Genomic DNA, 57,671 nt, shown 5'->3' on the forward strand with positions numbered 1-57,671 from the left:
TATAGGTCCGAACTCAGACCTAAAGTCAGAAAAATGGGTTTCAAACCAACTTTTTACCGGCTTTAGAATATCCTGTTTCATTGAACTTGCCATCAAACCCGATACTCTTGGTATATGCTTGAGATAAGCATCCTTGTTATCTCTCGCATAAAGCCTGGAAAAAAGTCCGAGCACTTTAGCATGACGCTGGGCCGAGAGAACATAGTACCAGTCCATATAGGATTTCCGGTCCTCTTCATTTTTGAAGAGCTCTCCCATTTTTGAAAAATAACGCGCCACCATACTTGCCCTAAACGTGGGATCAATATCACGACGCGCATCTTCTACTAAGGACATCAAATCATATGGCGGCGCCCCGAGAACGGCAGTTTGGAAATCCAACAACCCACAAGCAGAAACGCCCTCACGGCCCTCAAGGATCATAAGGTTATCAATATGAAAATCCCTAAGAACCAATGTTGTCGGCAAAGCGGGAAGACCGTTAAACACCTGACACCAGGCATCTATGTAACCTTGCCGTGCCTCAGGCAATAACCCTTGTCCTGTTATTGAAGGATAATACCAATCAGCCATAATAAGAGCTTCGCGAACCAGGAAAGCAAGATCATAAGGCGGCATATCTATGTCAGGAAGCTTTTCCGATGAATGCATCTTAACCAGCACGTCCACAGCCAATTCATAGAGCGTTTCTTCGTTTTCACCCGCCGCTAAAAGCCTCGCATAGGTATTTTCCCCAAAATCCTCTAATAGTAAAAAACCTCTTTCAATATCCTCATGTAAGATCTCAGGCACCGATATACCGCAAGCCAGAAGATGCCTAGCGACTTTTGCAAAGACTTCCACTGGCTCAGCTACTCCAGGCGGGGCATCCATCAACATAGTGGTTTCGTCGTTTTTACGAAGTCTAAAATAACATCTCGCAGAGGCATCAACAGGTAAGGGAGTACTCTCACTCCCCTCCCAACCGGCTAATTTTACAAAGTCGATTCTATCTTTTTCTCGCTGTACCGGATTTATTTTCACAGCCTACACCACCCGAAAACTCAAATATTCTCAACAACTTTTGCTAAGTATATAGCTCGCATGCTGAGAAAATAAACACCAGTTCTTTTCCACCTATTGACAAGATGTATATACAAGCTAATTATGTCTATACATAATGTGGAGCTTAGAACATGAAAAAGAACATCCGTACCATTCGTGCCCCTCATGGCACCGAGTTATCTTGTCAAAGTTGGTTAACCGAAGCACCGCTTCGTATGCTAATGAACAACCTTGACCCTGATGTTGCGGAGCATCCTGAAGATCTCGTTGTATACGGTGGTATCGGTCGCGCTGCGCGTAATTGGGAATCTTACGATAAAATCGTCGAAAGCTTACAAAAGCTGAAAGATGATCAGACTCTTCTCGTACAATCCGGCAAGCCGGTTGGTATATTCCCAACCCATCCTGACGCACCGCGTGTTCTCATAGCCAACTCTAACCTTGTGCCAAACTGGGCGAACTGGGAGCACTTCAACAAGCTAGATAAAGCTGGCTTAATGATGTACGGCCAAATGACAGCAGGATCTTGGATCTACATTGGTAGCCAGGGAATTGTTCAAGGCACCTACGAGACCTTCGTTGAAGCAGGTCGTCAGCATTTTAATGGCGATCTCTCTGGCCGCTGGATCCTAACCGGCGGACTTGGTGGCATGGGTGGCGCACAACCTCTTTCTGCGACAATGGCTGGTGCATCAATGCTCGCAATTGAGTGTCAGGAAGACCGTATTGATATGCGGATTAGAACGGGCTATCTCGACAAAAAGTGTACCGATCTCGACGAAGCACTCGCGATTATCAACGATGCGGTCGAAACCAAAAAAGCCATTTCAGTTGGCCTGGTAGGTAATGCAGCAGATATCTTCCCAGAACTTGTTAAACGTGGCGTGCGCCCTGACATTGTTACCGACCAAACCTCTGCACATGATCCATTGAACGGTTACCTGCCACAGGGCTGGACTTGGGCTGAATATGTTGATCGTGCTCAAAAAGATCCTAAGGGCACAACTACAGCAGCCAAAAAATCTATGGCCATTCAAGTTCAGGCCATGCTCGACTTCCACGCACAGGGCATTCCAACAGTCGATTACGGAAATAATATCCGTCAAATGGCATTGGAAGAAGGCGTAGAGAACGCATTTGATTTCCCGGGCTTTGTCCCGGCTTACATTCGCCCTCTTTTCTGTCGCGGTATCGGACCTTTCCGTTGGGCTGCTCTTTCTGGTGATCCCGAAGATATCTACAAGACAGATCAAAAAGTTAAAGAGCTGATCCCCGACGATCCTCACCTTCATAACTGGCTGGACATGGCACGTGAGCGCATTCACTTCCAGGGTCTTCCGTCACGTATTTGCTGGGTTGGCCTAGGTCAGCGCCACAAACTCGGCCTTGCTTTCAATGAAATGGTTCGCAACGGCGAGCTTAAAGCTCCAGTCGTAATCGGACGTGATCACCTTGATTCAGGTTCTGTTGCAAGTCCGAACCGTGAAACAGAAAGCATGATGGATGGATCTGACGCGGTATCAGATTGGCCGCTTCTTAATGCCCTTCTAAACACTGCTGGCGGCGCAACTTGGGTTTCCCTCCATCACGGTGGTGGTGTCGGCATGGGCTTCTCTCAGCATTCTGGTGTTGTTATCTGTGCAGATGGCACTGAAGCCGCTGATAAGCGTCTAGGTCGCGTGCTTTGGAATGATCCTGCAACGGGTGTCATGCGTCACGCAGATGCTGGTTACGAAATTGCAAAACAATGTGCTCGAGATAACAACCTCGACCTCCCTATGGAGTCAGATAAATGAAAAACCCAGAAACAAAAAACTTGGTACTGACGCCACGTCAATTAACCTTACCTCTTTTGCGATCCATCACATTTGATGATGTAACAATCAGCCTTGATCCGGCTTGTCGTGAACAGATTGAGGCATCAACAGAAACTGTTCGCAACGTCCTTCGTGATGGTAGAACTGTCTATGGTATCAACACAGGATTTGGCCGCCTCGCCTCAACCCGTATTGATGATGAACAGCTTGAACAATTGCAAAGCAACCTCGTTCTTTCTCATTGTACCGGCATGGGCCCCTTACTGGATGATGAGGCCGTTCGTCTAATACTTGCGCTTAAGATTACCTCGCTGGCTCAGGGCTTCTCTGGCATCCGTCATGAGGTTCTTGATTATCTCATTACGTTCTTCAACGAAGGTCTCTACCCCTGCATCCCATCCAAAGGCTCTGTCGGCGCTTCAGGAGATTTAGCGCCACTGGCTCACATGTCAGCTTTGATCATAGGATCGGGCAATGCACGCTACAAAGGTGAAATCCTTCCAGCTAAAGAAGGTTTGGCTCGTATCGGTTTAGACCCGATGGTCCTAGGCCCTAAAGAAGGCCTCGCCCTATTAAACGGTACTCAGGTTTCTACAGCACTCGCTCTTCTCGGCCTTTTCAGAGCCGAAAACCTGATGAATGCAAGCACGCTTGTAGGTTCAATGAGCGTCGAAGCCGCCAAGGGTTCACACGTACCATTTGATCCACGTATTCAAGCTGCTCGCGGTCAAGTTGGCCAAACAGATATCGCTACAGTGTTCAGAACGGTCTTGGAAGGAAGCCCAATCAACGAAAGCCACGCTGATTGTTCAAAAGTCCAAGACCCCTACTCTCTTCGATGCCAACCACAAGTTCTCGGCGCTTGCCTAGACCACATGCGTTTTGCTGCGACAATTTTCGAACGTGAAGCAAATGCGGTTTCTGATAACCCTGTTGTTTTCACCAAAGAGGGAGACATCCTCTCTGGCGGGAACTTCCACGCTGAACCAATAGCAATGGCATCTGATGTTCTTGCTCTGGCAATATCAGAAATGGGAGCGTTGTCAGAACGTCGTATAGCACTTTTGATGGATAGCTCCATGTCAGGTCTTCCCCCGTTCCTTGTGGCGGGTAGTGGTTTGAATTCAGGCTTTATGATTGCTCAGGTTACAGCAGCAGCATTAGCCTCTGAAAACAAATCTCTAGCTCATCCAGCTTGCGTAGATAGTCTTCCGACTTCTGCAAACCAGGAAGATCACGTTTCCATGGCAACATTTGCTGCCCGTCGCCTGTCTGATATGGCGAAAAACACAGCAGGTGTACTCGCAGTAGAATTCTTGTCAGCTGCCCAAGGTATCGATTTCCTTAAACCACTGAAAACATCACCAACACTCGATAAAGTAATGGCAAGACTGCGCGAAGACGTCTCATTCTTTGAACAGGACCGTTACTTCTCTGATGATCTGGAACTCACGAGTGATCTTGTTTGGAATGGAGAATTCAACAAATTATCAAAAGCTGATTACCTGCCGAGTTTCTCTGAATAAAATTCAGTAGAAGTTACGGTTCTGGTAATTTCATTTTTAAGAAAAGTAAGAATAGATACGGTGTATTTTCAGCATACTTATGACTTTTTGCTGGAAATACACCGTAGAAAAATGCATTTATGGCAGTAAGAAAGTAAAGAACACAAAGAGACTAAACAGAAAACGCAACCCAGCGTATAGGAATTTACGGATGTTGACCCCAAGCAACGATTTAGGGAATAACGATAAAAAAGTCCCTCTTTATCAAAAGGTAAAGGGATATATTATTGACCACATTCGTTCGGGCGAATGGGAAACCGGCTTTCAAATTCCTTCTGAAAATGAACTTACTCAAAGCCTTGATATGTCGCGAATGACTATTCACCGCGCACTCCGTGAATTGACTGCAGACGGGTGGTTGATGAGGGTTCAGGGTGCCGGCACTTTCGTGGCAGAGCCAAGACCACAATCTGCTGTTCTCTCCCTGCAAAGCATTGCAGATGAAGTCCGTGCCCGAGATAATGATTATACCAACCAGTTAATCAGTCTGGATGAAGAAAAAGCAACACCATACATAGCTGGTGTATTAGAACTGGAACTCGGCGCCCCTGTTTTCCATTCGGTTATAATTCACAAAGAAAATGGTGTTCCTATCCAACTGGAAGACCGTTATGTCAATCCACAATCAGTGCCTGATTATCTCTCTCAAAGCTTCCAGGATGTGACCCCGTACGATTACCTCATAAATGTTGCGCCACTCAGTAATGCTGAACACACCATTTTTGCGATAGCACCTGATAACACACAAGCTGAACTTCTAGAGATCGAACCGCAGACACCTTGTCTTCTTCTAAAACGCCGCACCTGGTCTGAAGGTAAAGCTGTTACTTATGCCAAGCTTGTCCACCCTGGTGACAGGTACAGTCTGGGCGGAACCTTTCAAGGCTAAATAGTTATTGGCACGATAATTTACGCATCGACCAAGGTGGTCTCAATGCCCCGCTTCAAGTCCCGGATTACAAAGCGAGCAGGATGAACGCCTTGCATCACAGTATCTGAAACCGGGATTTCATCGCCCGTAATTAATGCCGTAAGATACCGTGCCATGAAAGGAGCAGTTACAAATCCGCGTGAGCCAAACCCAGCTGCCACGTATAGACCCTTGTAATAACTGGCTTCCTCCCATTTTCTGTGCTTGGCACCGTTCTTTAACAGACCGTAATTATCAACATAATCAGCGTGTCTATGAAGTGGCCCCACGAGCGGTAAGCGATCTACAGTTGTTCCCCTTACAGAGGTTCGACCTTTCAATTCCGATAAAGAAAATTCCTTTTCAAAAAAAGGTAAATACTCCCTGAGAAAAGACAAGTTATGTTCATGCCGATCATCTGTTAGAGAACTATCATCAGCTTCTTCAAATGATCTTAAACGCTCAAATGTGGCCCCAAATACATGCTTACCATCAATAAGAGGCGTTAGGTAACCAGCCCCACTGACGACGCACTTTAGGTTCTTGCTGATACCTACTTGGCTGTGTGTACTTACTTGTCCCCTGTTCATGACCACAGGGAGGAATTTTGATTGCCCAAACTTACGGATGGAAAAAGCATTCGCCATGATGCAGGCATCAAAATCTAAAGGCTCTGATCCATCTGAAAAGTGTAATCGCCAGTTGGAATTTAAATTCTGGCTTAATTCTTCAATCGATGAAATCTCGTTAACAAGTTTAATATTGATATTTTTTGTCAGGGCTCTCGCCAAAGTCGAAGTATTTATGCACCCCCCCTTTGGATACCACATTGCAGATTGTGATAGAGAAACGCCTGCTAAATCCGAGGCTTGGACAGGATCAGCTATAAAATAGTGATCTCTAGGAAGCTCAGTATTATCTTGAAAAGATTGGTGTCGCTTTAGATCTTTTTCATCCGCAATTAAATTTAATGTTCCGCCACGGTGATGCCAGATACTCTCGCCAGTTTCTTTTTCAAGATCCTCGTAGAACTTCAACGCATAGAGATAGCTGGAGGCTAGATATTGCCCCAGGACAGTTCCACCCCGCATTAATTTAGGCTCAAAAATTGCGGCTGGATTACCTGATGCGCCTTTTGCCAGGGCCTCTTTTTTTTCAAACAAAGTAACTTCTACGCCGGAGCAATTGAGATGATAGGCAAGAGTATTTCCGGCAATCCCCCCTCCAATAATAGCGACCTTATTCAGCCTATCTTTAACGTGCTCCGGCAACTGAAACCAAGGTGGGATCGACATACTCTTTTCAATCTTTCTTAACTGCGAACTCACCAACAAGGTGCTCTTTCTTATAAGCAAATCCCTTGCGCTTATCCATTAGAAATCCGACTCTTTCAAGGCCTCTTCTTACGTGACCTGCCGCGGTAAATGTCGCTAATTTGGTTCCTGTTTTTGAGAGTCTCGCGAGTTGCTGGTATACCTTTTCATTCCACATCTCGGGATTTTTACGTGGAGAGAAACCATCAAGAAACCAGGCATCTACCAGTTCCAGATATTTTGAGAGCATCTCGGTTACATCGCCAAACAACAAGATAAGGGTTACATTTTCGTTGCCATATTCCAAAACATGCTTTCCGGGAGTTGCCTTGGGATACAATTCAAGAAATCTGTCATTCACGTTTCTCAACTCAGCCCATTGCAACAACGATTGTTTAATCTGGTCTTTTGATAAAGGAAAAGCTTCGATTGAAACATATGTCAGCCTTTGCCCTGGCTTGGCTTGCTTTTTCCATTCTTGCCATGTCGCCAGGAAATTAAGCCCGGTGCCAAATCCGGTTTCTCCAATGGTAAAGTGCTGCTTGTTTTTCCACGCGCTTGGTCCCCCAATACCTTCAATAAAAACATACCGACTTTCGGCTAATCCATCCCGAGGGGAAAAATACACATCGTCAAATGTTTGAGAAACGGGTGTATGCTCATCCCGCCACTCTAATCTTGGCTCCTTCAACTCGTTCATTTATTTGACCACATCATTAAACAACCAAGCCCAGTCCGTGCCTACAAACCAGAACTATAAAAAAAGCCGACTGCAATTAACAGCCGGCTTTTTTTATTGGCATTTGGAAAATTAATTACCAAACAGCTTTTTCAACGCTTCTTTTGGCTTTTCGATAACCTCTTCAACCGCGCTGCCTTCACCACTACTCTCCCCACCAAGAGGAAGTTTTGGAATTTCGACACCACCTTCACCACCGGTTACGCTCTCTATGAGAGAGGCGGGATCCTTTAGCTTATCGGTTAAAGCCCCTGCCAGATCGGGGGCGATTTTCGGATCACTCCACGAACCTGTAATCAAAAGAGGCACTGCCAGACCAGAAGCCCCCGAATCACCACCTTGACCTTCGAGATCACCAACGAGTTTAGGCTCAACGCGATAGTCCAACGTTTTTGGTGGCATAGGTACCGTGCCTTTTCCGGAAAGACGGAACAAAGGCGCAATCATGCTCAAATCCTGATTATCGAGAACACCTTTGGTAATTTTATAAGTACCCGATAGCTCCGCAAAGTCAGTGGACTGGGCATCATCAAATGAATTCTGTAATGCATCGATCGAAACATTTCTAATCAGTCCAGGAATGTTAATCCCCTTCACCGCGCCGTCTTTAAAGATAAAATCACCAGTTCCATTGAGATTTGAGACCATGTCTTTTTGGCTTTGCCCCGAAGTCGTCAAATTCGCCTTTGAATTAAGTGACCCCAACAATTTTTCGAAATCTGCACTATCTGAGAGCAAAGGTTCAGCCTGAACCCCGGAAACTTCAAACTGAATTGCCGTTGTAGGTACTGATTTAGAGCTGTCGAGAACAACTTTACCCTTAGCCAAACCATCGTACATAGAAAGCTGCTTAAGATCGGCCGTTAGTTTGCCTCCCTTCAGAAGCACAGCGAGTTCGCTGACACCAACGGTGATTTTGCGAATTTGAATACCTTCTGTCTTCAAAGCCAAATCAGCATTAACGGCTTTCAAGCCAGAGAAATCGATATTCTCTTCACTCCACCCTTCATCACCAGAAGAAGCCTCAGAGCCACTGCTAGCTGCCGTATCTCCATCAGAAGCGGCGCTTGCGTCTTTTTCAGGTGGAAGGTACGGAGTTAAATCGAGAACACCTGTCGACAAAGCTGCGCGAATATCAGGAACAGGGCCTGAACTATCTATTTTCAAAGCACCCTGAGCGGTTAGAGCATCAAAAGCCAATGCAACATCGTCAAAAGCTATGACCGCGCCTTTAAGATCAAGCTTTCCTTTTACAGATAGCTTCTCAAAAGTATTCTCATTGTTACGCTCAATTGGAGCCCCGACCCAATCCGTCAGCCCCATTACAGAAGGAACATCAAGATCAAGCGCGCCTGCAAGAGCAAACTCAGTGCCTTGCTGGGCAGAGCCTTCAAAACCAAAGTTAACAGGATTTGATTCGACAGCTGTAGCCAACTGACTGCTTCCGCCATTCAGCAGGCTTTCCAGGTTCGCAACGTCCGCTGAGATGTTGATGGTCTCAGCTTTCCAATCAAGACTCCCTTTAACCGTTAGAGGTTGATTTAAGGCTTTGAGCGCGATCTCAAGGTTTAAAGATTCAATGTCTTCTTTCGTACCTGAAACGAGATCTACATAATGTAGTTCTCCACCTTGTATTCTAACATCACCAAGGGAAAGCCCTTCTAACGGAGAACCGGAACTTTCCTGCGCACTATCACTAGGTTCTTCACCTGACTTAGCGGCTTCAGGCTTAACATCAAAAACCCAATTAGGTTTGCCATCTTTATCAACCTCAAGATTGATAACAGGATTTACTAATACAAATCGGTCAATAACATACTCTTGAGATATCAAAGGCAATAGTTGCAACTCGAGTGCCATTTGATCGAGCGTTACCATCTCTTTAGCTTGCCCTTGGGTATAATTGGCAAGGGACACGCCATTAACTTCAACGGCTACTTTTGGAAAAAGACTCAGATAAATCTCTCCATCAATCTTTAAATCTCGCCCTGTTGCCGCTTTCGCCTCCTCGGCGATTCTAGGCTTAAAATCGTCTAAGGAAATAAATAACGGGGCAATCAGGAGTACTGCGATAATCAGTACAAACAAACCACCAATTGATATGAGAATTTTTTTCATTTTAGTCTCCATTACACGGGACAAATTTTTTAAGCCGTGCAAATGACACGATTTGCTAAAGTTGTGTGATCTAAAAACATTGAGGCGGTATTAGCAAAAAAGCCAACACCGCCTCGAATTTACGAAGAGCTATCGTAGCTCAACATAGCTTATTACTTCACAAGCGTAACAACTACGCGACGGTTTCTGAATTCAGAAATCCCATCACCAGTTTTAACGGCTGGAGCATTTTCACCAAGATATTGGCTTTTGACCATGTAAGCTGATACGCCACTGTGCTCAAGAGCTGCGACAACTGCTGCCGCACGTTTGCCAGCTAGGTTTTGGTTATACTCAGAAGATCCAGCTGTATCAGTGTGACCCGCAACAATTACCTTAGAAGGTGAGTGTTTTTTAATTGCTGCCACAATAACTGAAATTTCTGCTTTTGCATCAACTGTCAACACATCTGAATCAAAATCAAAATAGATGGCAAATGGATCAGGAAGAGCCATTGGCGCCGGTGCTGGTGCTGGTGCTGGCTTCGCTTTTGGTGCAAGAGCGGCATCTACCTTTGCCATCGCAGCCATAAAGCCATCTCGACAGGCAGCAATGTGATCAGGCTGAATGTTTTCTTCCTGCTCTTGGATCCAGCAGTCAAACATTACCTGCGCATGAGCTGCAGATGTTGGCGCTTTATTTGATGCGCCATTTTCAAGAGCACTCGCCAGACGATCATGCGCCGTTGTAAGATCTTCAACGAACTCGGCATCGAGATCCCAGTTTCCAACTTCTTCCGGCGCAACAGATTTCCCGTCAGCAGCAGATAGAGCTTTATCAGCAAACAGATCCGAATCACCCCAATCTTTTTCAGAGCGTTCGTCACCGGATAGACCAACGTACCCTTTATAGAGCTCTCTTGTGAATGATGAGCCACTTGGCTGAGCATCTGTTGCTGCCTGATAACGATCAGTACAAGCAGATAAAGTAACTGCCGCTACGCCAGCGACCAAAACAAACTTCAAACCCCGCATGATATTCTCCCTCGAAGGTTTTAATATGCATAGAACGCGAAAAATTACTGACTAACCCGATATGATAACACCGCCGCCCTATCCACGCTAAGTTGTAAAATAATACCACAACATAAAGAGGATAAGTTACTATTTTCTTTGGCACATCATAATGACCAGATTCCCATTACAACAACACTATATCAAAAAATAGTTTTTTTTCAACTAGATACACAAAGGAATCAATACTTGTCTTTCTTTCGCATTTTCCCAAAGTCAGGTTGAGAATAAATTACACCGAATACCGTATCAACCCAGAGTAATCTAATAGCCTCTACCCTTAACGTCTTATTAATAATCATACAAAAATCAGTACCGAAATCATCTTGGTATAAATACTTACCGCTAAACTATTGTTTTACATTAATAATCCAGATTCACTCAAGTTTAAACAAAACTTTATAGGTAGAGACTCCTAATTCCTAATTTGTAAATTAATGAAATTACAGCGTTTTCATTAACTTACCACCCCGTCACACGCAAGAGTAGCTAATGCTATTATAATTAAATCTTTTTAATGGTAGGATGACAAAAATAAAATACGATGTATCAGGAGATTTTCTATGGAAACACCCGTTGTTGCCAACCCGCTATGGTCGAGCTCGAAGAGGGCAAAACTTATTTTTGGTGCGCATGCGGCCGGTCGGGAAAACAACCGTTTTGTGATGGCAGTCACAAGGGCACAGACTTCAAACCTTTGTCATTTACAGCAGACAAAACAAAGCAGTATTTTTTATGCCAATGTAAACACAGCGGAAAAAAACCGTTTTGTGATGGAAGTCACAAATTTTTACTATAAAAAAATTCATTCATAAAAGATAAAGAACATACCTACGCCTACTCTAAGTCAGAGAATAACGATTGAACTTACCCCAATCTGCACTTTTTATTCGTGTATCGAGTTGTTCTTGGTTTAGAAGGCCGGATTGGGTATCCATAACAGACACAACAGATGCAGAATTTATCGAAGCAGCTTTTAAGGCTTCTTCAGCTCCTTTTCCCATGCCAATATACGTCGAAAAAGTAGAAGCGAACGCATCACCTGCTCCTGCAGTTCCCATCACTTCGGCTTTTTGGGCCGGACAGAAAAGGATCTCCTCAGAGGTCCCCAGATAAGCACCCTCTTTTCCGTTTGTAACCAACATCTTTTTAGGCCCAAGCTTCCCCAGAGTAATCACGAACTCTTTTAAGGCCATCATCGTCCCTGACACGCCAACACCTTTCCTCAAAAGCTCTGGCAAGGCTGGGTCCTCGGAATACTTACATGAGCGGGTCACATCGATCTCACTCTTGGCGGCTATAAACGGGACCAGCTGACCCGCCTCAACCTCATTTACGACCAGGACATCAATAAACTGCAAAGATTCCCAGAACGATTGCGCTCGAGATGAAAGCTGGCGGATACCTGGATTTGCCACAACCAGGCTGCCAGCTTTTTTGGCGAGTTTCACAATTTTTGGAAAACAGTCCGCGGATGCACCACTGAGCCCGGTAACATAAGTTAGCTTAACGCCCTCAAACATCTCTGGCTTTATTTCGTCAGGAGATAAAAGTGTGTTTGCTCCCCTCGCAACAAAAATCGTTGGATTTCTAACATGCGACGAAACCATTACGGCGCAACCCGTAGCAAGCTCAGCCCCGGTGATAACCCAGTCTCGCCTTATGCCTCTTTCGTCGAGACGATTGAGGACCTTTTGTCCTTCGATGTCATCTGCCAGTTTAACAACACAGGCGATATCTAGCCCAAGTAACGACATAGAAACAGAAGCATTAATGGCACCGCCACCAGTGTGGGTCTCAACAGCATCCGCATCAACTTTTTTGCCCTCTTCAAGAAGAAGGAAATTTGTCGTTGCGTTATGCATCGTCATACGTTCGATCTCATCGTCAGAAACCGAAGCGATGATATCTACAGTTGCCCCACCCAGTGCCAGTGCCTTCATTTCAACGTCCTATCTTAATTAACCTTCAGCGAGTGTCTTACCTGTAGAACCAAGTACAGAGAAAATACCATCGAGTTTAGCGCCCAAGCCTTTTTCCGCTTCACGCACCCACTTACGAGGGTCGTATTTACTTTTAAGAGGCTTACCAGTTTCAGGATCAATCTGGGCAACAAAAGCGTTTTGGTTTGCATTAACATATGCACCAACGGGCTCGGAATAAGCGTACTGCAGATCTGTATCAACGTTCATTTTAAAAACGCCATAGGATACAGCTTCTTTGATGTCGGCATCAGAAGAGCCGGACCCACCATGGAAGACAAGATCAAGGGACTTTTCCTCAAGACCATAACGCTCTGCCATCAATGCCTGGGAATCTTTAAGAATAACCGGGCGCAGCTTAACGTTTCCTGGTTTGTAGACACCGTGAACATTACCAAATGAGGCCGCTACAGAAAAATCGCCCAATGGGTTCAACTGTTCATAGGCGTAGGCAACATCTTCTGGCTGTGTATAAAGTTTTGGATTGTCAGCGCCTGTATGCTCAGACCCCACACCATCTTCTTCTCCACCGGTTACACCGAGTTCAATTTCAAGACTCATATCCAGTAGAGCCATCTTTTTAAGATAGTCAGCGCAAGTACCGACATTGTCTTCTAAAGGCTCTTCGGATAGATCGATCATATGAGAAGTGTAGAGCGGCTTACCGTTTTTCTCTTTAAACTTGGCACCTTCTTCCAGAAGACCGTCGATCCAAGGAAGCAGTCCCCGGTTAGCATGATCGGTATGAAGGACGACACAAACACCGTAACCTTCAGCAAGTAAGTGGACGTGCTGAGCAAGAGAAACAGCACCAAGCACCTTTCCCTGTAAAGAATCAGGGTAGGTTGAACCTGCATAAAATCCTGCGCCACCATTAGAAACCTGAATAATTACATCAGAATTATTGCGTGCAGCAGCTTCCAACACAGCGTTTACCGTACTGCTACTGGTGACATTGACAGCTGGAAGGGCGTAGTTTCCTGCCTTACAAGCTTTTACCAGTTTCTCGTAATCCTTACCGGTTACAACACCGGGGCGAAGTTTCTCAGACACCGCCAATCCTCCCTGTATTTCTCTGCGTTAAATCTATGTTTATCGCGTTACAAATATACTATTTGACCACTGCGAACCGACTCATCGGCAGCCAGCACAATCTTCATACTGTTCACAGCATCTTGCATGTGAGAAGTCAAATCCAAATTCTCTGTAATAGCCTTTAACAGAAATTCCTGTTCCCTTAAACAAAGAGCATCATGATTCGGCTCTTCATCCATCCGAATTAGATTATCTCTGTGCGAAAAATTAGTCTTATCATCCAGTTCTGCAGAATGACAAAGAATGGCTGACGTTTTGGTGTGGGCATCGATATCATCAGATTCCATCGATTTATCTTCTTCGGCAGCCACAATTGATACACACCCCTTTGGACCAATGACGTCTTTCACAAAAAAGGCCGTCTCACTCATCATCGGGCCCCAACCAGCCTCATACCATCCAACAGAACCATCTTCGTAGGTTACCTGCAGCTGACCATAATTATACATATCCGGATCGATTTCTTCACTTAACCGAACTCCAATTGCATGTACCTTAGTCGGCCTTGCCCCTGTCATAAGACACATCATATCTACATAATGCACACCACAATCAACGATCGGCGATATTGAATTCATCAATTGCTTATGCACTTGCCATGTTGTCCCACTACTTTGTTGATTTAAATTCATCCGCATCACCAAGGGTTTTCCAAGTTGCTTAGCTTGAGAGACAAACTCCTGCCAAGAGGGATGATGCCTTAAAATATAGCCAACAACGAGCTTTAGCCCCTTCTCCTCGGCTGCTGAAATTACTCTTTTTGCCCCCTCTACAGTATTCGATATAGGTTTCTCTAGGAATACGTGGGCACCAGCATCAAGAGCTTTTAGGGCGTAAACTTCATGGGTATCAGGCCAAGTATTTATTGAAACAACATCTGGATTCAATTCCGCCAAGGCCAATTCATAATCGTTAAACCGAGGGTAATCAGCGATTTCATCAGGGAGAGGCGTGTTTGCATTCAGGCTCCGACTACACAAACCAACGATCTCGAAACCAGAAAGTTGATGATACGCCTTTGCATGGGACTTCCCCATGTTTCCAAGCCCTACGACCAGCACCCTTTGCTTCGCAATCATTTTCACACCTGTTTTAAATCATATAAGAAAAGAACTATCGGGAGAAACCATCCGCCGCCATATCCCGGCCATCAACCCAGCAATCCAAGACATAACCCGCATCATCGAGAAGAACCAAGGAGGCCTGATAGCCTTCTTTGACCCTTCCGTATTTATTTCCTAATCCAAGGAATTGAGCAGGGTATAGAGAAGCCATTCGCAACGCTTCGCTTTGAGGCAAGCCCAACATATCGACAGTATTCCGTACAGCAGTTGCCATATCCAGGTCAGCCCCTGCCAAGGTCCCCTCTTCTGTAGTACAACGCCCATCTCGGCTGAATATTTTCTGACCATATAACTCAAAAAAGTCATATTCGCTTCCAACCGTTGGCATCGCATCTGTCACCAACATCATCTTGCCACGTTGCTTAGCTTTTATTGCGACCTTAAGAGTAGCAGGATGGACATGAAAACCATCCACAATCAAACCACACCAACTCTCATCATGATCCAAGGCAGCACCAACAGCACCGGGTTCTCGGCTGTTCATGGGTGTCATGGCATTAAAGAGATGCGTGAAACAAGAAAGGCCTTCCGCGAAGGCAGACTGATAATCTTCATACCCCCCTGCGGTATGTCCTGCAGCGACAATTACACCAGATTTAACAAGCTCTTTAATTGTCCCTCGCACATGTTTTTCAGGAGCAAGCGTAACAAGCGTCACTCCTTGATCGAGACTTGAAAGAAGAGTTATCGCCCCCTCTTCCATACTCCTGATCTTGCTTTCTTGGTGGACACCTTTGCGGTTCGGGTTAAGGTACGGTCCTTCCAAATGGATACCAAGTATTCCAGGCTCTTTAAGCGACAAAGCTTCTTCAACAGCCCCTATCGCTTGCTCCATAACCAAACGGTCATCTGTGATTAAGGTTGGTAGCATTCCTGTGGTGCCAAACTGCCTATGCGCCCGAGCAATGGTCCTTATTCCTTGGAGTGATGTCTCTTTGTTTAAAAGAGCACCTCCACCGCCATTGACTTGAACATCAATAAATCCCGGGGCCAAACATGCCCCCTTAAGATCACGTGAGTTGTCAATCACAACTGCTGGATCAGGATTGTGGCCAACATATTGAATCGTATCATTTTCAATTAGGACAGTTGCCCCTTCGAGCCACTCGTCTCCAGTAAAGACGCGCGCATTGTTCAGGGCCGTTATCATTAAACTGTCTCCGTAACTTTTTTCAGGTGGCGAGGATTATCCGGATCCAACCCTTTAAACTGAGTAATCTGCTCTGCCATAACATAAAAACTCTGTATCATCACTGGTAGCTGACAGAAGGGGTGTATATTCGGTTCAATAGATAAAATACCCTTTTCTGCCTTCCCTTCTTGAGCCGTAAAGACTGCGCCACCCTTATCCTTAAAGTTAGTGGCCAATTCCCCCACAGAATCCCAAGATTGATCCCGCTGTCTAAAGATAAGAACAGGATAACCATCAGCAACGAGAGACATGGGTCCGTGTTTGACCTCAGCGGCACTAAAGGCTTCAGCGTGGATATAGGAGGTTTCTTTAAATTTGAGTGCGGATTCCAACGCGATGCCAAATCCGGGACCCCGGCCTACAGTGAACAGGTTTGAAGAAGAAGCAAAGGTTTCAACCGGCTCTGACCAATCAGCCTTTAGACCACGATCCAACTGATCAGGCAGGCGGTCAAGGGCGGGTAACAAACCGCTGTCCAAATTCCAAATTGCAGCCAATTGAAGCAGGACTGTCAATGAGGCGATGTAACTCTTTGTAGCGGCTACCGAGTTTTCTGGTCCTGCGTGTAAGGGTAAGAAGCAATCCGCTAACCCAACCAGAGGCGCGGAGGCATCGTTACAAATACATAAGACAAATGCCCCCTGATCTTTTGCTGCCTGCGTCGCCTGAACCAGATCAGGGCTTCGTCCGGACTGAGATACGGCAATAAACAGGCTGTCTTGCATATTAACCGTACCGCCATACAACGTCGAAACGGAAGGAGCAAAGGATACAACAGGCAATCCGACGCCGACTTCAAGAACATACTTGGCAAATGCACACGCGTGATCTGAGCTCCCCCGAGCACAGGTGGCAATAAAACGAAATTTACGTTCCCTGATTTTGCAGGCTAACTCTTCTAAAATTTCTCTGTTTGCACGTAACTGACGGGAAACAACCGCAGGGGTTTCCGCAGTTTCTTGGGCCATAAGGCTTCTAGTATTCATATTGCTCATCATTCTTTTTAATCTCAACCATCCAGATAGAGCTCAGCTATGAAATCATAGCTATCCCCACGATAGTGAGATCTGGTAAATTCTACGGGGCGCATGTCCGGAAGGAAGGAGCGCCTTTCAATGTAAAGGGTCGGCCCACCGGGTGGTACGCCGAGTAATTCAGCTTGGGGCGGCTTTAAGAGTTCAGCACGCAACCTTTGAAGTGCCCGTAAGGGGCGATGGCCTGACTTATCCAATATTTTATAAAGTGAATTTTCGACAACGAGAGGATCTGGAAGAAACTCTTGTGGTACAGTTGCAAGCTCAATCGCCAGAGCCTTTCCGTCAGCACAGCGAATACGGTGTAATCTTGAGACACCAACTCCCGGCGAAAGGTTCAGCGCCATTGCCTCTTCTGGTGTTGCTAATCCAGTAGCTCTCTCTACCCAGACAACAGAAGGCTCCATACCTCTCGCGGTAATATCTTCGGTAAAGCTGGTCAATTTGGAAAGCGGTTGCTCCATTCGCGAAGCAACAAACGTTCCCGCTCCCTGCTTCTGGACGAGAAGGCCATCACGAACTAAACCTTGAACAGCCTTACGAACGGTCACACGAGAAACTTCCAACTCAGCTGCGATATCTCGTTCACTGGGAAGGGCATCTTCTACTTTAAATGCCCCGGATTCTATCGCTTGCCTGATGATCGTTTGCAGTTGCCTATAAAGCGGCGTCGGGTTGGATCCATCGAGGCGGCTTTTCACTTTTAATGCCCTAAAAGTACTTACCTTCATACTTTGGCGCCTCCTCTGCCCATTACATCATCACGCACCATTCGTATGGCCCCGTCCATTGCGTCACCAAGCGGATCACAAAGTGAGGGCTTAATATCTTCAGGCAAACGACTTTCTAATCTTTTGGAAACGCCTCCCATAAGGCAAATCCGCTCCACACCACGCTTAAGCAAGGCCTGCACCATACATCCAGCCTCATATACGGATTTGGCAACCAAACGCTCGGCTAAGGGGTCGCCTTTATCTGCATAATCAAAAACGGTCGGGGCAAAAGATCCGTAGTTATGAGGCTCAGCACGTTCGGCCCATTTCACCATTACCTGGGGATCATTTTTAAAATGAGCCATAATAGCCCTGGTTAAATCTGTTTCGGGTCGACAGCCTTCAGCAGCAAAAAGAGAACTGCGAATTGCACTTAAGCCCAGCAAAGCGCCGCTGGCATGATCGGATATCTCGAATCCCCACCCCCCAACATTGATTACCTCACCATCCACAATCCCAAGCCCGCAAGAACCTGTACCTAATATCAATATCCCCCCATTTTCCCCGCCATGAGCACCAAGACAGGCTGTATAGGCATCTGTAGCACCGGAGACAGATGCAAAAGAATGAGGAAAGGAGAGTATCGATTTTAACTCACTATCTAGACCAAGCCCGGCCAAACCCAGGCCGACATGTAAAACTGAAAAATCTTCTCGACCTCTCCCAGATTGGTGAAGAGCTTCAATACAGGCCTTTTCAATTTCATAATAAACCCGTGCGGCACCCAATCTGGAATTGGATGGCCCCGCAAAGCCCTCGCCCACCACTTCACGTTCGGCCGTTTCAATACGGACCCGACAACTCGTCCCGCCTCCATCAACTCCTGCAAAGAGCATATTCATAGCCAACTGAAACTCCGTACCAAAACAAGACCAATGTACCAAACCAATTAAATACCAATTTACCTTACATTTACTGCGTCGTAAATTCAAAAGATTAAAAAAAAATATTACAAATTACATTTTTTACTTTTTATCCGGCAATATCAATAGATTAATAAAACTAATTATATAGAAAATAATTAACAAATTTTGTATTTTACAAGAAAATTTGAAAAAATTGATTTCAAATTGGTTTCTTTTTGGTATTATATGTTCAAATATTTACAAACTCATTTGGATTCAAAACCTTGGCAAAAGAGTTACAGCTCACCGAAAAGCATAGCCCGCGCTATAGTGGCCTGGACACTTGGCCTGCGCATGAAACTCTTGAAGCTCTATGGGCTTCTCAACTAAAAGCCGTTTCCTGTGTTCAATCGGCTATTCCCTTTATAGAGAAAAGCGCAGAACAAATAGTTGCCCGGCTGAGCAATGATGGCCGCCTCTTTTATTTAGGTGCAGGATCATCCGGCCACCTTGCCATTCAGGACGGCCTAGAACTCAATCCAACTTACGGATGGCCCTTAGAAAAATTAATTCCGTTGATTGCTGGCGGACGAGAAGCCGTTATGTCTCCGATGGGTGGAGCTGAAGACCATGAACACCTCTCTGTCGAGGCCTTACAAGAACACAATATAACTGACAAAGATGTCCTTATTGCCGTCGCCGCAAGTGGCTCTACACCCTACACACTTGCAGCTGTTAAGTACGCACAACAAATCGGTGCTCTTGTTGTGAGCGTTGCTAACAACGAACAAGCAGCCATTTTTAAACACTCTAATCATAGTATATTTCTAAATAGTGGTAGCGAAGTTATTGCCGGCTCTACCCGTATGGCCGCAGGCACAGCACAAAAAGCGGCGCTCAACATGCTCTCAACTCTCGTCATGACAAAACTAGGTCACGTTCATGATGGGCTGATGGTCTCAATGGTAATCAATAACGATAAACTAGCTCAACGCGGCGTAGCTATCGTTCAAGAAATCACCGGAGAGAGCGAAAACAAAGCAAGTGCCGCCCTAGATCTCGCCAATAAGAATATCAAACTTGCCGTTCTTATTACGATGGGCCACTCAAAACCCGAAGCAATGGCCGCCTTAGAAAAATCAAAAGGCCACTTGAGACAAGCCATGGATTTACGCAACACAAATTAATGATAACCGGGACAACCCGGACTTACTGAAAACTCGGAGGACACGATGACTAATAGAAAATTCACTTTAAGTACTGGTGTCGCAGCGGTTGCGCTTGCCGTTGCCGCCCTGACACCTGCGATATCAGCTCATGCTGACGAACTGGTAATTGAAAGCTGGCGTACTGATGACATTGATATCTGGAACAGCCAAATCATCCCGGCATTCAACAAGTCGCATCCTGATATCAAAGTTCGCTTTGCACCAACACCACCTGCAGATTACAACGCAGGTTTAAATGCCAAACTAGCCGCAAAAACTGCGGGAGATCTTATAACTTGCCGCCCGTTTGATGTGTCTCTCGATCTATATAATCAGGGCCACCTTACCAAAATCGATGGCATTGATGGTATGGACAACTTCTCAAACGTTGCTAAATCTGCTTGGCAAACAGATGATGGATCCACCACTTTTTGCCTTCCAATGGCGTCGGTTATTCATGGTTTCATATATAATAAAGAAGCCTTTAAAGAGCTCGGTCTTGAAATTCCAAAAACCATCCCGGAATTTATGAGCGCTTTGAAAAAAATCAAAGAAGACGGCAGTTACGTTCCAATGTCCATTGGCACGGCTGATCAGTGGGAAGCGGCGACAATGGGCTTTCAAAATGTAGGCCCTAACTTCTGGAAAGGTGAAAAAGGTCGTAAAGGCCTAATTGAGGGCAAAGAAAAACTCACCGACGCTCAATATGTTAAGGTTTTCGAACATTTAGCCGAGTGGGGTCCCTATCTAGGCAAAGGGTATAAAGCTCAGTCTTATCCTGATAGCCAGAACCTCTTCAGTCTTGGTCGAGCAGCAATCTATCCGGCAGGATCATGGGATATCTCTACCTTCAATGGTCAGGCTGACTTTGAATTTGGTGCTTTTCCACCACCGGTACCAGCAGGTCAGAAGACTTGTTACATCTCCGACCATACGGATATCGGGCTCGGCATCAATGCAGCTTCTAAAAATGTTAAATCAGCTGAAACATTCCTGACCTGGATGTCCTCGAAAGAGGCGGGCACGATTTTCTCTAATGCCCTGCCAGGTTTCTATGCTCTGTCTAAACATCAGTTGGAAATCACCGACCCGGTCGCAAGCGAGTTCGTAAGCTGGCGCGGAAAATGTGAATCAACGATCCGTAATTCATACCAAATCCTTTCACGTGGTACGCCAAATCTTGAGAACGATCTTTGGAATACTTCTGTGGGTGTTATGAACGGCTCTATGACCCCGGAAGAAGCAGCACAAAAAGCTCAAGACGGCCTTTCTAGCTGGTATAAACCACAGCAATAAAAGCCTGACATATATAAAACGCCGATATCCCAGGGTATCGGCGTTTTATTATAATCTTTGGCATACCGTATACGACTAAAATTCCAATCGACAGAGAGTTGCAACCCACATGGCCTTGAAAACCAAACGGGGATCGTCCTTTCGAACACATGTATTGGTGTTCCTGCTCCCAGCGGCCCTAATCTATACACTTTTTATGATTCTTCCGCTGATTGACACCGTTCGGTTCAGTTTTTATAGCCAAGAATCTGGGGGACCTACTACTTTTGTTGGGTGGGATAATTACATCCTTATTCTAACAGATGAACGCTGGTGGAAGGACTTTACAAACGCTCTGGAAAACAACTTTGTTTTCTTTGCCGTTCACATGCTCATCCAAAACCCAATAGGGCTATTACTTGCAGCACTCCTTAGCCTTCCACGTCTAAAACTGGCGAACAGCTATCGAACCCTAATTTTCATGCCAACCATGCTTTCTGTCGTGATTATCGGTTTTATCTGGAAACTCATCCTGAGCCCTCTTTGGGGGGTCGGTGATACTCTCGTTGGCTTTGTCGGCATGACAGATGGCCTCCCTGCTCTTCTCGGTGAAGAATCAACCGCCCTAATCACCTTGTCACTTATTTCCGTCTGGCAGTTTGTAGGCATCCCCATGATGCTGATTTACGCGGCCTTGCTCAATGTCCCAGATGATCTCGTAGATGCTGCAATTGTGGATGGCGCAAACCAATGGACGGCGTTTTGGCGTATCAAGCTACCTTTGATTTTGCCAACTGTTGCAATGGTTTCAGTATTGACTTTTGTTGCTAACTTTAACGCATTCGACCTTATTTATGCGGTTAAAGGCGCCCTCGCTGGGCCTGATTTCCACACCGATATCATGGGGACATTATTCTATCGGACCTTCTTTGGTTTTCAACTGCAACCCGGTAGCGCCACGATGGGTGCAACCGTTGCCAGCCTTATGTTCCTCGTTATTCTTTGCGGCGTGATGATCTACCTTTTTGTCATCCAGCGTCGTTTGCATCGCTATCAATTGTAGGAGGATGGACTGATGAAAATATCTAAACGCCTAGGTCCATTTGGTGTACACGCCATTCTTCTGAGCTATACCCTTATTGCGCTATTTCCCATCTTCTTGGTGGTCATGAATTCCTTTAAAAGTAAAAAGGGGATATTCCGTGACCCGCTGGCCTTACCGGATGCAACGACGTTCGATCTAATCGGTTTTGAAAAAGTCATCTCGAGATCTTCATTTGATGTCTATTTTACCAACTCGATCTCGGTAACCGTTTTAAGTCTCGTTTTTGTGCTTTTACTCGGTGCAATGGCTGCCTGGGCTCTTGCCGAATACGACTTCCCGGGAAGCGATCTCGTAGCTCTTTACCTCGCCATTGGCATCATGATCCCTATCCGCCTGGGCAGCGTTAGCCTTCTTAAAATGATTGTAGCGATGGATCTGGTTAATACCCTAACCGCACTCGTTCTGGTCTACACAGCTCAAGGGTTGCCCCTTGCCATATTTATCCTTAGGGAATTTATGGCACAGATACCCAACGACCTCAAAGAAGCTGCTCGCTGCGACGGGGTTTCTGAATACAGGATCTTCTGGTCAATTATTTTGCCGTTGGTTCGTCCTGCACTTGCAACAGTCGCCGTCTTCACCATGATACCGATATGGAATGATCTTTGGTTCCCGCTTATTCTGGCACCAGGGGAGGACACCGCAACTGTAACTCTCGGCATTCAACAGTTTATCGGTCAATACGTTACCGACTGGAATGCCGTTTTGGCATCTTTAACACTGGCAATTGTACCGATCCTGGTCCTGTACGTGATCTTCTCCAGACAACTGATCCGTGGCCTAACATCAGGAGCGGTCAAATGATCCTGCCCCCAAACAACTTAATTACAATTACATCAAACAAAAGAAAGTGCACAGCTGTGCATCAAGAGAGGTAAATCTATGGCTGACATAGCACTTTCAGGTATTAAAAAGGCTTACGGCAAAGCCGAAGTTCTTCACGGTATTGATATCGACATCAAACACGGTGAATTCGTTGTTTTCGTTGGGCCTTCCGGGTGTGGGAAATCCACTTTACTACGCCTTATTGCTGGACTTGAACCCATCACAGATGGTGAGCTGAAAATTGCGGGTAAAATCGTTAATGATCTCACACCTTCACAACGCAAAATCGCGATGGTTTTCCAATCTTATGCTCTTTATCCGCATATGACTGTTTACAAAAACATGGCTTTTGGATTGACCCTTGGAAACAAAGGGCCGCTCGGGGGCTTATTGGGGGGCGGCGAAAACAAAAAGCTCATCGACGAAAAGGTTCAAAAAGCCGCTAAGAGCCTTCAACTCGAAGAATACCTTGATCGTTACCCGAGAGAGCTTTCCGGTGGACAACGCCAACGTGTTGCAATTGGTCGCGCCATTGTCAGGGATCCAAATGTTTTCTTGTTTGATGAACCCTTAAGTAATCTTGATGCTGCGCTACGTGTGAATACCCGCCTCGAGATCGCCAAGCTACATCAAGATCTTGACGCCACCATTATCTACGTTACCCACGATCAGGTAGAGGCCATGACCCTGGCCGATAAAATCGTCGTTGTTAACGAAGGCCATGTTGCCCAATGCGGCTCACCGCTTGAACTTTACCATCATCCAGCCAATAAATTCGTTGCTGGTTTTATTGGCTCTCCTTCAATGAATTTCCTCGAAGGTAAAGTGACCGCAACAAGTGAACAATATATAGAAGCAATATTAGATTATGATGGCAGCACAGTTCAGCTTCCAGTTCAATCTCGCACAACGAAAGTTGGTGAAAAGATAACCGTTGGCATAAGACCTGAGCACCTACAAGAAGGGGTAGATTTACCCTTTCAATTAAAAGCCAGGGTGAATGTTGTCGAGAGACTTGGCGATGCGAGCTATCTCTATCTTGAAAATGGTGCCGACGATCCGTTGTGCATGAAAACGGACGGCCATAGCACTATAAAGTCAGGAGACACGGTCGAATTTAGCGCAAATTTAACGGCCGTGCATGTTTTCAATGCAGATGGTAACGCCCTCACCCGTACGACCACTGACGACCGATATACCGCACCAACATTAAGCAGCTAGTACAAACGATAATATACTTACCCTTTAAAACGGGCTGGTTCTCTTCAAGGGTTAACCAGCCCTTTCTTTGTGTTTAACAACTCAAATTTTCCAACAAAATAATAACCAAGTAAATTAATCAACAAAACCTCAACCTATCACTAAACTCCGTCACGAGATTGATCCATATCAACGACATGAAACATCAAATTCCTATAGTAGCTAGTATCAGAAGCAATTAAGAACTACTATAACGCGAGAGATGAGACATAAATCAACAGATAAGCGATTAGATCAGACAAATCTGGCAATACGCATAAACTCTGTCGGTAGGTACATTTGATATGGAAAATGAATCAGACCTTTTTATTTCCAGCCATGTTGCACAGATTTCACCTGATAATCTGGAAGCAACACTTACGGCTATCCTTAAACATCCCTATGCCGATGTACCCGTTGTCGATGACAAAGGGAAACTGGTCATCCTAATTGATGCACCTTCAAGCAAGGATGCCTTATCGACTATCGAGAGCATCAGAGCTATAGACGATATCTATACCTTCTCCCCTGTCTATCAGCACCAAGAAGATTAATCCTGCAAATTGAAACTACCATCACGGTTACTTTAAGGATCATAAGTCATGAAGTTAAATGACCCCCGGCAAAGCCGGGGGCTTAAGCGGGTGAGCCCCTTAAAGGGGCAAATTGGGAACCGCTAAAGCGGTTATGGATTGAATATATCCATTTGGTCAAAGTACTTATCACGCTCTTCTTGCGTTCTGATATACTCCCTCACCATCTGTTCATCGAGCCCTACAGTTGAGACGAAATATCCACGGGCCCAAAAATTTTCACCCTTGAAATTCCGTGCTTTATTTTTGAATTTTCGAGCTATGGCAATCGCGCTTTTTCCTTTTAGGTATCCAACGACTTTTGAAACAGCATGTTTGGGCGGTATGCTGATACACATGTGAATGTGATCCGGCATCAAATGGCCCTCCTCAATCTTACTTTCGCGATGCCCGGCCAGTTCATGGAAAATTTCACCAAGATACTGACGTAGGTTGCCATAGATAACTTTTTGCCTGCGTTTAGGGATGAAAACCACGTGGTATTTACAATCCCATCTCGTATGTGCAAGGCTTTTGTAATCTCTCATCGGCTAATTCCTTTGTTATTTTGGTCAATAAACAAAGAAATGTAAGACCGTGGGAACGGTCAAACCATTGAGAGTCCCCCGGCATAGCCGGGGGTTTACCGGATTAAATTATCCAGACGTGACTACATCAAGGCAAATGCGGTTGCACTTGCGGCTGGTGTAGCTGGAATAGCTACTCCCACCTCTGCCAGCAATCTGGTTACTGACAGTTCTAAAACGGAATTAAAATGGTCAAAAGCTCCCTGTCGTTTTTGCGGGACTGGCTGTAGTGTCATGGTCGGCACGAAAGAGGGTAAAGTTGTCGCTACTCATGGGGATGTAAAAGCCGAAGTAAACCGTGGCCTAAACTGTGTTAAAGGTTATTTCCTTTCAAAAATCATGTACGGAAAAGACCGCCTGACCACACCGCTTCTTCGGATGAAAGACGGTAAATACCACAAAGAAGGTGAATTTACCCCGGTTTCTTGGGACGTCGCTTTGGATACCATGGCTGATAAGTTTAAAACAGCCATCAAAGAAAATGGTCCGACGTCTGTTGGTATGTTTGGCTCAGGACAGTGGACAGTTTGGGAAGGCTATGCCGCATCCAAGTTTATGAAAGCCGGCCTTGCCACGAACAATATTGATCCGAATGCACGGCACTGTATGGCCTCTGCTGTTGGTGGCTTTATGCGTACCTTCGGTATTGATGAGCCCATGGGCTGTTATGATGATATCGAAGCCACGGATACCTTTGTTCTTTGGGGTTCCAACATGGCAGAGATGCACCCTATCCTTTGGACCCGGGTTGCCGATCGTCGTTTAAGTGCACCAAACACGAAAGTCGCTGTTCTCTCTACCTTTGAACATCGTTGTTATGACCTCGCAGACATTCCAATGATCTTCACGCCGCAAACTGATCTCGCCATACTGAATTTTATTGCAAACTACATCATTCAGAACGACAAGGTAAATCACGACTTCGTCGGAAAACACGTTAACTTCCGTCGCGGCAACGATGATATCGGTTATGGCCTGCGTCCAGAACACGAGCTTCAGAAAAAAGCGAAGAATGCTGATAAAGCTGGCGGCTCGACCGAAATCAACTTTGAAGAGTTCAAAGCTTTTGTCGCTGATTACACTGTTGAAAAAGTATCAAAGCTTTCTGGTGTTTCCGAAGCTCACTTGATTGAGCTTGCAGAACTCTATGCCGATCCTGATCGTAAAGTTGTGTCCTTCTGGACAATGGGGGTTAACCAACACACCCGTGGTGTCTGGTGTAACAACTTGATCTATAACATCCACTTACTTGTTGGAAAAATTTCTACACCAGGTAATTCCCCTTTCTCTCTCACAGGACAACCTTCTGCCTGTGGCACTGCACGAGAAGTTGGAACCTTTGCACACAGGCTCCCTGCGGATATGGTTGTTAAGAACCCAAAACACCGGGCTTACGCAGAAAAAATCTGGAAAATTCCATCAGGTGTCATTCCACCTAAACCTGGTTACCACGCAGTACTGCAAAACCGTATGTTGAAAGACGGAAAGCTCAATGCATATTGGGTTATGTGTAACAACAACATGCAAGCAGCCCCGAACCTCAATGAAGAGGGTTACCCTGGCTATCGTAATCCTAAAAACTTCATTGTCGTCTCTGATCCCTATCCAACTGTGACAGCAGAAGCAGCAGATCTTATTCTACCAACTGCAATGTGGGTGGAAAAAGAGGGCGCTTACGGTAATGCTGAACGTCGTACCCAGTTCTGGCATCAATTGGTTGATGCACCGGGTGAAGCAAAATCTGATCTATGGCAGATTATGGAACTATCCAAACGCTTTACCACAGACGATGCTTGGCCTGCAGAAGTCTTGAAAGAGAACCCTGAATATAAAGGTAAAACCCTATACGAAGTTCTCTTTAAAAATGGTTCTGCCGATAAATACCCGCTTGAGCAAACTCATGAGGATTATGCCAATCAGGAATCTAATGATTTTGGTTTCTACGTCCAAAAAGGTCTTTTTGAAGAATACGCAGAATTTGGCCGTGGACACGCTCATGACCTTGCTCCTTTTGACATCTATCACATGGAACGCGGTCTAAGATGGCCTGTTGTTAATGGTAAAGAGACACGCTGGCGTTTCAAAGAAGGATCAGACCCATATGTAACTCCGGGTTCTGACTATGAATTCTACGGTAAACCTGATGGTAAGGCCGTCATCTTTGCTCTTCCTTATGAGCCACCAGCAGAAAGCCCTGATGAAGAATATGATCTCTGGCTTTCAACTGGTCGCGTGTTAGAACACTGGCATTCAGGATCAATGACACAGCGCGTACCAGAGCTTTATAAAGCTTTCCCTGATGCTGTGGCCTTTATTCACCCTGAAGACGCCGCAGCAAAAGGCCTAAGGCGTGGTCAAGAAATCAAGGTTATATCCAGACGTGGTGAAATTATCACACGGGTGGAAACCCGTGGCCGTAACAAGCCCCCTAAGGGATTGATCTACGTACCCTGGTTCGATGCCAGCCAGTTAATCAACAAAGTTACATTGGATGCGACAGATCCTCTGTCAAAGCAAACCGATTTCAAAAAATGTGCCGTGAAAATTGTTGCAACGGGGAGAGCATAAAATGAAACGCTTTCTAATACACTTAACGACCGCTGTAGGGCTTATTGCTTTTGCTAACGTTGCTTTGTCTGATGGGGAGGCCACCCTACGTCAGGGAGAACCCATCACGACAGAACCTGCGGCTCCTAAAATGAATAAAGTCGAAAACAAGGATGTAAAACGGGTTAGAAATTACCCTGAACAACCCCCTACTATTCCACATAAAGTGAGATCCTATGAGATCTCAACCAATGCCAACAAATGCATGTCCTGCCATGCTAGAACGCGTACAGGTGAATCTCAGGCTCCGATGGTAAGTATTACCCACTATATGGACCGAGATAATCAAGTCCTCGCAACGGTATCGCCACGCAGGTATTTCTGTAATCAGTGTCACGTCACCCAAGTAGATGCCCCACCACTTGTTGAAAACGAGTTCACCGACGTTGAACAAATCATTAAGGCTGAATAGGCAAAATCCATGTTGACACCTTTTAAAAAATTGTGGGGTATGGCCTGTTGGATTTGGTCCCATGGCAACCGCCCCGCCAAACATCTTTCAATCGGGTTTCTGACTATTGGCGGCTTTGTTGCTGGCGTTATGTTCTGGGGTGGTTTCAACACCACTTTGGAGCTAACCAACACCGAAGAATTCTGTGTCAGTTGTCACGAAATGGGCGATAATGTCTTTGTCGAATTGAAACCAACGATCCACTACAGTAATCGCTCTGGGGTTCGTGCCAGTTGTCCAGACTGCCATGTGCCTCATAACTGGACCGACAAGATTGCACGTAAAATGCAAGCTTCCAAAGAAGTCTGGGGCAAACTGTTTGGTACCATCAATACACGGGAAAAGTTTTTGGCTGAAAGACGGCGCCTTGCCGGTCATGAGTGGGACCGCCTGAAAGCAAACAATTCCCTTGAGTGTCGTAACTGCCACTCAACAACATCAATGGATATAACCCAACAATCCACCCGTGCTGCGACAGCCCACCAAACCTATCTGTTTACAGGAGAAAAAACCTGTATTGATTGCCACAAAGGCATCGCACATGAATTACCTGATATGACAGGCGTTGAAGGCTGGAAATAATCCTTCTCGTTAATACAAAAAAGGTGGGATCCATTTGGGTCTCACCTTTTTCTATGTGCGAATAAGTATCCAGCTATAAATACCTTACAGACACCTCAATATATATGTAAAACCTGAGAATGATTTAAAACCTTCAGTCTTTCTGTATGGTGTAATCATAGCCACGACTTGACCAGATTTGATTGTCTTTCGTGGCATAAAATATAGCGGGTCTATCAAACGGGCCGAGTAGTTCCACCACACCTCATCCCCATTATCTTCTACCTGCCAGACAAGAGCATCCTTCTCAGCAACGGGGACTTCATAAACTTCCCAATGGACTTCTGGTAGATAATCTGCGTTTCCACCAGGCCGATCAACAAAGGCAATAGGTTGCCCTCTAAAAATGCGTTGATTAACTTTTAAATGAGACAGATGTGCAAAGCGAAGGTGATCAAATTCAGAGTAATAGATGAGGCCTTCATTTTTAATATTTAAATCATCAGAAGAGTGTGAAATCAGAATACTCCAATCCCCTCCCAGCTCTCTATTCCGTTTCCAAATAGCCACCAGGGTTCCATCGGCAGGGGCGAGAATTTCATCTTCCAGATCGCCACCATCGACCCCAACATGCCGCTGTTCTCGAGTGCTTCCGTCCACGTCTAACCATGAAGCGTATAACGAAGACAGTTGTGGGCACTGTAAATAAGAAGGATATTTGGGCGTTATACCGGTAGGGTTTGCATCATAACCTTTAAGCTCAAGCTCTGCCGATAAAGCAAATGTTGCACCACCAAGCACAAGGAATAGAACGGGCCAAACTCTTGCTTTTTTCATAAGATTAAAACGCATATGGCCCTATTATAACTGATGATGAGTGAGTTTCACTTTCAGTTATAATAGGGCCATATTAATCACAGCAATAATTTAATTTAGTGTGTCGGAGGTCCAGCAATGACGGCTTGATACATCCAGATACTAAACCCGTAAACAACGACTAATCCAATTGTAATTGCAGGGATCAAACCAGCAGCAAGAAACATAAACAAGGTTACTTCTTGTGCTTTTGTTTTTTCGGCCGGGGCATTTTGAATATCTTGCACTTTAATTCTCTCTGTTCCCAAAGTGACAACCCATACGCTCAACTTTTGAGCATAAGAAAATCAAACTCTCTATAGATAATGAACCATAACGCATAATTTGGGAAGCACATTGATGCATATCAAAGTTAGCTCACTAATGTGACTAATATTTAAACCACAAGAGTATAATTATGGGTCCAGTCGTTACCTGCTTGTAACACCTTAAATCTTATCTTATAAGCGAATCATCCTAGGGGTGTCCCATATATGGGGCTGAGATTGTGCTGTTATGCACGGGACCCTTCGAACCTGATCCGGGTCATGCCGGCGAAGGGATTGGACCCACGGCAGAGACACAGCTCTATCCCATGTGTTTATGAGAACACCTCTGCCCAAAGCCTCCCATAGCTCCCCGGATCTCCTTGCAAATAAGACAATAGGAGATCTAACGTGTCTGACAAAAATACGATACCAAGCCTAACCACTGGCGCCCTCACAGGGTCCAGCAAGGTTTACACAATACCCGATAGCGATCTCGATTTAAGGGTCCCCTTTAGAGATATTAAAACCAGTGATCTTCAAGAACCCTCAGTGCGAATTTATGATGCCTCCGGGCCCTATACAGATGATAACCATACAATAGACATCAATGCGGGGCTTCCAAGATATCGAGAAGCATGGATCAAAGAACGTTCTGTTGAACAATATCAAGGTCGGAATTTAAGACCTGAAGACAATGGACAAGCCAAAGGGGCTTATCTGGCAGACGCCTTCCCATGCGAATATCAACCATACCGTGGCACGGGAGAACAGCCCCTCACCCAATACGAAATGGCACGTGCCGGTATCATCAGCAAAGAAATGATCTATGTAGCCGAGAGAGAAAATCTGGGACGTAAAAAGGTTTTGGATAGTGCTCAGAATACTCTGGACGATGGTGAAAGCTTTGGAGCTTCCCTACCACAGTTTGTGACACCTGAATTCGTCCGGAGCGAGATCGCGCTGGGCAGAGCGATCATTCCGGCAAACATCAATCACCCTGAACTCGAACCCATGATTATCGGCCGAAACTTTCTGGTCAAAATCAACGCCAACATAGGTAACTCAGCCATTGCTTCCACCGTTGAGGAAGAGATCGATAAGATGGTCTGGGCCACCCGCTGGGGCGCAGATACGGTCATGGACCTTTCTACAGGTAAAAACATTCACCACACCCGCGAATGGATCATCCGCAACAGCCCTGTACCCATTGGCACCGTCCCAATGTATCAAGCCCTGGAAAAGGTTGGTGGCGTTGCCGAAGATCTGACATGGGAAGTCTTTAGAGACACTCTGATCGAACAGTGTGAGCAAGGTGTTGATTACTTCACGATACACGCAGGCGTTCGCCTCGCTTACATCCACCTTACAGTTGATCGCGTTACTGGCATTGTCTCCCGCGGCGGCTCTATCATGGCAAAATGGTGTTTACACCACCACAAAGAAAGCTTCCTCTACGAACACTTTGAAGATATTTGTGACATCATGCGTCAATACGATGTGTCCTTCTCCCTCGGCGATGGCCTGAGGCCAGGATCGAACGCCGATGGCAATGACCGTGCCCAGTTTGCAGAGCTGGAAACCCTCGGCGAATTGACACGGGTGGCATGGAGCAAAGGTTGTCAGGTTATCATCGAAGGCCCTGGTCATGTCCCCATGCACAAGATCAAGGCAAACATGGAAAAACAACTCAGTGAGTGCGGCGAAGCACCCTTCTATACGCTTGGCCCCCTTACAACCGACATTGCACCGGGATATGATCATATTACTTCCGCCATTGGTGCCGCTATGATTGGCTGGTACGGCACCGCCATGCTCTGTTACGTTACTCCCAAAGAACACTTGGGCCTCCCGAACAGAGATGACGTCAAAACGGGTGTCATTACCTATAAAATTGCGGCTCAAGCTGCTGATCTCGCTAAAGGGCATCCGGCAGCGCAGATCAGAGACAACGCACTTTCAAAAGCCAGGTTTGATTTCCGCTGGGAAGATCAATTTAACTTGTCACTTGACCCGGACACGGCACGTTCATTCCACGATGAAACCCTACCAAAAGAAGCCCATAAAGTTGCTCATTTCTGCTCTATGTGTGGACCAAAATTCTGCTCTATGAAAATATCGCAGGAAGTTAAAGACTATGCGAATAAATTGAACGACAAGACCCAGGGGATGGCCCAGATGAGCCATAAATACAAGGAAATGGGAAGCCACCTCTACCTTGATGTCGAGTTGACCAAAGAAACAATGAAGGAACCTGCTGAGTAATGCGTATCGAAATTATCGGTTCTGGTATTGTTGGATTGTCATGTGCTGCAGCTTTTGCGGAAAGGTGTTGTGAAGTCACTGTTATTTCAGATAGTGACGGACCCGATGCAAGCTGTTGCTCATGGTGGGCCGGGGGGATGTTATCCCCCTGGTGCGAGATGGAAAGCGCTGAGCCTCTCATCGGTGAACTCGGTGTTGTTTCCATGGCATTTTGGTCCCGGTTTACATCCACTTACAGGCAAAAAGGGACATTGGTCGTAGCCAGTCCGCGTGACGTTCCCGATTTAAAACGTTTTGGACGTAGAACCCAGAATTGGGAACAAGTAAAAGAAGATCAAATAGCATCACTTGAACCTGATCTCGCGGGACGTTTCACCACAGGGCTTTATTACCCTGAAGAAGCACATTTTGACCCCAGGGAAGTTCTCCCCGAACTAGTCGCCTATTTAAAAGAAAAAGGCGTTACTTTCCAATTCAACAAAAAGCTACCGGATGCTTTTTTTAAAAACCCAACGCCCGCTGACTTTAGAATTGATTGTCGGGGTTTAGCTGCAAAAGAGGATCTGAAAGACTTAAGAGGCGTCAAAGGGGAGATGGTGCTGATACAAAGCAACGAAATTACTCTATCCCACCCAGTTCGTCTCTTGCATCCTCGTATCCCACTTTATATCGTCCCCCGAAATGATGGAGTTTTCATGGTTGGGGCGACCATGATAGAAAATGAAGAGCGATCAAGAGCCAGCGTTCGATCAGTCTTAGAGCTTCTCTCAGCTGCTTATGCGCTTCATCCAGCCTTTGGCGAAGCAGAAATACTTGAAATTGGTGTTGATGCGAGACCCGCCTTCCCAGATAATCTTCCGCGGATTATACAGAAGGGTAAGACGATTCATCTCAACGGCATGTACCGCCACGGTTATCTTGCTGCACCTGCCATGGCGAAGAAGGTCGCTGAGCTTGCATTATCAGGAAATGGAAACTTTCCTCCCTCCAGTTCATACACAGGAAACAGTTAATGAACTTAACACTCAATGGTGAAGCTATTATCACTAAAACATCGAATTTAGCCGCGCTTCTTGAGGAGCAGGGCTATGGAGAAGCAAAAGTTGCAACTGCTGTTAATGGCGCCCTTGCTCCTGCCAGTTTTCGAGGAGAAACCCAGCTGAAAGATGGTGATGCCATTGAGGTAGTAGCCCCCATGCAGGGAGGATAATCATGACCATTAAGTTCTACGACCAAGAGGTTTCTTCCCGGTTTTTGATCGGTACCGCTCTCTATCCTTCGCCCTCCATAATGCTTGATGCAATCAAGGCTTCGGGATCTGATATCGTCACTGTTTCGTTAAGAAGGGAATCTGGCAAAGATAAAGCTGGTCAAAACTTCTGGTCTTATATCAAAGAAACCGGCGCTAAGGTTCTACCCAACACTGCTGGATGTAAAACAGTAAAAGAAGCAGTAACCACAGCGCACATGGCCCGAGAGATATTTGAAACCCCCTGGGTTAAGCTCGAAGTAATTGGTGAGGACGACAGCCTCCAACCCGATGTTTTCGGTCTCGTTGAAGCCGCGAAAATACTCACGGAAGATGGTTTTGAGGTTTTCCCCTACACCACTGAAGATCTCGTTGTAGCTGAAAAGCTCGTCGCCGCTGGCTGTGAGGTTCTGATGCCCTGGGGAGCCCCCATTGGCAGCGGTCGAGGGTTGAACAATGTCTATGGGCTAAGAAGCCTACGAGCTCACTTTCCGAAAGTCCCCCTCATTGTTGATGCCGGTATTGGGCTACCTTCTCATGCTGCAGCAGCTATGGAACTTGGCTATGATGCCGTACTTTTAAACACAGCGGTTGCCAAGGCGGGTGATCCCATCCTTATGGCCAAGGCGTTTGCTTTGGCTATTGAGAGCGGAAGATTATCTTTCGAAGCTGACCCTATAGAAAAAAGAGACATGGCTGCACCATCAACACCTGTCGCAGGCCTACCATTTTGGAATCAAGATCATGCTTAATCCCTTTTACCAAATTGTTGATGACGTAAGCTGGCTTCCCCGTTTATTACCCGTCGGCTTAAAACTTGTACAACTACGTATCAAAGACGCCGAAGAAGATGCAATACGTGAGCAAATCACCCTTGCCCAAGAGCTTTGCCAACAATACCAAACTCAACTTATCATCAATGACTATTGGGAAATAGCGATCGAACTCGGTTGTGATTTCATCCACTTGGGCCAAGAAGATCTTGATGACGCTGACATCGGCGAAATTCGACAAGCGGGCCTGAGGCTCGGCATCAGCACTCACGATGAAAACGAACTGGATAGAGCCCTGGATTTAGAACCGGATTATATTGCTCTAGGCCCCGTGTATCCTACTATATTAAAGAAAATGCATTGGGCTCCGCAAGGCGCTGAAAATGTTACCCGTTGGAAAGAAATGGTTGGGCACGTCCCGCTTGTCGCTATCGGAGGCCTTTCAGTCGAGCGCGCGCCGGAGATCTATGATGCAGGAGCAGATACGATCTGTGTCGTAACGGATGTGATCTACAATGACAGCCCGGAAGAGCGTCTTCAGGAATGGCTTGAGCTTTCTATCGAAAGACAAGGCTAAAAAAGAAAATAGCGGTCACTTCGGTATTACTTGAAGTGACCGCTATTCTATAGCTCGTTTCTAATCTGAAATAACAGCCAGAAGATCTTTGGTTTCCACTTTTGAGCCCGGCTTAACCAAAACCTCTTTCACCGTTCCTGATTTTTCGGCCAAAACTGACGTCTGCATTTTCATTGCTTCAATAGACATCAGTACATCTCCCTGTTCGACCTCGTCGCCTTCAGAAACCGACACCGTAACGATCAAGCCTGGCATAGGGGCACCAATATGATCAGAATTCCCGACATCAGCCTTAACATGTGCAACCTTGGCTGATGAACGGCTTCGATCTGTGACTTTCACATTTCTTGGCTGGCCGTTAAGCTCGAAGAAGACGGTACAAACCCCCTCCTCATCAGGCTCACTAATTGCCCTAAAGCGAATGATCAGTGTTTTACCCTGAGCAATGTGAACGGAGAGCTCTTCCCCAACACTCATCCCGTAGAAGAAAGCAGGTGTCGGTAATACGGATACAGTGCCATAATTTCTTTGATGAGCTGCATAATCCACAAAGACTTGAGGATACATCAAGTAAGAGGCGAACTCCCGATCGCTAATGGCGCGCTCAACCCTTTTTTCAACATCAGCCTTCTCGGCCACGAGATCAGCAGCGGGCATCATTGAGCCCGGCCGCACCGTTATCGCTTCTTCCCCTTTAAGAACTTTATTTTGCAATTCTTGTGGGAAGCCACCTACAGGTTGGCCCAGATCGCCTTTGAAAAAGGATACCACTGATTCAGGAAAGGCAATTTCCTTTTCAGGGCTTTCAACATCTGCGCGGGTGATATCACTTGTCACCATCATTAAAGCCATATCACCGACTACTTTGGAGGATGGTGTTACTTTCACCACATCTCCAAACATGTTGTTTACCTCAGCGTAAGCTTTGGAAACTTCAGGCCAGCGCTCTTCGATACCCAGAGAACGCGCCTGTTGACGTAGGTTTGTGTATTGTCCACCCGGCATTTCGTGGTGGTATACATCCGAAGTCCCGCTTCTAATATCACTCTCAAAACCAATATAATTGGCTCTTACATGCTCCCAATAACCTGACAACTCCTGTAAAGCATCATCATTGAGACCCGTATCACGATCTGTATTACGCAGTGCAGCCGCAATTGATCCAAGGCTTGGCTGAGACGTCAGGCCACTCATTGAATCGATACAGGCATCAACCGCGTCAACACCGGCTTCAGCAGCAGCAAGCACGGTTGCAGCAGATATACCGCTGGTATCGTGTGTGTGTAGATGAATAGGTAAACCGACTTCGTCTTTAAGCGCCTTGATCAATGTCTTTGCCGCTGCTGGTTTGAGAAGCCCAGCCATATCTTTAATGCTCAGAATATGTGCACCAGCTGCTTCAAGCTCTTTGGCCATATTCACGTAGTATTTCAGATCGTATTTAGGTCGATTAGGATCGAGAATATCGCCAGTATAACAAATAGCGGCTTCACAGATCTTACCAGTTTCACAAACCGCATCCATGGCAACACGCATATTCTCCACCCAATTCAGGCTATCGAACACACGGAAGACATCCATGCCAGCATCCGCAGATTGCTGTACGAAATACTTCACAACATTATCAGGATAATTAGTATAGCCAACGCCGTTCGATGCACGAAGAAGCATTTGAGTAAGCAGGTTCGGCATCGCCGCACGCAATTTCTCTAGACGTTCCCAAGGGCACTCTTTGAGAAACCGCATGGACACATCAAAAGTTGCACCACCCCAGCATTCCATGGAAAACAGATTGTTTAGATTTTGTGCGTAGTACGGGGCGATTTTTGTCAAATCGTCGGTGCGGACCCTCGTTGCCAAAAGTGATTGATGCGCATCCCGGAATGTTGTGTCCGTTACCAAGAGGCGCTTTTCATCCTTCATCCATTGTGCAACAGCCGCAGGGCCCTTTTGATCTAATAGCTGCTTGGCTCCGTCTGGAATGGTGTCACCAGCTGTTTTAGGAACTTGCGTTTCATGAGGATTATCAGGGTGTACCCGTCCAGTGACTTCATCATTACCATTAACCATGACATCACCAATGAATCTCAGCAGCCGTGAAGCACGGTCTCTTCGCCGTGGCATATGAAAGAGCTCTGCCGTTTCATCAATAAATTTAGTTGTATATTCACCACCACGAAACTTTGGATGAGCCAATACGTTCTCGAGAAACGTAAGGTTGGTTGAAACTCCTCTAATCCTGAACTCACGTAAAGCTCTGTCCATACGGGCTATGGCTTCATCAGGCGTACCGCCCCATGCAGTCACCTTTTCAAGCAAAGAGTCATAGTGACGGGTTACAACAGCACCAGAAAAAGCGGTTCCCCCATCGAGACGGATCCCAAATCCTGTTGCTCCACGGTAAGCGAGGATTTTACCGTAATCTGGAATAAAGTTATTTTCAGGATCCTCTGTGGTTACACGACACTGGATCGCGTTCCCATTCAAGCGGATATTTTCCTGAGCGGGGACACCGGAATCATCCCGACCAATCTTTCCCCCACCTGCTATGCGTATTTGTGCCTGAACGATATCTATTCCAGTTACGGTCTCTGTGACTGTGTGTTCCACCTGAACACGTGGGTTCACCTCAATGAAGTAGAACTTGTCTGTGTCCATATCCATCAGGAATTCAACGGTACCGGCGTTGGAATAATTTACAGTTTTAGCAATCGCGATCGCGGCATCACTGAATTCTTTTCGTTGATCATCCGTCAAGTAAGGAGCTGGCGCACGCTCAACAACCTTTTGATTCCGACGTTGAACAGAGCAGTCCCGCTCAAACAAGTGAACCACATTGCCATGACGATCCCCGATGATCTGAACTTCTACGTGCCTGGCCCGACGAACCAGTTTTTCCAGATAGACTTCATCACTTCCAAATGCTGCCATAGACTCACGGCGCGCAGCATCGACTTGCTCTAGAACTTCGCCTTCATTTTCGATAACGCGCATACCACGCCCACCGCCGCCCCAACTCGCCTTTGTCATCAAAGGATAGCCGACAGCAGCAGCCATTTTACGCACTTCATCATCATCGTAAGGAAGAGCTATGGTCGCAGGCATAACAGGAGCACCCGCTTGTTCAGCGAGATTGCGAGCAGAGACTTTATTTCCCAAACCGCGCATAATATCCCCAGTGGGACCAACAAAAATAATACCAGCTTCTTCACAAGCATCTGCAAAATCCGGATTTTCAGAAAGAAACCCATATCCAGGGTGAATAGCGTCAACTTTTGCTTCTTTAGCCACGCGCAGTATATCTTCAATTCCAAGATAAGCCTGTACGGGTCCCTGCCCTTCACCAACGAGATAACTCTCGTCAGCCTTAAATCGATGAAGGGCAAATCGATCTTCATTTGAATAAATTGCGACCGTCTCAATACCAAGTTCCGTAGCAGCCCTAAATATCCGAATAGCTATTTCACTACGGTTAGCAACTAACAGGCGTTTGATTTTTTTGTTCTCGAGATCGTTCACAATTTTTATCCTTTTAGATATATTCCGTACTTTTTAGTTGTACTTTTTTGAAAGCCCCATTCATTTTAATGATTTCCAGTTTGTGCTCTAATCTGCTGTTCCGAATGCGACACACCCCAACACCTATTCATCATAGATGTATATTTGGATAAAGAAGTATCGTCTTTCGCGTGTCTTTCCCGGGCTCAACTTCGTTTGCTGACGAGCTAGACAGATTAACGCTGGACACCTTCAAAGTAATATTCAGCCAATGAATACCACATACAAAAAGCGAATCCAGAGCAAGAACAGTATAAATACCTTGGAAAATAGTTGTATCGAGACAATTTGAAGATCAGTTAAAAATAAAAAATTGTATGTACAAATATAATTCACAAAAATTATATTTGTACATACAATGGGCTGAGTAATAACTATTAATTTTACTCTATAAATACTCGTTCACTTTTAACTTCATTCAAATTTTCGATACAAACTTGTACTGGGATCAGAAAATTTCTTATCTGTTTCGATAATCATCCCCAATATCATGTTAACGTTTTCGCCATCTTCAGCCAATGGCAAAAGTAAGCGTTTGTAGCCAATATGATCTTTCTTCTCCACACCCCAGGCGACTTCCCAGTAATGGGGACAAGCGGTTTCCACAACATTTTCAAATGCGTTTTGAACAAAAGAGAGTTTCTCTGGCGGGAACAAGTCCTTGATAGATTTCCCTGTACAATCCTGCCCGATAATCTCGGTCATAATGGATCCCCAAAGGCGGTATTGGAAATCATATTCTCCGTCCATAAAAATAACATCGACCAATGCAATTCGGCCCAGGATTTCACTAATATCGGCAGGATTTAGGTGTTGACGACCAGGCAATTTCCCTCGCCTTGGCGAAAGAGAACACCAATAGTCGTAAAGGATATTAAAATACTCTTCGTTTGCTGCTTTTTCTGGGAGCTCGCATAACCCTCTTGAATCCATAGTTACCATCCGTTCTGAAAGACAGATGTAACCCCATAAGAAAACTAACACTAATTGAGTTAAAATTTATTTATCAGGACAATCATATTTAAAATCAATCAACACAGATACGTGATTTCATTTTTATAAAAACAACGTTCACACTTTAATAATGAGAAATTTTATAATCACGCTTCTATTTTTCACATTTGCTATTGCACCAAATATAAATGCCCATGCGGATCAAAAAGATCCTCGTCTTCCTCAGTTATTTTCTAATCTGGCTCTTCTCCGCTTTGTTGAGTAGAAAAAGATGCCGACCGCCAAGTAACCTGTTGATATGTATGGTTTCTGATAACTTTACATAGAGCAGGTATATGACAATCAACATCTCGCAGCATATTTTAGGCCTCAAAGGGCAACGTGTAAATGAAATTAAACTGGATGACGGCGGTGTTAAGATTGTCATTCACTGCAGCCGAGACGCGCGTAGGAGGGCTATAGACCCTGCTACAGGCCAGAAGGGAAGCATCAACCAGCATGTCCGCCGACAAGTAAACGACATCCCCCTTTTTGGGTATCCTTGTGTGGTCGAGATTGAGCTGGCGCAGGTTTATATTAACAAGGGCGAACGCCGCATTGAGGGGTGTGATTTTGTTGATAAAGGGTGCCGTTTCACTCACCGATTTTGCCGACTGATCAGTGGATTATGTCGGCATATGTCTATTCAAGCGGTTTCCAGACATTTGGATATACGATGGGAAACGGTCAAGAATATCGACAGGGCATACCTTATTGAAACTCTCCCTACGCTTGATCCTGCAGAGCTAACTGGCTTGGAATATATTGGTGTAGATGAAGTTGCCCGGGCGAAAGGTCATGACTACATGACGGTGGTCTACGATATGGTTGGCGGTCATCTGATCTGGGTTGAAGCAGGCCGAACTGCCGAGGTTTTTTCAAGGTTTTTGAAACAACTGCAACCAGATACAGCCTGCAAAATAAAGGCCGTAGCGATGGATATGGGGCCTGCCTACCAAAAGGCTGTCAGAGAGTCCTTGCCGTTGGCCGACATAGTATTTGACCGTTTCCACGTCATGAAAAACTACAGCAAAGCTATCCATAATCAGCGTCGACTTGAGTTCAGAAAGGCCGATCCAAGTGGTAAAGAGTTGATGAAAGGGACACATTATCTGTTGCTCAAAAATGCGGATAAGTTGAGTGAAAAACAAAGTGACAAGCTGCAAAGGTTGCTGGAGAGCAATAGCAACCTGAATGCACTTTACGTCTTGAAAGAACAGCTTCAGCTGCTGTGGAGTGCCGCTTCATTTGAGGCGATGGCGGAGCAACTGGAACGTTGGTGCCTGATAGCAGATCAGTCACAGATGCTCTATCTAAAAAAGTTCGCGAAATCCCTACGGAAACATTGTGTGGGCATCTGCAACTACGCCAAACACAAGCTCACAAGCGCCAGGATAGAGGCTGGTAATGTCAGTATAGGAATGATCCGTAAGCGAGCCAGAGGCATCAAGGATACCGAATACTTCAAACTCAAAATTAGACAATCATCCATTCCAGATAATCAATCTATGCTCTATTTGAAATCCTAAATCTACTCAACAAAGCGGAGAAGTGCCTCTAATCTCTTATCGGTTCCTGCTGGGGCGAGAAGCATTATACTCGAAAGGCAAATATGGAATATATGGCTAGAGAGTAATGACAAATCCATCAATCAACTGATGAAAAAAGGGGCGGAGGCGACCCAGTCGGGGAAGATCCCAGATGCTTTGGAAACCTATACAAAAGTAATCAACCTCGATCCTAATTATGCAGAAGGCTGGAACCAAAGAGCTTTAACCCATTACCTCATGGGAAACTATGAAAGCTCCCTCTCAGATATCAGAAGAACCCTCTCACTTGAACCTAGACACTTTGGAGCCATCTCAGGGCAAGGATTGATATACTTAGCACAACACAAGTGGGCACTTGCAAAAAAAGCATTTAACAGGGCATTGAAAATTCACCCAACAATGCGTGGCCCCCGACAAAATCTGCTGTTTCTTGAAAAAAGAGATCTAGAAGAGGAAATATAAATACTCTGCTACATCTGCTACGGTAGCCAAAAGGGTATCCGATCAAAAACGATAAGGAGTGCAATCCCTATTGATACTCCGTAAGGAAACTCACTTCCCCGACGAAGCCACTTAGGTATTTCGATTTTACACTTTACCAACATATATTCAATCGCATGGGAATATTTGCGAAGAAGAAGAACAGCAATTGATTGGGCGCCACCTATCAGGGTTACAATAACAATAAAAGAAGGCAGAAGGCCAAATCCAGTCCAGAGAGCTAAACTGGTTAAAAACTTAATATCACCACCACCAAGTAATTTCATAGCAAAAAGAACAATTCCGATAACGAGCACAACCAGCATTGCCCCGACATGGTCTAGCAGTGGCGTAGAAGCTTCCCCCCCGATATAAGCAACAGGAAATAACAATATGATTGCGGCGGGAATGACATTAGGGATCCGCATTTGAATGAGATCTGATAACATTGCAATGACAACCAAGGCTATCAATACCAGTTTCGTTACAAGAAGCGAATCTAGTTCCATGTTTTCTCTCTATAATTCCAAGTGTGTTTTTCGACAGACCAGACTTAGTGCGTCCAGCTTTCTTCGTCATATAATCAACCATTTACGGTAAATGCTTTCTTAAAATCCAATTTAATAATCGAATAATTTATGAGATTACATTTTTTTATTGATTGGACGTCCAATTAAAATAAAATGTAGCTAACAACAAAATAATGGATTTGAATTAATGCCCAAAGTGGGAATGGAAGCCATCAGAAAAAAACAGCTGATCGAAGCAACCATTTCTTCGATCCATGAACGTGGCTTTTCTGACATCACCATACGCATGATTAGCCAAAAAGCGGGCGTGTCTTCTGGTATTGTTCATCACTATTTCCAGGATAAAAACGACCTTTTACAAGCAACAATGCGGAAAATGCTTGAAGACCTTAGGTTATCTGTCCTTCATCACCTAGAGAAAGCAACATCTCCAGAAGAGCGCATTGAGGCCCTCATATCTGCTTACATGGATGTTCACTTATTTGAACCTGAAACGGTTTCTGCCTGGTTGGCATTCTGGGCACATGTTCCCCATTCAGAACGGCTTAAAAGGCTACAACGCGTTTATGAACAAAGACAGATGAGCACGTTCCGACACGCATTAAAAAGTTTACTCCCCCTTGATCAAGCCGATAAAGCAGCACGTGGCCTCGTCGCCCTTATTGACGGCCTCTGGATAAGAACATCACTGCAAGAAAAAGAAATAGACTGTGAAGAGGCGCGAGAAATCGTACAGCAATATTACGAAATGCTTCTTCATAAAAACAACAACTCCAAACTGGGTTAGAGAGAACAAGTCATGTTGAATGATAATTTCGATTATATCATTGTGGGAGCCGGTTCAGCTGGCTGTGTACTGGCGAACCGCCTCAGCGAAGACCCCAATAATTCTGTATTACTCATAGAAGCTGGCGGCAGTGATGGATCGATATTCATTCAAATGCCGACAGCTTTATCAATCCCGATGAACATGTCTCGGTATAATTGGGAGTTTGAATCAGAGCCCGAACCCTGGATGAATGACAGGCGAATGCATTGCCCTCGTGGCAAGGTACTGGGCGGATCTTCATCCATCAACGGTATGGTTTATGTCCGCGGACATGGCTGTGATTTTGAAGAGTGGGAAGAAAAGGGTGCTCTAGGTTGGGGCTACAAAAATTGCCTTCCATATTTCCAGCGTGCCGAAACCTGGAAAGGTGGCCGCGATGAATACCGCGGAAACGAAGGCCCCTTGGCCACCTGTAATGGTAATGAAATGAAAAACCCGCTTTACTCTGCTTTTGTTAAGGCCGGAGAAGAAGCAGGATACGGCGCGACATCTGATTACAACGGATATAGGCAAGAAGGCTTCGGCCCAATGCATATGACCGTTAAAGACGGCGTTCGCTGGTCAACTGCTAATGCTTATTTAAAACCAGTACTAAAACGCCCGAACCTCAAGGTTATTTCGAACGCCCTCACCAAACGCATTGTAATGGAAGGCAAAAAAGCCACAGGTATTGAGATTGAAGTTGGAGGCCAGACACAAACCCATAAAGCCGCAACCGAGGTAATTTTATCTTCAGGCTCCGTGGGTTCTCCTCAACTCCTTCAAGTATCAGGTATCGGCCCGGCCGAAGTCCTCAGAAAAGCTGGTGTTGAAGTTGTTCATGACCTCCCGGGTGTTGGCGAAAACCTTCAAGATCACCTCGAAGTATATTTCCAGTTCCGCTGTAAAGAACCGATTACTCTCAACGGTAAACTTGATCTATGGAGCAAATTTCTGATTGGAACGCGCTGGATCCTATTCAAGGATGGACTAGGCGCAACAAATCACTTTGAATCCTGTGCATTTATTCGTTCAAAAGCAGGCCTCAAATGGCCCGATATCCAATACCATTTCCTGCCAGCAGCAATGCGTTATGACGGCCAGGCTTCATTTGATGGCCATGGTATCCAAGTACACGTTGGTCCGAACAAACCAAAGAGCCGTGGTTATATCAGGATCAAATCGGGTGACGTGAATGATAAACCAGAAATACTCTTTAACTACAATGAACACGAAGATGACCGTGAAGCATTCAGAGCTTGCATTCGCTTAAGCCGCGAGATCATGGAACAAGATGCCATGGCCCCTTATTGCGAAGATGAAATCCAGCCGGGCGCCGATCTTCAAACAGATGAAGAACTTGATGCCTGGATCCGTGAAAACGCTGAAAGTGCCTACCATCCATCTTGCACTTGTAAAATCGGTTCAGATGACGATCCGATGGCTGTTCTTGATAATGATTGTAAAGTAAGAGGCATCGAAGGCCTTCGCGTGGTCGATAGCTCCGTCTTCCCAACCATTACCAACGGAAATCTTAACGGACCAACAATCATGGTCGCCGAAAAAGCAGCCGATATTATCCTCGGCAACACACCGCTTCCTGCTTCAAACGCACCGACTTGGATCCATCCTGAGTGGGAAACGAAACAACGATAGACAGGCTAAACGCAAAAAAGGGTCGCTTTAAAAGCGACCCTTTTTTGTATCTATTTAATCCAGAAGAACTAGAGGATCTGTTCCAGTGCGCTTGAAAGCCGTTCAACTGAACGATCAACGTTATTCAACTTGTCCAAGCCAAAGAGACCAAGGCGGAAAGTTTTAAAATCCGCAGGTTCATCACATTGCAAAGGAACACCTGCAGCAATCTGCATGCCTAGGGCCGCAAATTTCTTGCCGTTATGGATCTCTGAATCCTCTGTGTAGCAAACCACAACACCTGGCGCCGCAAACCCATTCGCAGCTACCGAGGTAATTCCCTTTTCAGCCAAAAGAGCACGAACTTTATCGCCTAGCTCCTGCTGTTCATCGCGAACCCTATCGAAACCATACGCCTCGGTTTCCTTCATTACGTCGCGGAACGCAGCCAGAGCATCGGTTGGCATGGTTGCATGATAGGCATGTCCACCATTTTCATAAGCTTGCATGATTTGAAGCCATTTCTTCAAATCACAGGCAAAGCTTGAGCTGTTGGAAGTTTCTACCGCAGCCAAAGCGGCCTCACTCATCATGACCATGCCTGTAGATGGAGATGCACTCCACCCCTTCTGCGGAGCTGAGATCAGGACATCAACACCAACTTCCTTCATATCAACCCAGATCGTACCAGATGCAATACAATCCAGGACGAAGAGACCGCCGACAGAGTGTACAGCCTCAGCGATTGCTTTCATGTAGTCGTTCGGCAAAATCATGCCAGAAGAGGTCTCGACATGGGGGGCAAAAACCACATCCGGTTTTTCGGATTTGATCGTAGCCACGACCTCCTCGATGGGTGCCGGAGCAAACGGAGCCTGAGTACCCTCAGTAATCTGACGCGCTTTCATCACGATGCTGTCAGAAGGAATTTTTCCTGCGTCAAAAATTTGTGTCCAACGGAAGCTAAACCAACCATTGCGAATGGTGAGACATTTTTTATCCGTTGCCAACTGGCGTGCAACAGCTTCCATTGCATAAGTACCACCACCAGGAACCAAAGCCAGTGCATCTGCGTTATAAACCTTCTTCAGAGTACTGGAGATGTCGGTCATCACCCCCTGGAAAGCTTTTGACATATGGTTTAGCGAACGATCAGTAAAAACCACGGAATACTCGAGGAGACCGTCAGGATCTACAGGGGACTGCTGGTTGCTCATTTTTTGCTCCATTAGAACTTAGGCGTATTCTTATTGGGCACGATCCTATTGGAAAATTAAGACAGCAACAAGAGGGCCAACACCTTGGAAATGATTAGAAATTCGCTCGGATTGGTGAGAAAAATTGTTGAATAAGCAGGATTGCTGAAAAGCACTGGAAAGCATCCAATAAAAAACGCGGCCTCTATAAAAAAGCCGCGTTTTATTTTGCCAATAAATCAGAGACGATTAGATACAGCCACAATCCGGAGAACCGCAGCCTCGGGGTGCTTCGTGTTGATGTTCAACAACCGCGCCCTTTTGTTCTGTTTTCAAACCAAGACGCTCAAACAACGCCATGTCTTCGTTTTCTTCCGGGTTCGCAGTGGTAAGAAGCTTGTCGCCGTAGAAGATCGAATTAGCGCCAGCCATAAAGCATAGAGCCTGACCTTCGTCTCCAAGAGAGCGACGCCCCGCTGACAAGCGAACGTAAGATTTTGGCATCATAAGGCGGGCAACAGCGACGGTTCTTACCATCTCAAAGCTATCAATGCGCTGCATATCACCAAATGGCGTGCCTTTTACCGGAACCAGCATGTTGATTGGAACAGATCCCGGGTGTTTAGGCAGGTTAGCAAGCGCCATTAAGAGACCAACACGGTCTTTGCGCTCTTCACCCATACCAATAATACCTCCAGAACAAACGTTCAGGCCAGCCTCACGTACGTTACCCAGAGTTTCAATACGGTCATCAAAAGAACGCGTTGTTATAACTTCAGGATAGTATTCTGGTGAGGTATCGATATTGTGGTTGTAATAATCCAACCCGGCCTCTTTGAGACTATCGGCCTGATCCCGGTTTAACATACCAAGGGTCATGCAGGTTTCCATGCCCAAGTCTTTAACTGCGGTAACGATCTCAGCAATCTTGTCGATATCGCGATCTTTGACATTACGCCAAGCCGCGCCCATACAGAAACGACCGGAACCATTCGCTTGCGCTTTCTTGGCATATTCCAGAACGGTATCTTTATCCATCAGCTTACTTGCGCCGACTTCCGTGCTATAGCGCGAAGATTGCGAGCAATATTTACAATCTTCTGCACAGCCACCCTCTTTAATGTTCAAAAGGGTAGATAACTGTACTTTGTTGGGATCAAAGTATTTGCGGTGCATGGTCTGCGCACGAAACAGCAAGTCCATCAAAGGCAAATCGTAAAGAGCCTCAATTTCTTTCGCAGTCCAGTTTGTACGGACATCCGTATTACCAGAGGCTTCACTGGTCGTATTTTCCACTTGATCAGCGATACCTTCTACAGAAGAAATCGTAACGTTATGTCCAGAAACTTCTGCTTCGGAGACTTCTGGGGACACAATACTTGCTTCGTTTTCCATGGCGACCTTCGCTCCCATGTTTAATCCTATGCGTTGTTCTAACTGTCCGAGGTTATTTCGGCAAGCAACAAGCGCCTGTTGAGATATTCTTTTACGGCAATTTACTCTGTCGGGATCCCTTTAATCTTCGCTTGTAAATTATTGAATTACAGACGAACGATTACAATAAACCCCAAACATGTCTTGATTTTATAACTTTTATAGTGGGTTAAGCTCTTTCATCGCCTGCGCCATTGCTTTCCAGGCATCATCAATCTGTTCATCATTAATCACATAAGGCGGTAAAAGATAAAGCACATTCCCCAGAGGGCGAATGAGCATATTACGGTCCCAGAACCACTTTTTCAGATCGCCTCCGAGGGAAGAGTTATACCCCCCATCATCAACAATCGCATCAAAAGCCCCAATGGTTCCCATGATGCGATGGTGCCGAGTTTGGGGAAGTTCTCTTATGTAGTCCATTCCCTTGTTATGGGCCGCTTCAATTCTTTTGAAACTCTGTTGCGTCTCCTCACTTTGCAACAATTCAATGGAGGCCAAAGAAGCGGCACAACCTAATGGATTGGCAGTAAAGGAATGGCCATGACAAAAGGCTTTATCAAAGGTCTCTCCAAGAAATGAGTCGTACAATTCATCTGTCGCCACCGTAACCGACAAGGGTAAAAAGCCACCCGTAAGGCCCTTTGAAATACAAACCAGATCAGGTGTGACACCAATTTTATCGCAGGCAAAGTTACACCCGGTACGACCAAAACCTGTCATGACTTCATCAAAAATCACAAGTACGCCCCGAGCTTGTAATTTCTCGACCATCATCTTGAGAAACTCTGGGCGCACCATGCGCATGCCCCCTGCCCCTTGCACCAATGGCTCTAGGATCATCGCACAAATTTCATCGCCAAAACTATCTAAGTGCCGATCAATGGCCTCCATTGCGGCAGTCTCTTTTTCTTCGACGTTATCATCATTTTCCCAGGTATTGGGATAAGGCATGATATCAACGGAGAACAGAAGATCCTTCCAGGCGTCAAACATGTGAGAGGAGACACCTGCAGACATGGCCCCAACGGTATCGCCGTGATAGGCGCCATCGAAGGTCATAAAACGCGTACGGCCTGTTTGCCCTGTGTTGTGGCAATGTTGGTAAGCCACTTTCATCGCGACTTCAACAGCTGTAGAACCATTATCAGAGAAGAAAACTCTGTTTAAAGAGCCAGGTAAGAGTTCACTGAGAGATTTTGCAAGTTTTACTGCGGGTTCGTGGGTAAATCCGGCAAAGATAACCTGCTCTAGCTTATTGGCTTGGTCAGCAATTGCTGTTGCAATTTTTGGATTAGCATGACCAAAAACGTTCACCCACCAGGACGAGATGTAATCAACGATTTCACGACCATCTTTGGTGCGCAGAAATACGCCTTCGGCAGAATCAATAACCACGGGATCAGGTGCTGTTTGTGCTTGTGTGAAAGGGTGCCAGACATGACGTTTATCCAACTCCAAAAAATTGTTCGTCATTTTACGCATTCCTTCCAAAAAGCTCAGCTGCTCTTTTAAGCTTTGGCTTAAGAGAAGCTATCGTATTAAAATTCACATATTCACAATGGGGTAGTTCAGCCAACACTTCAATGTTCCCATATTGTTCAATAGCTTCCCGATTACCACTGTTTTCGGGGCCATTCATGATGACACCAGCCAATGTCAATCCACGACGGCGTAAGGCTTCTATCGTGAGAAGCGTATGATTAATTGTGCCCAAGCCAGAACGGGAGACGATCACAACAGGGAAGTTTAAGCGCACCATCAAGTCGCTCATCATGAAATGATCATTTAGCGGGACAAGAGCACCACCTGCCCCTTCGACAACGAGGAATTCTTTTTCCCCGAGGCTTGGTAATTGTACGTCATCAAGGATTATTGTCTGCTCAACATTATTTGCAGCCGCATGCGGGGACAACGGATCGGGAAAACTGTAAGAGCAGGGATATATGGATTTATCACCGATACCCGTTAATCTTTGTATTTCCGGGGTGTCGTGATCTTTAAACGGTCCCGTCTGAATGGGTTTCCAGTACGAGGCACTTAATGCCGCGACAAGCGATGCAGCCGCAAAAGTCTTTCCAACTTCGGTATCTGTACCAGTGATAAACACACCTGCGTTATTGCAACCAGTCTTCCATGAATGAGTATCTTCTCTCATACCCCACCAAAATCATTGAGTGTTACGAAAATAAAAGCAGCTAATTATTGCTGCATAGCACAAAAATCACATCATAATCAGCTTCAATAGGCCCATCTGTAAAGTAACTTTCATATTTTTTAAGCAATCGCCTTAATTGCCCCGTACCTATTGGCTTACGGCCAAGACCACTTGAGTGCGCCCCGATGTCTTTTAAGTTTTGTAAAAACTCTAAACCACTTTTATGGCGCTGCACAAATAACTGTTTTTCAATTTCAACGACTAAGCTTGATAAACTGTCTTCGTAAAAGTTAGCAGATGGAAACTCAGGAGCCAGTCGCTCGATCGACAACTCCTCCTGACACCGGTGCCATAAGTCAAAAGTATCAGAAGCAAGTGACGTGAAGGCCAAAACACCATCAGGAGTAAGAAGATCAGTAAGTTTGTGTAAACTACCCTTGAGATCACGAAACCATTGAAAAGCCATGTTGGAACATATTAAATCGAACGGTCCTTCAAGGTCGGGTTTTTCCCCATCCATTATGGAGAAAACTATATTCCCATAATTCTGAGTTTCTTTGTTTGCCGCTTCAAGGATTGAGCTTTGACACTGCAAGACCATATCTTCAGAGATATCAGTTATATAATACTTTGCATCAGGGTAGTGAGCATAGAGAGACCTTGTTAAATAGCCTGTTCCACAGCCTATTTCCAATATTCTTAGAGGCTTTCGATCCCCGAGACGCTGCTTAATCAAATTCGACAGAGCAGTAGCGGTTTTCTGCTGTACTTCAGATTGTGTCTCATAACTCTGAGCCGCAGCGCCAAAACGACGAGCAAGTCCCTCTTTCCATACCTTTTCAATCATTGGCTTAGGATCGCTCGTTTAATCATATCAGAACAAATCGCTGGATCGGTTAAGGGAGCAAGATGCCCCTTCCCTTTGAGCCAGGTAATTTTACAGGAAGCAAAAAGTGCTCTTGTCATGCCTTCAGTAACCACTTGATCCATTTCATCAGCCAGAACATAAGTGTTCAGAGGATCGAGATGTTCACGCATATCGAGACCTTGAAGGCATTCTATTCCCCAAATCAATCGACCTTCATTTATATTCGGGCGTGATCTGAACGCAACTTCTCCAGCTGGATCACATAACTCATGGAAAGACTTCAGCACTCTTTCCGCTGAGACAGTAATTTTCCTGATCATCCGCTCATTTACGCGTTGGGACACACCCTCGGGAAAATCATCCGAGGCTGAAAATTTTGTAAATCCACAAATTGAGACAAGTTTATTCCAGGTAATATTATGTTGAGATAAAAGCCATAACACCCCTAAAGAATGCCCTACAGCAATATCAAAATGCGTCTCTTCTGGAATGGACTGCCTTCCCGAAAACCCGAGATCAGCAACAATGCATTCGATATCATCGCCAAGTTGAGCAATCACTACATCCCATGTCTCAGGGCCATACCCCCATCCATGTACAAACAGTATACGCATTACAAATCAGCCTCTTTACAGCTCATAACAATAGCTTTGGCCAAACTGATCACCTGTTCTTCTGTATGCACAGCACTTAGGGTAACGCGTAATCTTGCAGTACCTTCTGGTACTGTAGGGGGACGAATGGCACCAACAAGAAAGCCTTTTTCTTCAAGTTTATTTGCAACCGCCATGGTTTGTTGATCGCTACCGATAACAACCGGTATAATTTGTGTGCTAGAAAGCCCTGTATCCAGACCTTCTTTTTGCAAAATCCCTCTAAACAAATTTCCGATTTCTTTGAGGTGCAATCTCTCGTCATCAAGCCTAGGTACCAATTCCAATGCGGCATCAATCGCACCCAACACCTGAGGAGGCAAAGCAGTGGCATATATCAGCCCGCTACAAGCATTGATCAGGTAGTCTCTAACATTCTGTGAACAAGCGACATAGGCACCATAAGATCCAAGTCCCTTACCAAAGGTCCCCATAACAAGCTCATCTCTTGATACGCCTCCTGCACAGAGCCCCATACCGTTTTTTCCGAGAACCCCAGTAGCATGCGCTTCATCGATATAAAGAAATGCATCATGTCGTTTGGCAAGCATCCTGATAGCGGCGACATCAAGCTCATCACCATCCATAGAAAACACACTTTCCGTGACGATAATCTTTGCTTGATCATCGTCCTGATATTTAGAGAGTAATTGCTCTAGATGGTTGAGATCGTTGTGTCGAAATCGAATTTGTTTGGCATTGGCAGCCTGTGAGCCAAAATGGAGGCTGGCGTGATTAAGCTTGTCGGTAAACAAGAGTATATTTGGGTTCTCTCTCCCGCCGTTTAACGATCGGTTCAATAGAGTAGATAAGACTGATGCATTAGCTTGAAACCCGGAATTCAGGATCAAAGCCGTTTCTGCCCCCTTTAGGTCAGCAAGCCGTCTTTCAACTTTTTCATAGAGAGAATGGTTCCCTGTAATTAGGCGTGATGCCCCAGAACCGGTACCATAATCTTTCGCCCAATCGGACGAGCGCTCGATAAGCAGGGGATGGTGAGATAAGTCGAGATAATCATTCGAGGCAAAGTTAAGAAGTATCCGTGATCCGCGCTCTACTCGACCACCAGCAAGAGGTATTGATCCTTTTAAAGACCGTCGTCTATCTTCTGGAATACTCAGAAGCTTTTGCTCTATACGTTCAGAAAGGCTCACCACTTGAACTACTCCAATAGCTCGCTGCTCAAAAGGCAACGACAACATCAGCATATTCTGAAAATGGTTTTAGTCTCTAAGATACCTAAGAGCAACTGTTGTGATAAAGGTTGCCTTATGAAAAAAACAAAAAAGGCGGCATAAATGCCGCCTTTTTCTAATATAGCTTTTCAATTAAGCGCGACGGCGACTACGGCGGCCTTCACGGGCTCCACCAGCTGCGCCTTCAGGAGCTGGTTCACGATATTTCTTGATCCAGTCCAGGCAGTTCTTGTCTTTGTTAAGCAGAACATCAGAAGCACGGATGCCGGCGAGCTCTTCTTCGTGAAGTGGGTTCATGATCGCAGAAGTCATGCCCGCAGCAGCAGCCATTGCGAGAAAGTGTGCGTTCATGGCATGGCGGTTAGGCAGACCAAAGGAAATGTTGGACGCACCACAGGTTGTGTTGACTTTAAGTTCTGTTTTTAAGCGATGAAGAAGCGCGAATACTTGCTTACCAGCAGTCCCCATAGCGCCAATTGGCATCACAAGAGGATCAACAACAACGCGGTCATGGGAAATGCCATGATCAGCAGCGCGCTCTACGATTTTCTTGGCAACTTCGAAGCGAACGTTTGGATCTTCGGAGATCCCGGTTTCATCGTTAGAGATCGCAACAACAGCGGCATCAAACTTTTTAACCAGTGGAAGAACGCGTTCGAGTGACTCGTCTTCACCTGTCACAGAGTTAACAAGCGCCCGGCCTTTATAAACTTTCAAGCCAGCTTCCAAAGCGTCAATGATTGAAGAGTCAATGCAAAGTGGAAGATCTGTGAGGCTTTGAACCAACTGGATGGTTTCAGCCAAGATTTTCGGCTCGTCAGCAAGAGGAATACCTGCATTTACGTCCAGCATGTGTGCGCCGGCAGCAACCTGCGCCAGGCAATCAGATTCAACGCGGCTATAATCACCAGCCGCCATTTCTGCGGCTAGTTTTTTACGACCGGTCGGGTTGATACGCTCGCCGATAATGCAAAAAGGCTCATCAAAGCCAATCGCAAATTCTTTGGTGGCTGAACTGACGATGGTACGGGTCATCTCTTTGCGTCTCCGGATAAGTGGCTTTATTTAAAAAGCTCAAAATTTGATAAATAATACCCATGAAAAGATCATGGGTTTTCATTATACATAAAGATAGGCAGACAGCCTTACAAACGTCTGCGCGACACTTTGTAGCTCAATAACGCTCTTGGTGCAAAACAGCGTTTAAATTGACAAGTAAAGTTATGACTTCAGGATACGTATTCTGATATGTAGCTTCTAATTAAGAAACTGAAGAAACAATTGAATTATTGCGGCGTTCATTAAATCCAGAAAGAATGCCCCGACAAGAGGCACCAGAATAAATGCTTTTGGCGAAGGCCCGTGTTTTACTGTAACAGCATTCATATTGGCAATTCCGACTGGAGTTGCACCCAAACCAAGGCCAATAAAACCAGAACAAATGACCGCAGCTTGATAATCACGACCTAGCAAACGGAAGACGACAAAGACTGCGAAAAAGACCATCATTATTGTTTGGGCGAGTGTTACGAGAACAACAGGCCCTAAAGTACCCGTGAATATCCACAACTGCATACTCATCAGACTAACGCATAGAAACAGCTGAAGGCTAATTTCCTGAGCAATATCTATTGCGTCTTTTGACAGCTTTACCTTAAACAAATCAACACTGTTCGTAATAATTATTGCAACGAGCATTGCTGTTAAAAATCCGGGTAGAGTAACATTATATCCACTGAGATAGTCGTTAACGAAACTACCTAGTTGAACACAAATTGCCAGTGTCAAAAGAGTTCCAAGAACGGCCCGAACCTTTTCCTTCATTGAAAGCTCAATATGCTTTTCACTCTTAGCACTCTGCTGCTCCAGATCTTCGGCAGATGGCTGTAATTTATTTCTATCTATAAGAAATTTCGCGGCTGGGCCCCCGATAATCCCACCGACAATCAAACCAAGAGTGGCGAACATGATACCTATTTCTGTAGCGCCTGTCAGTCCGGCCTCTTGAGCGATATTTCCCCAAGAAACTGCCGTGCCAAATCCACCCGCGAAAGATACACTGCCCCCAAACAATCCGTAGCCAGGATTTGCGCCTAATGCCGACGCGATCCCTACGCCCACTATATCCTGAAGGATCAAAAAAAGGCCTGCGATAAGGGTCAAAATTAACAGCGCCTTGCCACCTGAAGCGAGTAACTTGAATTTTGCAGTCAGACCTATTGTTGAAAAGAAAACCAAAATCATTTTATCTCTCAAGGCCATGTCGAATGTAATTTTCACGTCTTGAGTTTGATAAAGGATCGCTACAATAAGGCTGATGAGAAAACCACCCGTAACAGCAACAGGTATATTGAAGCGTTCGAGCGTTGGTAGCTTTCGGTTAATGAAACTACCTAAAAACCATACCAATACGGTAATGATGATGACGTCTGCACCTTCGATTTTTATTTCAGTCATTACCAATCTATTCCTGTGTTGAGGAACCTATCACATGCTCAGCGTACTGCTCCCCTATTAAATCAACGGGTATAGGGGAGGCTTAAAACGAAGTCTACGCAGGCTCTAGCCTAAAGAAGATCGCATAGAGAACAGGTATTATAATCATTGTTAAAACGGTACCAAAAGCCAGGCCAGCCATAACTGTAACCGCCATACCGATCCAGAACACATCCTGAAGTAAGGGAATAACGCCAAGAACTGTCGTTCCTGCAGCAAGAACTACGGGACGTAACCTAGACATGGCAGCCATAATCACGGCCTCGTATTTTTCCATTCCGTTTTCAAGGTTTATATTTACCTCATCCAAAAGAACAATTGCATTCTTGATCATCATACCTACAAGGCTCATAGCACCCAAAAGAGCCAAGAAACCAAAAGGTGTCCCCGTGAATAATAATCCCCATGTAATGCCTATAAAGGCAAAAGGTATAGTTAGAATAATAATCAATGGAGGACGGAAAGCATTGAAAAGCACTACAATCGTTAAAAGAATGACTGCAATTGTTGGAATAACACCTGGGACCAAAGAAGCCTGAGCATCAGCAGTAGATTCCGTTTCACCACCCCATGTAAACGAATAGCCTGTCGGCAATTCTATGGACTGGATCTGATCAATTACCGTCGCTTGCAGTGTTGGTAGAGTAACCCCGATAATTGGGTTTGCTTGAACAGTTATTGTCCTTTTTCTGTCCCGGCGCACTATCATCGAATCATCCCACTTCGTTGAGATACCATCAACGACTTGTGCAAGGGGAATCTTAGAAGACGTGGATGAACTATCGATTTGAAGTACATCCATACCACTCACATTTTGCCGCTCCTCCTCAACATGTCGAAGAAGAATAGGGATAAGGCTGTCACCTTCACGATAAAGTCCGATATTACGGCCATCAAATGCCCGCTTTGTGGTATTCGCAATATCTTCACGGGAGATTGCAGACCAACGCCCCCTTTCTTGATTATACTCAGGCACCACGGTCACCATTCGCTGGCGCCAGTCGGTTTCATAGGCATCAACAATTGGGGACGCCTGCAGTATATCGGTAACTTCCTGAGCTAGCCCCCGCAGAGCATCCGAGCTGGCAGACGAAGGTCCCGTTATACGGAGCTCAAACTTCCAAGTATTAGACGGGCCAACACCAAACACACGAACGGGAACGAGCGCGTCAGGAAAAGTCTCTTTCACCCAAGTATTTAATTCTTTTTGCAAATCCCGAACTGTCCTGTAGTCATGGACATTGACCACCAGTTGCCCATAAGCAGGATTAATGGGCTCGGGCTCAACTGGGAGATAAAATCTTGGCGGTCCTGATCCAACAAAACTACCTACCCCTGAAATCCGATCATCTTGTAGAAGTTTCTTCTCTATCCTGGCCATAGCAGCGGACACATCTTGAATACGAGTTCCTTCAGGTGCCCAGTAGTCGATCATAAATTTAGGCATGGCTGAGTCGGGGAAAAATAACTGTTTAACCCCGCCAAAACCCACACCGGAAAATATCAAGAGCCCGACTAGTGCTGAAACAGTAACCCAACGTATTTTAATCGCGTTTTCAAGTAATGCTCTAAACGAGGTATAAAATTTCCCACCATACATTCCACCCGCATCAGATCCTTTTTGGCGCAGTTTTTCTTCTGATAACATATCGATGCACTGAATGGGCGTTAAGGTCATTGAGATAACCCAGCTGGAAAGCAGGGATATCGCCACAACAGTAAAGAGCGTTCGACAATACTCACCAACATCCTCTACAGATGCAAAGATGGGATAAAACGCCATTACCGCAACAACGGTTGCTCCGAGCAATGGCCAAGACGGAAGATTAGAAGCAGTAATTGCCGCCTCTTTTTTGCTCATTCCCTGTTGAACTCTGACGACAAATCCTTCGGCAACAACTATGGCATTATCGACCATCATACCCAATGCAATAACCAAAGCCCCAAGAGACATTCTTTGCAACGGGATATCCAAGATAGCCATAATGATAAACGTCATAAGGATGGTAAAGATTAGGGCGGTACCTATAATGATCCCCATCTGCCACCCCATTGCAATCGCCAGAACGACGAGAACAATCGCAACCGCTTCAGCAAGGCTGATTAGGAAGCCTGTTACGGCTTCATCAACCACATCTGATTGCCAATGGACGCGATGAACTTCGATACCTATTGGTAACTCCGCCTCCAGTTCCAATAAGCGCGCATCCACAGCCTTACCAATATCCACCATGTTACGGCCGGGGACATTGGTCAATGCAATCGAGATTGATGGCAAACCGTTATACCGCATCAGTGTACGAGGAGGATCGAGATAACCGCGTCTTATGGTGCCGATATCACCGATCCGGGTAAGCTCTTCACCCTGAGACAAACCACCCACTGAAGACCCTGCGAGTACCGCATCTTGAAACGAAGGTCTAATTGCAAGATTTGAAATATCTTCTGCTGTCTGGAACTCACCTGACGGAGCAATCCTGAGCCTTCTATTTTGTAAATCCAAACGCCCAGCATCAACGACCTGATTTTGAAGTTGTAGTGTTTGTTGTATGGACTGCTCACTTATTTTCAATTGAGCTAGTTGGCTTTGTGCGACATCCAGATAAATAATCTCTTGTTGTTCGCCCCAAAGATCAACACGCGCAATTCCGTCAACAAGACTAAGTTCTTTTTTTATCTCATCAACATAGTCTTGAAGTTCAGAATAGCTATACCCATCACTTGTAATCGCAAGCAATAACCCAAAAACATCACCAAAATCATCTGTTATGATTGGTCTCTGCACTCCGGGGGGGAACGCAGTTTCGATGTCTCTAATTTTTCGGCGAAGAGTATCCCATTCCTGTGGTAAACGATCAGCCCAATATTCTGCCTTGATATTAACCTTAACGATAGACAACCCAGCAGAAGAAGTGGACTCCAGAAAATCCAGTGACTTCATCTCTTGCATTGCAAGTTCAATACGGTCAGTAACTTCTAACTCAACTTCTTCGGGACTCGCCCCCGGATACTGTGTTGTAATCACAGCCGTTTTAACCGTAAACTCAGGGTCCTCCAGCTGACCTAAGCTAAAATAACTTGCTAGGCCCGCTAGTAAT

At 45.5% G+C, this 57,671-nt stretch carries 51 protein-coding genes and 1 riboswitch (2 of these 52 only partly in view); of the genes, 22 read left to right on the forward strand and 29 right to left on the reverse strand.

The window, feature by feature from the left end; genetic code table 11:
- A protein-coding gene (locus ACOGW3_RS03545) for an aminoglycoside phosphotransferase family protein (protein ID WP_419901693.1) crosses the window boundary here: on the reverse strand, positions 1 to 1,023 show its 5' portion. It extends 63 nt beyond the left edge of the window; only the first 1,023 of its 1,086 coding nucleotides appear in the window; its start codon is at positions 1,021 to 1,023; its stop codon lies off the left edge, out of view.
- Between the two features lie 152 nt (positions 1,024 to 1,175).
- On the opposite strand from ACOGW3_RS03545, the gene hutU reads away from it, so the two are divergent.
- The 3 genes from hutU to hutC all read left to right on the forward strand — a co-directional run bounded on the left by hutU (position 1,176) and on the right by hutC (position 5,315).
- A complete protein-coding gene (hutU, locus tag ACOGW3_RS03550; RefSeq protein WP_419901694.1) occupies positions 1,176 to 2,840 on the forward strand; it encodes a urocanate hydratase in 1,665 nt (554 codons plus the stop codon).
- Positions 2,837 to 4,387, forward strand: a complete 1,551-nt coding sequence (gene hutH / locus ACOGW3_RS03555; protein ID WP_419901695.1) for a histidine ammonia-lyase — start codon at positions 2,837 to 2,839, stop codon at positions 4,385 to 4,387. The genes hutU and hutH overlap by 4 nt, the downstream gene beginning before the upstream one ends.
- 190 nt (positions 4,388 to 4,577) lie before the next feature.
- Entirely contained in the window at positions 4,578 to 5,315 is a 738-nt protein-coding gene (gene hutC, locus ACOGW3_RS03560) for a histidine utilization repressor (protein ID WP_419901696.1), read from the forward strand.
- Between the two features lie 20 nt (positions 5,316 to 5,335).
- On the opposite strand, the gene mnmC is transcribed toward hutC, so the two are convergent.
- From mnmC to ACOGW3_RS03580, 4 genes are all read right to left on the reverse strand, one after another.
- Positions 5,336 to 6,631: an FAD-dependent 5-carboxymethylaminomethyl-2-thiouridine(34) oxidoreductase MnmC gene (mnmC, locus tag ACOGW3_RS03565; protein WP_419901697.1), complete on the reverse strand. Its 1,296-nt coding sequence runs from the start codon at positions 6,629 to 6,631 to the stop codon at positions 5,336 to 5,338.
- 7 nt (positions 6,632 to 6,638) lie between these two features.
- Positions 6,639 to 7,349 carry a tRNA (5-methylaminomethyl-2-thiouridine)(34)-methyltransferase MnmD gene (mnmD, locus tag ACOGW3_RS03570; protein ID WP_419901698.1) on the reverse strand — a complete coding sequence of 237 codons (711 nt, stop codon included), beginning with the start codon at positions 7,347 to 7,349 and terminating at the stop codon, positions 6,639 to 6,641.
- A 111-nt stretch (positions 7,350 to 7,460) separates the two neighbouring features.
- Positions 7,461 to 9,506 carry an AsmA family protein gene (locus ACOGW3_RS03575; protein WP_419901699.1) on the reverse strand — a complete coding sequence of 682 codons (2,046 nt, stop codon included), beginning with the start codon at positions 9,504 to 9,506 and terminating at the stop codon, positions 7,461 to 7,463.
- Positions 9,507 to 9,658: 152 nt separating this feature from the next.
- Positions 9,659 to 10,519 (reverse strand): OmpA family protein, encoded by an 861-nt coding sequence (locus tag ACOGW3_RS03580; RefSeq protein ID WP_419901700.1) that lies wholly within the window; start codon positions 10,517 to 10,519, stop codon positions 9,659 to 9,661.
- 631 nt (positions 10,520 to 11,150) lie between these two features.
- On the opposite strand from ACOGW3_RS03580, the gene ACOGW3_RS03585 reads away from it, so the two are divergent.
- Positions 11,151 to 11,357: a CDGSH iron-sulfur domain-containing protein gene (locus ACOGW3_RS03585; RefSeq protein ID WP_419901701.1), complete on the forward strand. Its 207-nt coding sequence runs from the start codon at positions 11,151 to 11,153 to the stop codon at positions 11,355 to 11,357.
- Between the two features lie 43 nt (positions 11,358 to 11,400).
- On the opposite strand, the gene ACOGW3_RS03590 is transcribed toward ACOGW3_RS03585, so the two are convergent.
- The 7 genes from ACOGW3_RS03590 to ACOGW3_RS03620 are packed head-to-tail and all read right to left on the reverse strand — an operon-like array spanning position 11,401 to position 18,600.
- Complete coding sequence (locus ACOGW3_RS03590; RefSeq protein WP_419901702.1) at positions 11,401 to 12,501, reverse strand: carbohydrate kinase family protein; 1,101 nt, start codon at positions 12,499 to 12,501, stop codon at positions 11,401 to 11,403.
- 18 nt (positions 12,502 to 12,519) lie between these two features.
- The gene (fbaA, locus tag ACOGW3_RS03595; protein WP_419901703.1) at positions 12,520 to 13,593 is read right to left on the reverse strand and encodes a class II fructose-bisphosphate aldolase; all 1,074 of its coding nucleotides are present in this window, start codon (positions 13,591 to 13,593) and stop codon (positions 12,520 to 12,522) included.
- Positions 13,594 to 13,640: 47 nt separating this feature from the next.
- Complete coding sequence (locus ACOGW3_RS03600) at positions 13,641 to 14,714, reverse strand: Gfo/Idh/MocA family protein (RefSeq protein ID WP_419901704.1); 1,074 nt, start codon at positions 14,712 to 14,714, stop codon at positions 13,641 to 13,643.
- 34 nt (positions 14,715 to 14,748) lie between these two features.
- Positions 14,749 to 15,909 (reverse strand): N-acetylglucosamine-6-phosphate deacetylase, encoded by a 1,161-nt coding sequence (gene nagA, locus ACOGW3_RS03605; RefSeq protein WP_419901705.1) that lies wholly within the window; start codon positions 15,907 to 15,909, stop codon positions 14,749 to 14,751.
- A complete protein-coding gene (locus ACOGW3_RS03610) occupies positions 15,909 to 16,937 on the reverse strand; it encodes an SIS domain-containing protein (protein ID WP_419901706.1) in 1,029 nt (342 codons plus the stop codon). The genes nagA and ACOGW3_RS03610 overlap by 1 nt, the downstream gene beginning before the upstream one ends.
- Positions 16,938 to 16,960: 23 nt before the next feature.
- Complete coding sequence (locus ACOGW3_RS03615) at positions 16,961 to 17,716, reverse strand: GntR family transcriptional regulator (RefSeq protein ID WP_419901707.1); 756 nt, start codon at positions 17,714 to 17,716, stop codon at positions 16,961 to 16,963.
- Positions 17,713 to 18,600 (reverse strand): BadF/BadG/BcrA/BcrD ATPase family protein, encoded by an 888-nt coding sequence (locus ACOGW3_RS03620; RefSeq protein WP_419901708.1) that lies wholly within the window; start codon positions 18,598 to 18,600, stop codon positions 17,713 to 17,715. Before ACOGW3_RS03620 ends, ACOGW3_RS03615 begins: the two co-directional genes overlap by 4 nt.
- A 287-nt stretch (positions 18,601 to 18,887) precedes the next feature.
- Between ACOGW3_RS03620 and ACOGW3_RS03625 the strand changes: the two genes are divergently transcribed.
- From ACOGW3_RS03625 to ACOGW3_RS03650, 6 genes are all read left to right on the forward strand, one after another.
- Positions 18,888 to 19,790, forward strand: coding sequence for an N-acetylmuramic acid 6-phosphate etherase (locus ACOGW3_RS03625; protein WP_419901709.1), 903 nt, complete (start codon positions 18,888 to 18,890; stop codon positions 19,788 to 19,790).
- 45 nt (positions 19,791 to 19,835) lie between these two features.
- Positions 19,836 to 21,107 carry an ABC transporter substrate-binding protein gene (locus tag ACOGW3_RS03630; RefSeq protein WP_419901710.1) on the forward strand — a complete coding sequence of 424 codons (1,272 nt, stop codon included), beginning with the start codon at positions 19,836 to 19,838 and terminating at the stop codon, positions 21,105 to 21,107.
- Between the two features lie 109 nt (positions 21,108 to 21,216).
- Entirely contained in the window at positions 21,217 to 22,149 is a 933-nt protein-coding gene (locus ACOGW3_RS03635; RefSeq protein WP_419901711.1) for a carbohydrate ABC transporter permease, read from the forward strand.
- 12 nt (positions 22,150 to 22,161) lie between these two features.
- The gene (locus tag ACOGW3_RS03640) at positions 22,162 to 22,995 is read left to right on the forward strand and encodes a carbohydrate ABC transporter permease (RefSeq protein ID WP_419901712.1); all 834 of its coding nucleotides are present in this window, start codon (positions 22,162 to 22,164) and stop codon (positions 22,993 to 22,995) included.
- A 78-nt stretch (positions 22,996 to 23,073) separates the two neighbouring features.
- Complete coding sequence (locus tag ACOGW3_RS03645; RefSeq protein WP_419901713.1) at positions 23,074 to 24,237, forward strand: ABC transporter ATP-binding protein; 1,164 nt, start codon at positions 23,074 to 23,076, stop codon at positions 24,235 to 24,237.
- Between the two features lie 323 nt (positions 24,238 to 24,560).
- On the forward strand, positions 24,561 to 24,809 hold the full coding sequence (locus ACOGW3_RS03650) for a chaperone NapD (protein WP_419901714.1): 249 nt from the start codon (positions 24,561 to 24,563) through the stop codon (positions 24,807 to 24,809).
- A gap of 131 nt (positions 24,810 to 24,940) precedes the next feature.
- Here the strand turns inward: ACOGW3_RS03650 and tnpA are convergent, their stop codons facing one another.
- Positions 24,941 to 25,375, reverse strand: coding sequence for an IS200/IS605 family transposase (gene tnpA / locus ACOGW3_RS03655; protein ID WP_419901154.1), 435 nt, complete (start codon positions 25,373 to 25,375; stop codon positions 24,941 to 24,943).
- A 102-nt stretch (positions 25,376 to 25,477) separates the two neighbouring features.
- Here tnpA and napA point away from each other — a divergent pair, with 102 nt between their 5' ends.
- Genes napA through ACOGW3_RS03670 form a run of 3 tightly spaced genes read left to right on the forward strand, consistent with a single transcriptional unit; the run spans position 25,478 to position 29,054 of the window.
- Entirely contained in the window at positions 25,478 to 27,982 is a 2,505-nt protein-coding gene (gene napA, locus ACOGW3_RS03660; protein ID WP_419901767.1) for a nitrate reductase catalytic subunit NapA, read from the forward strand.
- A gap of 1 nt (position 27,983) precedes the next feature.
- The gene (locus tag ACOGW3_RS03665) at positions 27,984 to 28,433 is read left to right on the forward strand and encodes a nitrate reductase cytochrome c-type subunit (RefSeq protein WP_419901715.1); all 450 of its coding nucleotides are present in this window, start codon (positions 27,984 to 27,986) and stop codon (positions 28,431 to 28,433) included.
- A 39-nt stretch (positions 28,434 to 28,472) separates the two neighbouring features.
- Positions 28,473 to 29,054 carry a NapC/NirT family cytochrome c gene (locus ACOGW3_RS03670; protein WP_419901768.1) on the forward strand — a complete coding sequence of 194 codons (582 nt, stop codon included), beginning with the start codon at positions 28,473 to 28,475 and terminating at the stop codon, positions 29,052 to 29,054.
- Between the two features lie 84 nt (positions 29,055 to 29,138).
- Here ACOGW3_RS03670 and ACOGW3_RS03675 read toward each other — a convergent pair whose 3' ends face one another.
- Entirely contained in the window at positions 29,139 to 29,885 is a 747-nt protein-coding gene (locus tag ACOGW3_RS03675; RefSeq protein ID WP_419901716.1) for a M23 family metallopeptidase, read from the reverse strand.
- 80 nt (positions 29,886 to 29,965) lie between these two features.
- On the reverse strand, positions 29,966 to 30,136 hold the full coding sequence (locus ACOGW3_RS03680) for a periplasmic nitrate reductase, NapE protein (RefSeq protein WP_419901717.1): 171 nt from the start codon (positions 30,134 to 30,136) through the stop codon (positions 29,966 to 29,968).
- A gap of 221 nt (positions 30,137 to 30,357) precedes the next feature.
- Positions 30,358 to 30,469, forward strand: a riboswitch (TPP riboswitch).
- A gap of 96 nt (positions 30,470 to 30,565) precedes the next feature.
- Between ACOGW3_RS03680 and thiC the strand changes: the two genes are divergently transcribed.
- From thiC to ACOGW3_RS03705, 5 genes are read left to right on the forward strand one after another with little or no spacing between them, the layout of a single operon-like run.
- On the forward strand, positions 30,566 to 32,419 hold the full coding sequence (gene thiC / locus ACOGW3_RS03685; protein ID WP_419901718.1) for a phosphomethylpyrimidine synthase ThiC: 1,854 nt from the start codon (positions 30,566 to 30,568) through the stop codon (positions 32,417 to 32,419).
- The gene (locus tag ACOGW3_RS03690) at positions 32,419 to 33,432 is read left to right on the forward strand and encodes an FAD-dependent oxidoreductase (RefSeq protein ID WP_419901719.1); all 1,014 of its coding nucleotides are present in this window, start codon (positions 32,419 to 32,421) and stop codon (positions 33,430 to 33,432) included. The genes thiC and ACOGW3_RS03690 overlap by 1 nt, the downstream gene beginning before the upstream one ends.
- Positions 33,432 to 33,629, forward strand: coding sequence for a sulfur carrier protein ThiS (gene thiS, locus ACOGW3_RS03695; RefSeq protein WP_419901720.1), 198 nt, complete (start codon positions 33,432 to 33,434; stop codon positions 33,627 to 33,629). The genes ACOGW3_RS03690 and thiS overlap by 1 nt, the downstream gene beginning before the upstream one ends.
- Before the next feature lie 2 nt (positions 33,630 to 33,631).
- A complete protein-coding gene (locus ACOGW3_RS03700) occupies positions 33,632 to 34,420 on the forward strand; it encodes a thiazole synthase (RefSeq protein WP_419901721.1) in 789 nt (262 codons plus the stop codon).
- A complete protein-coding gene (locus tag ACOGW3_RS03705) occupies positions 34,413 to 35,018 on the forward strand; it encodes a thiamine phosphate synthase (RefSeq protein ID WP_419901722.1) in 606 nt (201 codons plus the stop codon). The genes ACOGW3_RS03700 and ACOGW3_RS03705 overlap by 8 nt, the downstream gene beginning before the upstream one ends.
- A 60-nt stretch (positions 35,019 to 35,078) precedes the next feature.
- On the opposite strand, the gene pyc is transcribed toward ACOGW3_RS03705, so the two are convergent.
- From pyc to ACOGW3_RS03720, 3 genes are all read right to left on the reverse strand, one after another.
- Positions 35,079 to 38,537, reverse strand: coding sequence for a pyruvate carboxylase (gene pyc, locus ACOGW3_RS03710; RefSeq protein ID WP_419901723.1), 3,459 nt, complete (start codon positions 38,535 to 38,537; stop codon positions 35,079 to 35,081).
- 453 nt (positions 38,538 to 38,990) lie between these two features.
- A complete protein-coding gene (locus ACOGW3_RS03715; protein WP_419901724.1) occupies positions 38,991 to 39,509 on the reverse strand; it encodes a PAS domain-containing protein in 519 nt (172 codons plus the stop codon).
- Between the two features lie 247 nt (positions 39,510 to 39,756).
- A complete protein-coding gene (locus tag ACOGW3_RS03720) occupies positions 39,757 to 39,879 on the reverse strand; it encodes a hypothetical protein (protein WP_419901725.1) in 123 nt (40 codons plus the stop codon).
- Between ACOGW3_RS03720 and ACOGW3_RS03725 the strand changes: the two genes are divergently transcribed.
- Both ACOGW3_RS03725 and ACOGW3_RS03730 read left to right on the forward strand, forming a co-directional pair.
- Positions 39,866 to 41,098 carry an ISL3 family transposase gene (locus ACOGW3_RS03725; RefSeq protein WP_419901077.1) on the forward strand — a complete coding sequence of 411 codons (1,233 nt, stop codon included), beginning with the start codon at positions 39,866 to 39,868 and terminating at the stop codon, positions 41,096 to 41,098. The two genes, ACOGW3_RS03720 and ACOGW3_RS03725, sit on opposite strands and share 14 nt — an antisense overlap.
- Positions 41,099 to 41,227: 129 nt before the next feature.
- A complete protein-coding gene (locus ACOGW3_RS03730; RefSeq protein WP_419901726.1) occupies positions 41,228 to 41,581 on the forward strand; it encodes a tetratricopeptide repeat protein in 354 nt (117 codons plus the stop codon).
- A gap of 17 nt (positions 41,582 to 41,598) precedes the next feature.
- Here the strand turns inward: ACOGW3_RS03730 and ACOGW3_RS03735 are convergent, their stop codons facing one another.
- Positions 41,599 to 42,108 (reverse strand): A24 family peptidase, encoded by a 510-nt coding sequence (locus tag ACOGW3_RS03735; RefSeq protein ID WP_419901727.1) that lies wholly within the window; start codon positions 42,106 to 42,108, stop codon positions 41,599 to 41,601.
- A 208-nt stretch (positions 42,109 to 42,316) separates the two neighbouring features.
- On the opposite strand from ACOGW3_RS03735, the gene betI reads away from it, so the two are divergent.
- Together betI and betA are read left to right on the forward strand one after the other, a co-directional pair.
- Positions 42,317 to 42,916 (forward strand): choline-responsive transcriptional repressor BetI, encoded by a 600-nt coding sequence (betI, locus tag ACOGW3_RS03740; protein WP_419901728.1) that lies wholly within the window; start codon positions 42,317 to 42,319, stop codon positions 42,914 to 42,916.
- 12 nt (positions 42,917 to 42,928) lie between these two features.
- Positions 42,929 to 44,593, forward strand: a complete 1,665-nt coding sequence (gene betA, locus ACOGW3_RS03745; RefSeq protein WP_419901729.1) for a choline dehydrogenase — start codon at positions 42,929 to 42,931, stop codon at positions 44,591 to 44,593.
- 68 nt (positions 44,594 to 44,661) lie between these two features.
- Here betA and ACOGW3_RS03750 read toward each other — a convergent pair whose 3' ends face one another.
- The 10 genes from ACOGW3_RS03750 to ACOGW3_RS03795 all read right to left on the reverse strand — a co-directional run.
- Positions 44,662 to 45,789, reverse strand: coding sequence for an aminotransferase class V-fold PLP-dependent enzyme (locus ACOGW3_RS03750; protein ID WP_419901730.1), 1,128 nt, complete (start codon positions 45,787 to 45,789; stop codon positions 44,662 to 44,664).
- Between the two features lie 228 nt (positions 45,790 to 46,017).
- Complete coding sequence (bioB, locus tag ACOGW3_RS03755) at positions 46,018 to 47,181, reverse strand: biotin synthase BioB (RefSeq protein ID WP_419901731.1); 1,164 nt, start codon at positions 47,179 to 47,181, stop codon at positions 46,018 to 46,020.
- Positions 47,182 to 47,361: 180 nt separating this feature from the next.
- On the reverse strand, positions 47,362 to 48,678 hold the full coding sequence (gene bioA / locus ACOGW3_RS03760; protein WP_419901732.1) for an adenosylmethionine--8-amino-7-oxononanoate transaminase: 1,317 nt from the start codon (positions 48,676 to 48,678) through the stop codon (positions 47,362 to 47,364).
- Position 48,679: 1 nt separating this feature from the next.
- Positions 48,680 to 49,360, reverse strand: a complete 681-nt coding sequence (gene bioD, locus ACOGW3_RS03765; protein WP_419901733.1) for a dethiobiotin synthase — start codon at positions 49,358 to 49,360, stop codon at positions 48,680 to 48,682.
- Between the two features lie 40 nt (positions 49,361 to 49,400).
- A complete protein-coding gene (locus tag ACOGW3_RS03770; RefSeq protein ID WP_419901734.1) occupies positions 49,401 to 50,207 on the reverse strand; it encodes a methyltransferase in 807 nt (268 codons plus the stop codon).
- Positions 50,204 to 50,842 carry an alpha/beta fold hydrolase gene (locus ACOGW3_RS03775; RefSeq protein WP_419901735.1) on the reverse strand — a complete coding sequence of 213 codons (639 nt, stop codon included), beginning with the start codon at positions 50,840 to 50,842 and terminating at the stop codon, positions 50,204 to 50,206. Before ACOGW3_RS03775 ends, ACOGW3_RS03770 begins: the two co-directional genes overlap by 4 nt.
- Positions 50,842 to 52,038: an aminotransferase class I/II-fold pyridoxal phosphate-dependent enzyme gene (locus tag ACOGW3_RS03780; protein ID WP_419901736.1), complete on the reverse strand. Its 1,197-nt coding sequence runs from the start codon at positions 52,036 to 52,038 to the stop codon at positions 50,842 to 50,844. The genes ACOGW3_RS03775 and ACOGW3_RS03780 overlap by 1 nt, the downstream gene beginning before the upstream one ends.
- Positions 52,039 to 52,209: 171 nt before the next feature.
- Positions 52,210 to 53,112 carry a methyltetrahydrofolate cobalamin methyltransferase gene (locus tag ACOGW3_RS03785; protein WP_419901737.1) on the reverse strand — a complete coding sequence of 301 codons (903 nt, stop codon included), beginning with the start codon at positions 53,110 to 53,112 and terminating at the stop codon, positions 52,210 to 52,212.
- A 222-nt stretch (positions 53,113 to 53,334) separates the two neighbouring features.
- Positions 53,335 to 54,534, reverse strand: coding sequence for a sodium/glutamate symporter (gene gltS, locus ACOGW3_RS03790; RefSeq protein ID WP_419901738.1), 1,200 nt, complete (start codon positions 54,532 to 54,534; stop codon positions 53,335 to 53,337).
- 94 nt (positions 54,535 to 54,628) lie between these two features.
- Positions 54,629 to 57,671: the 3' portion of an efflux RND transporter permease subunit gene (locus tag ACOGW3_RS03795; protein ID WP_419901739.1), read on the reverse strand. Its footprint extends 62 nt past the window's final position; only the last 3,043 of its 3,105 coding nucleotides appear in the window; its start codon lies off the right edge, out of view; its stop codon occupies positions 54,629 to 54,631.

It is taken from the genome of Kiloniella sp. (assembly GCF_965205715.1).
Taxonomy (GTDB): domain Bacteria; phylum Pseudomonadota; class Alphaproteobacteria; order Kiloniellales; family Kiloniellaceae; genus Kiloniella.

What these genes read in the sequence shown, in the direction of transcription:
- hutU (WP_419901694.1), top strand. Translation starts at nt 1,176, where the DNA reads ATGAAAAAGAACATCCGTACCATTCGTGCCCCTCATGGCACCGAGTTA.
- hutH (WP_419901695.1), top strand. Translation starts at nt 2,837, where the DNA reads ATGAAAAACCCAGAAACAAAAAACTTGGTACTGACGCCACGTCAATTA.
- hutC (WP_419901696.1), top strand. Translation starts at nt 4,578, where the DNA reads ATGTTGACCCCAAGCAACGATTTAGGGAATAACGATAAAAAAGTCCCT.
- mnmC (WP_419901697.1), bottom strand. Translation starts at nt 6,631, where the DNA reads ATGTCGATCCCACCTTGGTTTCAGTTGCCGGAGCACGTTAAAGATAGG.
- mnmD (WP_419901698.1), bottom strand. Translation starts at nt 7,349, where the DNA reads ATGAACGAGTTGAAGGAGCCAAGATTAGAGTGGCGGGATGAGCATACA.
- ACOGW3_RS03575 (WP_419901699.1), bottom strand. Translation starts at nt 9,506, where the DNA reads ATGAAAAAAATTCTCATATCAATTGGTGGTTTGTTTGTACTGATTATC.
- ACOGW3_RS03580 (WP_419901700.1), bottom strand. Translation starts at nt 10,519, where the DNA reads ATGCGGGGTTTGAAGTTTGTTTTGGTCGCTGGCGTAGCGGCAGTTACT.
- ACOGW3_RS03585 (WP_419901701.1), top strand. Translation starts at nt 11,151, where the DNA reads ATGGTCGAGCTCGAAGAGGGCAAAACTTATTTTTGGTGCGCATGCGGC.
- ACOGW3_RS03590 (WP_419901702.1), bottom strand. Translation starts at nt 12,501, where the DNA reads ATGAAGGCACTGGCACTGGGTGGGGCAACTGTAGATATCATCGCTTCG.
- ACOGW3_RS03600 (WP_419901704.1), bottom strand. Translation starts at nt 14,714, where the DNA reads ATGATTGCGAAGCAAAGGGTGCTGGTCGTAGGGCTTGGAAACATGGGG.
- nagA (WP_419901705.1), bottom strand. Translation starts at nt 15,909, where the DNA reads ATGATAACGGCCCTGAACAATGCGCGCGTCTTTACTGGAGACGAGTGG.
- ACOGW3_RS03610 (WP_419901706.1), bottom strand. Translation starts at nt 16,937, where the DNA reads ATGAATACTAGAAGCCTTATGGCCCAAGAAACTGCGGAAACCCCTGCG.
- ACOGW3_RS03615 (WP_419901707.1), bottom strand. Translation starts at nt 17,716, where the DNA reads ATGAAGGTAAGTACTTTTAGGGCATTAAAAGTGAAAAGCCGCCTCGAT.
- ACOGW3_RS03620 (WP_419901708.1), bottom strand. Translation starts at nt 18,600, where the DNA reads ATGAATATGCTCTTTGCAGGAGTTGATGGAGGCGGGACGAGTTGTCGG.
- ACOGW3_RS03630 (WP_419901710.1), top strand. Translation starts at nt 19,836, where the DNA reads ATGACTAATAGAAAATTCACTTTAAGTACTGGTGTCGCAGCGGTTGCG.
- ACOGW3_RS03635 (WP_419901711.1), top strand. Translation starts at nt 21,217, where the DNA reads ATGGCCTTGAAAACCAAACGGGGATCGTCCTTTCGAACACATGTATTG.
- ACOGW3_RS03640 (WP_419901712.1), top strand. Translation starts at nt 22,162, where the DNA reads ATGAAAATATCTAAACGCCTAGGTCCATTTGGTGTACACGCCATTCTT.
- ACOGW3_RS03645 (WP_419901713.1), top strand. Translation starts at nt 23,074, where the DNA reads ATGGCTGACATAGCACTTTCAGGTATTAAAAAGGCTTACGGCAAAGCC.
- ACOGW3_RS03650 (WP_419901714.1), top strand. Translation starts at nt 24,561, where the DNA reads ATGGAAAATGAATCAGACCTTTTTATTTCCAGCCATGTTGCACAGATT.
- tnpA (WP_419901154.1), bottom strand. Translation starts at nt 25,375, where the DNA reads ATGAGAGATTACAAAAGCCTTGCACATACGAGATGGGATTGTAAATAC.
- ACOGW3_RS03665 (WP_419901715.1), top strand. Translation starts at nt 27,984, where the DNA reads ATGAAACGCTTTCTAATACACTTAACGACCGCTGTAGGGCTTATTGCT.
- ACOGW3_RS03670 (WP_419901768.1), top strand. Translation starts at nt 28,473, where the DNA reads ATGGCCTGTTGGATTTGGTCCCATGGCAACCGCCCCGCCAAACATCTT.
- ACOGW3_RS03675 (WP_419901716.1), bottom strand. Translation starts at nt 29,885, where the DNA reads ATGCGTTTTAATCTTATGAAAAAAGCAAGAGTTTGGCCCGTTCTATTC.
- ACOGW3_RS03690 (WP_419901719.1), top strand. Translation starts at nt 32,419, where the DNA reads ATGCGTATCGAAATTATCGGTTCTGGTATTGTTGGATTGTCATGTGCT.
- thiS (WP_419901720.1), top strand. Translation starts at nt 33,432, where the DNA reads ATGAACTTAACACTCAATGGTGAAGCTATTATCACTAAAACATCGAAT.
- ACOGW3_RS03700 (WP_419901721.1), top strand. Translation starts at nt 33,632, where the DNA reads ATGACCATTAAGTTCTACGACCAAGAGGTTTCTTCCCGGTTTTTGATC.
- ACOGW3_RS03705 (WP_419901722.1), top strand. Translation starts at nt 34,413, where the DNA reads ATGCTTAATCCCTTTTACCAAATTGTTGATGACGTAAGCTGGCTTCCC.
- ACOGW3_RS03715 (WP_419901724.1), bottom strand. Translation starts at nt 39,509, where the DNA reads ATGGATTCAAGAGGGTTATGCGAGCTCCCAGAAAAAGCAGCAAACGAA.
- ACOGW3_RS03725 (WP_419901077.1), top strand. Translation starts at nt 39,866, where the DNA reads ATGACAATCAACATCTCGCAGCATATTTTAGGCCTCAAAGGGCAACGT.
- ACOGW3_RS03720 (WP_419901725.1), bottom strand. Translation starts at nt 39,879, where the DNA reads ATGTTGATTGTCATATACCTGCTCTATGTAAAGTTATCAGAAACCATA.
- ACOGW3_RS03730 (WP_419901726.1), top strand. Translation starts at nt 41,228, where the DNA reads ATGAAAAAAGGGGCGGAGGCGACCCAGTCGGGGAAGATCCCAGATGCT.
- ACOGW3_RS03735 (WP_419901727.1), bottom strand. Translation starts at nt 42,108, where the DNA reads ATGGAACTAGATTCGCTTCTTGTAACGAAACTGGTATTGATAGCCTTG.
- betI (WP_419901728.1), top strand. Translation starts at nt 42,317, where the DNA reads ATGCCCAAAGTGGGAATGGAAGCCATCAGAAAAAAACAGCTGATCGAA.
- betA (WP_419901729.1), top strand. Translation starts at nt 42,929, where the DNA reads ATGTTGAATGATAATTTCGATTATATCATTGTGGGAGCCGGTTCAGCT.
- ACOGW3_RS03750 (WP_419901730.1), bottom strand. Translation starts at nt 45,789, where the DNA reads ATGAGCAACCAGCAGTCCCCTGTAGATCCTGACGGTCTCCTCGAGTAT.
- bioB (WP_419901731.1), bottom strand. Translation starts at nt 47,181, where the DNA reads ATGGGAGCGAAGGTCGCCATGGAAAACGAAGCAAGTATTGTGTCCCCA.
- bioA (WP_419901732.1), bottom strand. Translation starts at nt 48,678, where the DNA reads ATGACGAACAATTTTTTGGAGTTGGATAAACGTCATGTCTGGCACCCT.
- bioD (WP_419901733.1), bottom strand. Translation starts at nt 49,360, where the DNA reads ATGAGAGAAGATACTCATTCATGGAAGACTGGTTGCAATAACGCAGGT.
- ACOGW3_RS03770 (WP_419901734.1), bottom strand. Translation starts at nt 50,207, where the DNA reads ATGATTGAAAAGGTATGGAAAGAGGGACTTGCTCGTCGTTTTGGCGCT.
- ACOGW3_RS03775 (WP_419901735.1), bottom strand. Translation starts at nt 50,842, where the DNA reads ATGCGTATACTGTTTGTACATGGATGGGGGTATGGCCCTGAGACATGG.
- ACOGW3_RS03785 (WP_419901737.1), bottom strand. Translation starts at nt 53,112, where the DNA reads ATGACCCGTACCATCGTCAGTTCAGCCACCAAAGAATTTGCGATTGGC.
- gltS (WP_419901738.1), bottom strand. Translation starts at nt 54,534, where the DNA reads ATGACTGAAATAAAAATCGAAGGTGCAGACGTCATCATCATTACCGTA.